The sequence below is a fragment of the Ruminococcus sp. D54t1_190329_F1 genome, from assembly GCF_015551645.1.
Lineage (GTDB): Bacteria > Bacillota > Clostridia > Lachnospirales > Lachnospiraceae > Blautia_A > Blautia_A faecis.
The window spans coordinates 1-57,671 of record NZ_JADNDC010000014.1 but is presented as its reverse complement, the minus strand read 5'-3'; the positions used below and the strand labels follow the sequence as shown (position 1 = coordinate 57,671).

Annotated in this window: 49 protein-coding genes, 6 pseudogenes and 2 riboswitches (1 of these 57 running past the window's edge); of the genes and pseudogenes, 43 read left to right on the top strand and 12 right to left on the bottom strand. The window is 41.7% G+C overall.

Annotated elements, in window-relative coordinates; translation table 11 throughout:
• A protein-coding gene (locus tag I2D69_RS08275; protein WP_226815019.1) for an extracellular solute-binding protein crosses the window boundary here: on the bottom strand, positions 1–625 show its 5' portion. The gene continues 605 nt to the left of window position 1, outside the view; the window shows 625 of its 1,230 coding nt (coding positions 1–625); it begins with the start codon at positions 623–625; its stop codon lies beyond the left edge, outside the window.
• Between the two features lie 480 nt (positions 626–1,105).
• Between I2D69_RS08275 and I2D69_RS08270 the strand changes: the two genes are divergently transcribed.
• Together I2D69_RS08270 and I2D69_RS08265 are read left to right on the top strand one after the other, a co-directional pair.
• Entirely contained in the window at positions 1,106–1,363 is a 258-nt protein-coding gene (locus I2D69_RS08270; protein WP_148462016.1) for a hypothetical protein, read from the top strand.
• 35 nt (positions 1,364–1,398) lie between these two features.
• Entirely contained in the window at positions 1,399–2,331 is a 933-nt protein-coding gene (locus I2D69_RS08265) for an AEC family transporter (protein WP_173771406.1), read from the top strand.
• Between the two features lie 166 nt (positions 2,332–2,497).
• On the opposite strand, the gene I2D69_RS08260 is transcribed toward I2D69_RS08265, so the two are convergent.
• From I2D69_RS08260 to gnpA, 3 genes are all read right to left on the bottom strand, one after another.
• Complete coding sequence (locus I2D69_RS08260) at positions 2,498–3,841, bottom strand: sensor histidine kinase (protein ID WP_195379717.1); 1,344 nt, start codon at positions 3,839–3,841, stop codon at positions 2,498–2,500.
• A gap of 2 nt (positions 3,842–3,843) precedes the next feature.
• Positions 3,844–4,560, bottom strand: a complete 717-nt coding sequence (locus I2D69_RS08255; RefSeq protein WP_118578074.1) for a LytTR family DNA-binding domain-containing protein — start codon at positions 4,558–4,560, stop codon at positions 3,844–3,846.
• Between the two features lie 117 nt (positions 4,561–4,677).
• Positions 4,678–6,840, bottom strand: coding sequence for a 1,3-beta-galactosyl-N-acetylhexosamine phosphorylase (gnpA, locus tag I2D69_RS08250; RefSeq protein WP_195379716.1), 2,163 nt, complete (start codon positions 6,838–6,840; stop codon positions 4,678–4,680).
• Positions 6,841–7,111: 271 nt separating this feature from the next.
• On the opposite strand from gnpA, the gene I2D69_RS08245 reads away from it, so the two are divergent.
• Positions 7,112–7,936: a helix-turn-helix domain-containing protein gene (locus I2D69_RS08245; protein WP_148462020.1), complete on the top strand. Its 825-nt coding sequence runs from the start codon at positions 7,112–7,114 to the stop codon at positions 7,934–7,936.
• A gap of 330 nt (positions 7,937–8,266) precedes the next feature.
• Here the strand turns inward: I2D69_RS08245 and I2D69_RS20935 are convergent.
• Positions 8,267–8,521: pseudogene (locus I2D69_RS20935) on the bottom strand (DUF6783 domain-containing protein).
• Here I2D69_RS20935 and I2D69_RS20930 point away from each other — a divergent pair.
• From I2D69_RS20930 to I2D69_RS08185, 12 genes and pseudogenes are all read left to right on the top strand, one after another.
• Positions 8,459–8,635: pseudogene (locus I2D69_RS20930) on the top strand (DUF6783 domain-containing protein); the annotation flags it as partial. The pseudogenes I2D69_RS20935 and I2D69_RS20930 sit on opposite strands and share 63 nt — an antisense overlap.
• Before the next feature lie 11 nt (positions 8,636–8,646).
• Positions 8,647–10,692 carry an ATP-binding protein gene (locus I2D69_RS20925; RefSeq protein WP_173771414.1) on the top strand — a complete coding sequence of 682 codons (2,046 nt, stop codon included), beginning with the start codon at positions 8,647–8,649 and terminating at the stop codon, positions 10,690–10,692.
• Positions 10,693–10,868: 176 nt separating this feature from the next.
• The gene (locus tag I2D69_RS08230; protein WP_148462024.1) at positions 10,869–12,230 is read left to right on the top strand and encodes an MATE family efflux transporter; all 1,362 of its coding nucleotides are present in this window, start codon (positions 10,869–10,871) and stop codon (positions 12,228–12,230) included.
• A 204-nt stretch (positions 12,231–12,434) separates the two neighbouring features.
• Positions 12,435–13,772: a potassium transporter TrkG gene (locus tag I2D69_RS08225; RefSeq protein WP_148462025.1), complete on the top strand. Its 1,338-nt coding sequence runs from the start codon at positions 12,435–12,437 to the stop codon at positions 13,770–13,772.
• Positions 13,773–13,790: 18 nt separating this feature from the next.
• Positions 13,791–14,438 carry a TrkA family potassium uptake protein gene (locus I2D69_RS08220; RefSeq protein ID WP_148462026.1) on the top strand — a complete coding sequence of 216 codons (648 nt, stop codon included), beginning with the start codon at positions 13,791–13,793 and terminating at the stop codon, positions 14,436–14,438.
• A 43-nt stretch (positions 14,439–14,481) separates the two neighbouring features.
• Positions 14,482–14,757: a hypothetical protein gene (locus I2D69_RS08215; RefSeq protein ID WP_148462027.1), complete on the top strand. Its 276-nt coding sequence runs from the start codon at positions 14,482–14,484 to the stop codon at positions 14,755–14,757.
• Between the two features lie 37 nt (positions 14,758–14,794).
• A complete protein-coding gene (locus I2D69_RS08210; RefSeq protein ID WP_226815022.1) occupies positions 14,795–16,432 on the top strand; it encodes an ATP-binding protein in 1,638 nt (545 codons plus the stop codon).
• Positions 16,425–17,144, top strand: coding sequence for a response regulator transcription factor (locus I2D69_RS08205; protein ID WP_173771418.1), 720 nt, complete (start codon positions 16,425–16,427; stop codon positions 17,142–17,144). Before I2D69_RS08210 ends, I2D69_RS08205 begins: the two co-directional genes overlap by 8 nt.
• 79 nt (positions 17,145–17,223) lie before the next feature.
• Positions 17,224–18,273, top strand: a complete 1,050-nt coding sequence (locus I2D69_RS08200; protein ID WP_173735589.1) for an FUSC family protein — start codon at positions 17,224–17,226, stop codon at positions 18,271–18,273.
• Positions 18,274–18,453: 180 nt separating this feature from the next.
• Positions 18,454–18,674 (top strand): annotated as a pseudogene (locus I2D69_RS08195) (amidase); the annotation flags it as partial.
• A gap of 30 nt (positions 18,675–18,704) precedes the next feature.
• Positions 18,705–19,460, top strand: coding sequence for a GNAT family N-acetyltransferase (locus I2D69_RS08190; protein WP_148462030.1), 756 nt, complete (start codon positions 18,705–18,707; stop codon positions 19,458–19,460).
• A 27-nt stretch (positions 19,461–19,487) separates the two neighbouring features.
• Positions 19,488–20,339: a DegV family protein gene (locus I2D69_RS08185; RefSeq protein ID WP_173735590.1), complete on the top strand. Its 852-nt coding sequence runs from the start codon at positions 19,488–19,490 to the stop codon at positions 20,337–20,339.
• A 59-nt stretch (positions 20,340–20,398) separates the two neighbouring features.
• Here I2D69_RS08185 and I2D69_RS08180 read toward each other — a convergent pair whose 3' ends face one another.
• On the bottom strand, positions 20,399–21,472 hold the full coding sequence (locus I2D69_RS08180; RefSeq protein WP_148462032.1) for a helix-turn-helix transcriptional regulator: 1,074 nt from the start codon (positions 21,470–21,472) through the stop codon (positions 20,399–20,401).
• Between the two features lie 234 nt (positions 21,473–21,706).
• Between I2D69_RS08180 and I2D69_RS08175 the strand changes: the two genes are divergently transcribed.
• From I2D69_RS08175 to I2D69_RS08120, 11 genes are all read left to right on the top strand, one after another.
• Positions 21,707–22,186: a sigma-70 family RNA polymerase sigma factor gene (locus tag I2D69_RS08175; protein WP_148462033.1), complete on the top strand. Its 480-nt coding sequence runs from the start codon at positions 21,707–21,709 to the stop codon at positions 22,184–22,186.
• Entirely contained in the window at positions 22,183–23,625 is a 1,443-nt protein-coding gene (locus tag I2D69_RS08170; protein ID WP_173771423.1) for a hypothetical protein, read from the top strand. The genes I2D69_RS08175 and I2D69_RS08170 overlap by 4 nt, the downstream gene beginning before the upstream one ends.
• Positions 23,626–24,007: 382 nt before the next feature.
• Positions 24,008–24,232: a hypothetical protein gene (locus I2D69_RS08160; RefSeq protein WP_173771425.1), complete on the top strand. Its 225-nt coding sequence runs from the start codon at positions 24,008–24,010 to the stop codon at positions 24,230–24,232.
• Entirely contained in the window at positions 24,229–24,387 is a 159-nt protein-coding gene (locus tag I2D69_RS08155) for a hypothetical protein (RefSeq protein ID WP_173771427.1), read from the top strand. Before I2D69_RS08160 ends, I2D69_RS08155 begins: the two co-directional genes overlap by 4 nt.
• Before the next feature lie 319 nt (positions 24,388–24,706).
• A complete protein-coding gene (locus I2D69_RS08150) occupies positions 24,707–25,687 on the top strand; it encodes a leucine-rich repeat domain-containing protein (protein WP_195379715.1) in 981 nt (326 codons plus the stop codon).
• A gap of 350 nt (positions 25,688–26,037) precedes the next feature.
• A complete protein-coding gene (locus I2D69_RS08145) occupies positions 26,038–26,484 on the top strand; it encodes a flavodoxin family protein (RefSeq protein ID WP_195379714.1) in 447 nt (148 codons plus the stop codon).
• A gap of 85 nt (positions 26,485–26,569) precedes the next feature.
• Positions 26,570–27,040 (top strand): GNAT family N-acetyltransferase, encoded by a 471-nt coding sequence (locus I2D69_RS08140; RefSeq protein WP_148462037.1) that lies wholly within the window; start codon positions 26,570–26,572, stop codon positions 27,038–27,040.
• Positions 27,041–27,100: 60 nt separating this feature from the next.
• On the top strand, positions 27,101–27,685 hold the full coding sequence (locus I2D69_RS08135) for a sugar O-acetyltransferase (RefSeq protein ID WP_195379713.1): 585 nt from the start codon (positions 27,101–27,103) through the stop codon (positions 27,683–27,685).
• A 42-nt stretch (positions 27,686–27,727) separates the two neighbouring features.
• Complete coding sequence (locus tag I2D69_RS08130) at positions 27,728–27,943, top strand: hypothetical protein (RefSeq protein WP_118578092.1); 216 nt, start codon at positions 27,728–27,730, stop codon at positions 27,941–27,943.
• A 110-nt stretch (positions 27,944–28,053) separates the two neighbouring features.
• The gene (locus I2D69_RS08125) at positions 28,054–29,718 is read left to right on the top strand and encodes a dicarboxylate/amino acid:cation symporter (protein ID WP_195379712.1); all 1,665 of its coding nucleotides are present in this window, start codon (positions 28,054–28,056) and stop codon (positions 29,716–29,718) included.
• 114 nt (positions 29,719–29,832) lie between these two features.
• Positions 29,833–30,123 carry a transposase gene (locus I2D69_RS08120; RefSeq protein WP_347708389.1) on the top strand — a complete coding sequence of 97 codons (291 nt, stop codon included), beginning with the start codon at positions 29,833–29,835 and terminating at the stop codon, positions 30,121–30,123.
• A 57-nt stretch (positions 30,124–30,180) separates the two neighbouring features.
• Here the strand turns inward: I2D69_RS08120 and I2D69_RS08115 are convergent, their stop codons facing one another.
• From I2D69_RS08115 to I2D69_RS08105, 3 genes are all read right to left on the bottom strand, one after another.
• Positions 30,181–32,559, bottom strand: a complete 2,379-nt coding sequence (locus I2D69_RS08115) for a glycoside hydrolase family 95 protein (RefSeq protein WP_195379711.1) — start codon at positions 32,557–32,559, stop codon at positions 30,181–30,183.
• Positions 32,560–32,586: 27 nt separating this feature from the next.
• A complete protein-coding gene (locus I2D69_RS08110) occupies positions 32,587–33,765 on the bottom strand; it encodes a response regulator (RefSeq protein ID WP_148462040.1) in 1,179 nt (392 codons plus the stop codon).
• 112 nt (positions 33,766–33,877) lie between these two features.
• Entirely contained in the window at positions 33,878–35,647 is a 1,770-nt protein-coding gene (locus tag I2D69_RS08105) for a sensor histidine kinase (protein WP_195379710.1), read from the bottom strand.
• 274 nt (positions 35,648–35,921) lie between these two features.
• Between I2D69_RS08105 and I2D69_RS08100 the strand changes: the two genes are divergently transcribed.
• The 14 genes and pseudogenes from I2D69_RS08100 (at position 35,922) to I2D69_RS20030 (ending at position 55,042) form a co-directional block, all read left to right on the top strand.
• Positions 35,922–37,268 (top strand): carbohydrate ABC transporter substrate-binding protein, encoded by a 1,347-nt coding sequence (locus I2D69_RS08100; protein WP_118578097.1) that lies wholly within the window; start codon positions 35,922–35,924, stop codon positions 37,266–37,268.
• Between the two features lie 151 nt (positions 37,269–37,419).
• Entirely contained in the window at positions 37,420–38,301 is an 882-nt protein-coding gene (locus tag I2D69_RS08095; RefSeq protein ID WP_148462043.1) for a sugar ABC transporter permease, read from the top strand.
• Between the two features lie 11 nt (positions 38,302–38,312).
• Positions 38,313–39,140 (top strand): carbohydrate ABC transporter permease, encoded by an 828-nt coding sequence (locus tag I2D69_RS08090; RefSeq protein WP_118578099.1) that lies wholly within the window; start codon positions 38,313–38,315, stop codon positions 39,138–39,140.
• A gap of 16 nt (positions 39,141–39,156) precedes the next feature.
• Complete coding sequence (locus I2D69_RS08085; protein WP_195379709.1) at positions 39,157–40,581, top strand: alpha-L-fucosidase; 1,425 nt, start codon at positions 39,157–39,159, stop codon at positions 40,579–40,581.
• Positions 40,582–40,724: 143 nt separating this feature from the next.
• Positions 40,725–40,914, top strand: a pseudogene (locus tag I2D69_RS08080) (recombinase TnpX); the annotation flags it as partial.
• Between the two features lie 471 nt (positions 40,915–41,385).
• On the top strand, positions 41,386–41,832 hold the full coding sequence (locus I2D69_RS20045) for a hypothetical protein (RefSeq protein ID WP_237925831.1): 447 nt from the start codon (positions 41,386–41,388) through the stop codon (positions 41,830–41,832).
• A 123-nt stretch (positions 41,833–41,955) separates the two neighbouring features.
• Entirely contained in the window at positions 41,956–43,563 is a 1,608-nt protein-coding gene (locus I2D69_RS08070; RefSeq protein WP_195379708.1) for a DNA mismatch repair protein MutS, read from the top strand.
• A 193-nt stretch (positions 43,564–43,756) separates the two neighbouring features.
• Positions 43,757–43,832: riboswitch (cyclic di-GMP riboswitch) on the top strand.
• Positions 43,833–43,958: 126 nt separating this feature from the next.
• Entirely contained in the window at positions 43,959–44,774 is an 816-nt protein-coding gene (locus I2D69_RS08065) for a transporter substrate-binding domain-containing protein (RefSeq protein ID WP_195379707.1), read from the top strand.
• On the top strand, positions 44,758–46,962 hold the full coding sequence (locus I2D69_RS08060; protein WP_195379728.1) for an ATP-binding protein: 2,205 nt from the start codon (positions 44,758–44,760) through the stop codon (positions 46,960–46,962). The genes I2D69_RS08065 and I2D69_RS08060 overlap by 17 nt, the downstream gene beginning before the upstream one ends.
• The gene (locus tag I2D69_RS08055) at positions 46,940–48,790 is read left to right on the top strand and encodes an ABC transporter substrate-binding protein (protein ID WP_173773301.1); all 1,851 of its coding nucleotides are present in this window, start codon (positions 46,940–46,942) and stop codon (positions 48,788–48,790) included. The genes I2D69_RS08060 and I2D69_RS08055 overlap by 23 nt, the downstream gene beginning before the upstream one ends.
• A gap of 5 nt (positions 48,791–48,795) precedes the next feature.
• Entirely contained in the window at positions 48,796–51,747 is a 2,952-nt protein-coding gene (locus I2D69_RS08050) for a response regulator (RefSeq protein ID WP_195379706.1), read from the top strand.
• A gap of 151 nt (positions 51,748–51,898) precedes the next feature.
• Positions 51,899–51,974: riboswitch (cyclic di-GMP riboswitch) on the top strand.
• A gap of 200 nt (positions 51,975–52,174) precedes the next feature.
• Complete coding sequence (locus tag I2D69_RS20040; protein ID WP_226815850.1) at positions 52,175–53,545, top strand: transporter substrate-binding domain-containing protein; 1,371 nt, start codon at positions 52,175–52,177, stop codon at positions 53,543–53,545.
• A gap of 54 nt (positions 53,546–53,599) precedes the next feature.
• Positions 53,600–54,013 (top strand): histidine kinase dimerization/phospho-acceptor domain-containing protein, encoded by a 414-nt coding sequence (locus I2D69_RS20035; protein WP_243243783.1) that lies wholly within the window; start codon positions 53,600–53,602, stop codon positions 54,011–54,013.
• Between the two features lie 81 nt (positions 54,014–54,094).
• On the top strand, positions 54,095–55,042 hold the full coding sequence (locus tag I2D69_RS20030) for an ATP-binding protein (RefSeq protein WP_243243782.1): 948 nt from the start codon (positions 54,095–54,097) through the stop codon (positions 55,040–55,042).
• Positions 55,043–55,200: 158 nt separating this feature from the next.
• Here the strand turns inward: I2D69_RS20030 and I2D69_RS08040 are convergent, their stop codons facing one another.
• Both I2D69_RS08040 and I2D69_RS08035 read right to left on the bottom strand, forming a co-directional pair.
• Positions 55,201–55,374 (bottom strand): hypothetical protein, encoded by a 174-nt coding sequence (locus I2D69_RS08040; RefSeq protein WP_173717288.1) that lies wholly within the window; start codon positions 55,372–55,374, stop codon positions 55,201–55,203.
• Positions 55,361–55,999 carry a DUF3786 domain-containing protein gene (locus I2D69_RS08035; protein ID WP_148462054.1) on the bottom strand — a complete coding sequence of 213 codons (639 nt, stop codon included), beginning with the start codon at positions 55,997–55,999 and terminating at the stop codon, positions 55,361–55,363. The genes I2D69_RS08040 and I2D69_RS08035 overlap by 14 nt, the downstream gene beginning before the upstream one ends.
• A 282-nt stretch (positions 56,000–56,281) precedes the next feature.
• Between I2D69_RS08035 and I2D69_RS20025 the strand changes: the two are divergent.
• The 3 genes and pseudogenes from I2D69_RS20025 to I2D69_RS08025 all read left to right on the top strand — a co-directional run.
• A pseudogene (locus I2D69_RS20025) lies at positions 56,282–56,476 on the top strand (DUF6444 domain-containing protein); the annotation flags it as partial.
• A pseudogene (locus I2D69_RS08030) lies at positions 56,477–56,665 on the top strand (DapH/DapD/GlmU-related protein); the annotation flags it as partial.
• A 42-nt stretch (positions 56,666–56,707) separates the two neighbouring features.
• On the top strand, positions 56,708–57,181 hold the full coding sequence (locus I2D69_RS08025; protein ID WP_118584022.1) for a DUF1897 domain-containing protein: 474 nt from the start codon (positions 56,708–56,710) through the stop codon (positions 57,179–57,181).
• Positions 57,182–57,284: 103 nt separating this feature from the next.
• Here I2D69_RS08025 and I2D69_RS08020 read toward each other — a convergent pair.
• The coding region (locus I2D69_RS08020; RefSeq protein ID WP_243243781.1) for a PH domain-containing protein at positions 57,285–57,671 on the bottom strand (387 nt) is incomplete at its 5' end.

Genomic DNA, 57,671 nt, shown 5'->3' with positions numbered 1-57,671 from the left:
CAACAAATCCGCCGCCGTTGTTCCAGGTGTAGTATGCGAATGCTGCCTGACCTTCGTCAGTAGTCATATCGATACCCCATGGATAAATGCTGTCATCATAAGCTTTAAGGGCTTCACAAGCAGCTTTCAGCTCATCCCATGTAGTAGGAACTTCTACGCCTGCTGCATCAAGGATGTCTTTGTTATAGTACATAGCACGTGCAGATGCAAGATCCGGGATAGCCCATACAGTTCCGTCTACTTCAGACTGTGCAAGGAATGCATCGTACATCTTGCTGTAGGTCTCTTCAGAAACAACGTCCTGGATCGGAAGAAGGAGATCATCTGCCTGATAATCTGCGAATACGTCGATATTCAGGACATCAGGAGCTTCGCCATTGGCGATACGGGTATTTACTACGGTGTAGATATCGTTCCAGGAAACAACCTCTACGTTCAGGTTAATGTCCGGGTTTGCTTCATTAAATTCTGTCACGAAGTTCGCCCACCAGTCAGCAGTCTGCTGGCCATACTGTGCAGCAATGACGTTTATGTCTACTTTGTCTGCGGCGGATGCGGTGACCGGAGCCATGGAGAGAGCCATTGATAAAGCTGCGCCTGTTGCTAAAACCTGTTTCATTTTCATAAGTATTACCTCCCTTTAGATACGAGTTGAGGCATTCCATAGATACATCCTTGTACCAAAAGGAGTGCCTCTCTGTAGAAAATAGCATACAACAAAAACAGTCAGATGTCAACAGAAATTGGTGAAAAAAAACAATGAAAAATATCAAAAACAAAGAAAAACACAACGAAATACACAAAAGAAAAAACAAAAAACCACAAAAGCCATGGAAAAAATGTAGAGAGTAGAATAAAATAACAGATAATTTATAAAAAATTATACAAAAAACGAGAAGTATGGTACGAAATCATACAAATCAGGATTTCTTTGCTCACGAAGAAATTACGATAACCAGGATTTGGTTAAAATGTGGTTTGACATTTCAGGGGCGGATATTATACAATCATATTTAATCGAAAAAAATTCAGGAAAGGAGTATGCGGCAGTCAAAAAGAACTGAGAGGGTAAGCCCTAATGGCATGCACTGCTGCAGAACATAAAATGGAAGAATTATACGCTGCAATTGAGAAAAAAATCAAAGCTTCCGGTTATCCGCGTGAGATTTCCGGTGCAGATGTGTATGATGATATCTGCGACCAGATCGAGGGAAAAGAGAACGGAAGCTATATTCTGCTGTCCAAGTTTGAGGATGATGTAATCTTTGAGTATCATATCACGGTAATGGATGATGATTTTAATCTCGGGGTTCTTACCATGCGTACGCCTGAGGGAGTATTTGAGACCGATTTTGATGAATAAAAGAACTATAAACAAACATAGAAAGCGTGCATAAAATGAAAGTATTGGAAATTATTTTGCCCGTACTGGTAATGATCCTTCTGGGTATGGCCTGCAAGCGGCTGAAACTGCTGGATCAGAATGGAATTAACAATATGAAGCTTCTGGTGACCCAGATCATGCTTCCTGTAGCAATTTTCCATGCCCTTGCTACGGCAGATTATAATAAAGAAACCGGAATTCTGGTTGGAATCATGTTTGTAATGCTGGTTGTTTCCTTTAGCATCGGTTTTTTACTCCGCCCGCTTATGCCGGCAGAGCGTTACCGGAAATATCTGCCCTTTATGGTCAGTGTATACGAAGGCGGTTCCATGGCCTATCCTTTATATACCAGCCTTTGCGGAGCGGAGAACCTTTCCCAGATCGCTGTGCTGGATATTGCAGGTCTTCTGTTTGGCTTCAGCGTCTATATGGGAATGCTCGGACAGGTGGAAAACGGGGAAAAGATCGATCCGGGAAAACTGTTTTCCAGTGCAATACGTACACCGGCGTTTATTGCAAGTGTGTTGGGAATCATTGCCGGACTTACCGGTGTGGTGCAGAAGCTTCTTGCCGGACCGTTTGCAGGTACCTATACAAGTGTGGAGAGCATTCTCACCACTTCCATAACCTCAGTTATTCTGCTGGTGGTAGGATTCAGCATTGAATTTGATAAGAAACTTTTTTCCCCATGTATCAGGACCATTGTACTTCGTATTCTTCTTCAGGCAGTCATGATCGGGGGAGTGCTGCTGGCAATTCATTACATAGTGGGGGATCACCTGCTTTTGAACCTTGCAGTGATCAGCTACATGTCCGCTCCAGCCACATTCAGTATGCAGACCTTCCTGAAGAGTGAGGATGGAAGCGCTTATGTTTCCACCACCAATTCTCTGTATTGCCTGGTATCCATACTGGTGTATGTGGTTATGGCATTTGTAGTCTATTGATACAGAAAAAGAAAGCTTCAGACAGTATCATCTTTGATATTGTTCTGCAGCTTTCTTTTTTTGTTGGATTCAGGGAAAATATACTGCAAAGTGGGGCGTGCAGATTGCGGGAATGATTTTTCAGATACGCTCCAGAGTGTGTCTGCATGAAACCTCTCTGCTTTGCTTATGGATGAGAAACGGCTGTTTTCTGTATGCGCAGCATAATTTTAGCAGTAAAAATACCATTCTCATAAGTGAAGCTGCTGTCCCCTCCATTCTTTTCTGCAATGTGGCGGACAGACTGGATTCCCACTCCGTTTCCGGGACGCTTGGACGACTGGAAAATATGATTTTTCTCCTGTATTTTCCCTTCAAAGGTATTTTCCACCTGGATCAGGAGAAGGTGCTTATGATGAAGGTAAACCTCTGCATGGATTCTCCTGTTGAAAGGCTTTGCTTTCAGGCTGGCTTCCAGAGCATTTTCCAGAAGGTTGGAGAGGACCAGGCACATATCAATCTGGTCTATGGAAATGTGGGCTGGCAGAGCTGCATTTGCCTGGAAAGGAATGTTCTCCCGTTTTGCCAGAGCGGCATAATGGCTGATCACGCTGTCAGCCGCCTGGTTTTCACAAAAATGCAGGTCGTAGTCTGGAATTTTACTGTTTGCATTGGAAAGGTATTCTTTTATTTTTTCCAGATCTCCCTTTTCCGCAAGGGAAGAAAGCTGCAAAAAGTGATGGCGGATATCGTGTCGTGCCTGCCTTGCCTCCTCTATGGCAGAGCAAAGGTTCTCATATCGTGCCTGCTGAAGGGAGAGAAAATGATTTTCCTGCTGAAGCCTTGCATTTTTATTCAGGCTGTTGGCCATCATAAGAAACATTGTGTAAAACAGCATGAGAATTACAAGAAGCATCAGGCTGATCACAATGTAGCCCTGCAAAATACGTCCAGTATACAGAGTTCCCTCATATTTGGGAATCATAAAGAGATTCAGACCTATAAAAATCAGTGGCAGTATCCAGAAAACATACCAGGTCTGGGCTAAATTTTCGTCATCGATCATAGTGCGGGCTGCATGGGAGGCCGGGTACCAGGCGGCAGCAACGAACAGCAGACATATTACATTGTAAAAAATACCGGCACTGGTGTGAAACCAGATCTCTGTTTCCGGAAGTCCAAGTCTTTCTGCCACAATGGCATTCACTGCTCTGGAAAGGCTGTTTACACAGGCAAAGACCGCACATACTGCCAGAAAAATGCTGCCGGATTTCCAGATAGAGATAGTCAGGCTTTTGTGATAGATCAGCATCAGTACCAGCAGAGTGGGAAAAAGCACTGAGCTGGTAGGAATGTTAAGAAAGTAACAAAATCCTCCTTCCAGGAGACAGATTCCTGCCAGAAGAGGTGCAAGCCATGCAGCCAGTCTGCCGGGCGGTTGTTTCAGATATGTCTGTACCGGCAGATAGGCAAGGAACAGACCAGAAATCATTACCGTAAGCTCCAGAACAGGTCTTAATATAGTATTCATATTCAATGTCCCCTTTGAAACAGAAAATCCATAAAAGTCTGTCTTGCATTTTTAACCAGCTTCCGGCTGACGGAAATCCGGGTTTCATCGTCCAGGATAAACAGGGCTCCATCAAAATCAACAGCATGCTCCAGATTGATCACAACGCCTCTGCTGCAAAGATAAAATCTTGGATCCATTTTCAGGGATGCAGTAAAGGCTTCGAAGGACTGGCGGGTGATCAGCTCTTTGCCGCCGGTAGTGTGAATATGGATCATATGGGAAAAATGTTCTGCGTATATAATATGTCGAAACGGAACCTGTACATTGCTTCCATTTACTTTTATATCTATGTATTTTCCGGAATCCGGGATCCGGGAAAGAACCTCATCGATCAGGTCTGAAATTTCATTTTCGGGATATGGCTTCACAAGGTAGTGCATGGCACGGACCTTGAACCCATCCAGAGCATGATCCGTAGAAGTGGTAGTAAAAATTAAAAGTGCATCCGAGTCAAATGTCCGAAGCTCTCTGGCAGTCTCGATCCCATTTGCACCACTCATGTAGATGTCCAGAAAAACGACGGTGAAAGGACGTTCCTTTGCCGCAATAAGAAAATCTTCTCCATTTTCAAATTCAAATAAATTTACGTGAATCCCACGTCTGGAAAGCTGTTTCGTCAGTACGTCTGCGAGCTTGTCACGCTCTTCTTTAATGTCATCAACAATTGCAATTCTCATAATGGTTTCCTTTGTTTTGTGATAGGTTTATTATAATACCATTCGCGCCATTTTCCAACACTTCGTGACAGAATTATTGAAATATGATGTGGTTTAATTATAATAAACCTATGACTATTAAATCTGGTACCATTTAATTTCGTTTGCATCCATATGAAGCGGGAAGCTGCTGCCATCTCCTTTATAGACGACTGTATCCTGTGACTCGTAAGTATTGTTTACGACACAGTACTTGCCATTCTTTACATAAGCGTGGACCTCTACATTATAATTGGTGGAATACCATCGGTTCAGTTCGTCCTCGGCAGATGCAGACCAGAGAACCGCACGGTAGAGCACACGGCTGTTTCTGAAGCTGTATGGAAGTCCGCTGATGTAAACACCGCGGCCTTTTCCAAAGGTTTTTACTGCCATCTGTACCTCATGGTCATTCTGGATCAGGATCCGGGTTTCCGGAAGTGCAAAAATATTCTTTTTGCCCTCACCGAAGTCCACATCACCTTCTGCATCAGCCAGAATAAAGTGGTCTCTGTGTTCCTCCCAGTTGTATTTATCGGTATTTAAATTGAAGCCTCTTTCTTCTTCCACACCCAGTACATCATCCAGCTGGAAGAATTTTCCCTGCCACTGATGGGCTGCAGGCTCGCCAACTCCGATGAAACCGCCACCATTGTAAACGAACTCCTTTACAGCAGTAATAATGGTTTCATTTACCCAGTACTCGCCGCCGCTTTGCGCAGTATCCGCATCCCCTACATTGATCACAACATCAAATTTTTTCAGCAGATCCTTATCTGCCAGAATATCATCAAAACTGATAAAGGATACATCAAAGGGTGCACCGCTTAATGCCTCAATAATGCCAAAATAAGAGTAATTCTGTTTGTAATAGATTGCGTGATGTACCATATGATTACCCCAGGAACGCATGCGCCCCCAGCAGTTTAACACAGCAACACGTTTCACGCAGTAAGGAGTCACACCCTGGATATTATCATAAAGGGTGCGGAATTCCTGGCAGACCTCTTTAATGTACTGGACAAAATCCGGGAACTGAAGAGCCAGCTTCAGATATCCGCCATAACCAATTCTCTGGATGGGGCTTCTGAGAATGGCACGCCTTGCAGTTACCCAGTTTACCTTCGCCTCTTTCACCGGGTCTCCACCTTCGTGGAAGGTGTCCGGGAAAAAGTATGGAAGAAATCGTCCTTCCGTGTATTTTACATTTTTAATATCGCTGAACAGACGCAGGGTTGCACCATTTCCTACACTTCCAACCACAGCATCAAGACCGATGGAAGCAAACTCATCCATAAATGGCTCCATACCGATCCAGTGGTCACCCATGAACATCATGGCTTCTTTGCCATATTCATGGACAATGTCTACCATTTCCTTTGCAAGCTTCGCGACCTCGCGGCGCTGGAATGCCTGGAAGTCCTTGAATTCCTTGGATGGAATGCGATAGGTATTGTTCATGTAGCCCTGGTCGATAATGTATTCCGGGCGGAATGGATAGCCGACCTCTTTTTCAAACTGCTTCAGCACATATGGACTGACAGATGCGGAATAACCGAACCAGTCCACATATTTCTCCCTTGCCAGCTCATCAAAGATCAGGGTGAACTGATGGAAAAAGGTGGTGAAGCGTACCACATCCACATACTGGTGGGTATCAAGGAATCTGCGGAGGCGCTCCAGAGAATGAGCTCTTGTTTTTGGCTGGCGCACATCAAAGGTGATCTGCGGCTCTACATCTTTCCAGTCGTTTACCACTGCATTGTACATATGTACCGGATCCCACATAATATAAGCCAGGAAGCTGACGGTATACTCATGGAACAGTTTTACAGGTGTAATTACCACATTTCCGCTCGTTTCATCATAATGCCACTGACTTGCCGGAACCACTGCTCCTGTGGTACGGTCGATCACTTCCCACCACTTTGTGATATCATCGCGTGTGTTCACCTTCAGCATATCCGGGTACAGGTGGTCCATAAGGTGGATTTCCAGTTTGTCTGATGTTGCGGTGTGGAAAGAACTCATAATGTACATTTGCTGGATCTCATCCGGATTAGCCTTTGCCCAGGCATTGTCCTTTCGGGTGGTGTAGTAGGTAGCGTAGATTTTCGCACCAGTGTCCTTCAGCTCCTGTGGGAATTCGGTTCCATCACAGTCACGGATGGCATCTGCGCCCCACTCATTCATAATATCCAGTGTTTCCTTTACCACATCCAGGTTGGTAGGAATAGTAACTCTGCCTTTTTTCTGTTCCATTTTGCGACCTCGCTTTTTTTCTTTTTTATTTACAAAGGTTGTTAATATTGTTTGATAGTTGTTTTTTCTGTAATATAAGAATACGTTTTTGACAGCTGTTTTTCAACAGAGTTGTTGCTATGGTTTTTAGAAATCTTGCTGTATTTTCCGTTTCATGGTACTCTAAGTGTGCGAGTGTTTATTCCTTGTTGTCTGAAAACACTGTATTCGAAATATCGGGAGCTGACAGCGCGGACAACAAACTATAGTTTATGATACATAAGGAGAATCTATGAGTACACGTTCCTTTTCTTTTTCCAATGATAATCCACTTTCTACAGAAGCAGTTCTGGTGAATGCCTCATCCTCCAGATACGAAGAGGACTGGCCCAGCATTCCTCATACCCATGCTTTTACGGAGCTTTTTTATGTTTCCAGAGGAAGCGGCGAATTTCTTATAGAAAATCAGCGGTTTTCCATTGCCAGGGACGATCTGGTCATTATCAATCCACATATCCTGCACACGGAAACTTCTCAGAGCGCTGCGCCCCTTTCTTATTATACTGTAGGAGTGGATGGAATTAGTTTTTCTTTCCGGGATCAGAAGGAATTCCAGATTTTCAACTGCCGGAAGATTAATACAGATCTTTTGTTTTATTTCCACTCCCTTTTTCAGGAATTAGATGAGAAAAAAGAGGGTTATGAAGAGATTTGCAGACATACGCTTTCTATTCTTATTGCCCAGCTTCGCAGGATTACAGATTCCGGCTTCCAGCTGGTGCCTTCTTTTCATCCAAGTAAAGAGTGTGCACAGGTCAAGCGCTATCTGGATTCTAACTATGGGGAAGATATCAATCTGGATCAGCTGGCGGCATTAAGTCATCTGAACAAATATTATCTAAGCCACGAGTTTACACGATATTATGGGATTTCTCCCATTAATTATCTGAACCGGCGCAGGATTGAGGTTTGCAAAAATCTTCTGGAAAATACAGATCATGATATTTCTGACATTGCCCATCTTGCAGGCTTTTCTTCCCAGAGCTATCTGGCGCAGAGTTTTCGGAAATCTTGCGGTATGACGGCTATGGAGTACAGACGAAGCAGGCGTGAATAAACAGAGATATTATTTCCGCGAGGCGTTTTTTGTGAACAAGGTTCACAGAAAACCCGAGAATTGCGGCACGAAATCATCCTGCGTCAATATAGCAGATACTTAATTTTCGATGTACTAGTCACGGAGTGACCAGTAACGTTTTGGCTAAAATGCCAAAAAACAGTTGAAGACACAAGTAAAAACTTGTATAATTACTATAGTAAAAAGTGAAATCATATTAAAATCATATACAGGAGGAAACTATTATGAAAGAAGTGAATGACAAAAAAGAGAGCATGAAGCCTATGAGTCAGGCAGCTGTTGAGCTGGATGATGAAGCGTTGGATCAGGTCAGCGGAGGCCTGAAGAGGCTGGACAGCAGTTGGAAACCAGAAATAACAGAGGTTTGTAAGTTATGCGGCTCCACCAGAAACGTCCGTGGTGGTTTGTGCCTGGCATGCAAAAACAAATGCTAGAGCGTGTTTGAAAAATCATTCCCGCAATCTGCACGCCCCACTTTGCGGTATATTTCGCCCGAATTCAGTTGCCGTAGCCCGCTACGGCGCCCTCATCCGGGCGAAATCTCCCACAAATTGTGAAGCACATCTTGCAGAAAGCCTTTTTCAAACACGCTCTAACAGCAAAAGAAAGGATAAAATTAAAACGGTATTATGCTTTCACGAGAAAAAACAAAGACAGACGATCCGAGGCAGGAGGTAAATGATTATCCTGTGAAAGAAAAATATGTCTTAAGCAGATTATTGCCAGAGTATGTATCTTTATACCGGATAGATCTTAATTCCGGTAAATATGAGATACTGAGGCTGGATGAGAATACCAATGCCAGGAAGCTGGCGGAGACAGATCCCCATCCGGCTGAAATTTTTGATGAATATACGAGAAGATATGCAGACAATTTTATTCTAGATGAAGAGAAAGAAGAGTTTATAGACTGGCATCTCTGCGCAAATATGAAAAGAAGGCTTTTACATGAAGAGAAGCTTACTTACCATTACCACAGTGTTTCAAAGGAAGGGAAAGATAGCTATTATGAAGCCTATGTAGTGAAGGGAAAGACAGATGATGAGACCTTTGATGCTTTTCTTGGATATCGCAATATAGACAGTATCCTTTACAAAGAAAAGGAAATCCAGGAGAAACTGCAAAAAGCATTGAATGAGGCCAGATTAGGAAATGAGATCATTTCCTCCATTGCCAGAACGTACCAATATATTTCCAGAATTGATATCCAGGCGGATTATTTTGAGGAAATTTCCAACAGGGATGTGGAGCATCTGAAATATATTCATTCAGGTACTCTGTCTGAAAACAACAAAAGAGTTTGCCGTGGACTGGTGGCAGAAGAGTATCAGGATGCTTTTGAAAAATTTACAGATATCTCTACACTGCCGGAACGAATGAAAGACGAAGAATCCGTCGTTATGGAATACCGGATGAAGGATGGAAGCTGGCATAGTCTGCGCTTTATTGAGAAGAAAAGGGATGAGACTGGCCGCCTGACCCATGTTCTTTGTGCGATTCGAAGTATCAGTGATGCGAAGAGAAGGGAGCAGACTCTTATATACCAGGTTGCAGAAGCAAAGAAGGATGCGGCGGTTAAAACCAGGTTTCTGTCTAATATGAGCCATGATATCCGAACTCCTATGAATGGGATCATAGGCATGGTTGAACTGGCAAACCGTTATCCCAATGACCCTGAAATACAACAAAAATGCAGGGATAAGATTATGGATTCCTCCAGATATCTGGTTTCCCTTGTAAACGATATACTGGATATGAATAAACTGGAGTCGGGAGATATTGTTGATCAGGAGCTTACTTTTGATCTGACAGAAATCCTGAGCAGGATCAACACAGAAAAGCAGCTTCAGGCAGCTGAGAAAAATATAGAATGCATTGTGGATTGGGAAAAATCAGAGCTAAGTCATATATTATTAACCGGAAATTCTGTTTATTTGGAACGGCTTCTGAATGCGATTTCTGATAATGCGGTGAAATTTACAGAACCAGGCGGAAGAATCCATGTATGGTGTAAAGAGAAGTTTGCAGATGAAAAGCGGGTAGTGTATGAATTTGGCTGTGCAGATAATGGTCCTGGTATGAGCCAGGAGTTTGTGGCACATGCGTTTGACCTTTTTGCCCAGGAGAAGGAAACCAGCCGGTCGAAATATGAAGGCACCGGACTGGGACTTCCCATTGCAAAGAAGCTGGCAGACAGAATGGGCGGCACGATCCGGATCGAAAGTAAAGAGGGAACCGGCACAACTGTGATCATGACAATTCCGTTCAAAATCGGAGAAGCAGAAAAAGCCCGGAAACTGGAAGATTTTGTAAAGGACCAGAATACGATTTCCCTTGAAGGTCTCCGGGCATTAGTAGTTGATGATAATGAGCTGAACAGGGAAATCGCCAGCTTTATCCTGGAAGATAACGGGCTTCTTGTGGATTGCGCCAAAGACGGACTGGAGGCAATTGGGAAATTTGAAAAGTCCGAGCCAGGGTATTATGACGTGATTTTAATGGATATCATGATGCCAAACTTAAACGGCTGGGATACTGCCCGGAGAATTCGTTCCATGAAAAGATCAGATGCAGAGCGCGTACCGGTTATTGCCATGAGTGCCAATGCATTTGCAGAAGACATTATAAACAGCCGGATATCTGGCATGGATGAGCATCTTACCAAACCCCTTGAACCGGCAAGGCTTGTAAATGTACTTAAGGATTGTATCTGGAGGAGAAAACATAAGCTGTAAACAGGCTGTTGATCAGTGGAGGAAGGATGCGTGCAATGAGCAACAGCTGCATCCTTGATCGTTGCAAAATCAGAAAAGAAGCTTGATATTGACAAATATATGAGTTAAAATCAGAAGACATAATTCGTTTATATTTTATTGGTTTATGTCAAAAAATTTGTTAGGAGAAAACAGATATGAGTAGTAAATCTAATACACAGGCAATGGAAACGGAAAAAATCCCACGTCTTTTGGCGCAGCTTGCAATTCCTGCTGTTGTGGCACAGATCATTAATCTTTTGTACAACATTGTAGACCGTATTTATATTGGACACATTCCCGGTGTTGGCGCGGCAGCATTAACCGGTGTGGGGTTATTTACGCCAATTCTTATGCTGATTAATGCCTTTGCCATGCTCGCAGGTTCAGGAGGTGCTCCCAGAGCTGCAATTTCCATGGGAAAAAAGGATAATGCGACAGCGGAAAAGATTCTTGGAAACTGTTTCTCGCTTCTTATTCTTATGGCTGTGGCCCTTACGGTGATTTTTTTCGTTTTCGCTCCACAGCTTTTGACAATGTTTGGTGCCAGTGATAAGACCCTTCCTTATGGAGTGTCATACGCAAGAATTTATATACTGGGAAGTATTTTTGTCCTGATCGTAATGGGAATGAATCCCTTTATCACCACACAGGGATTTGCAAAGATCAGTATGATGACCACTGTGATCGGTGCGATGATCAACATTATTCTGGATCCTGTTTTTATTTTTGTATTTGACCTGGGCGTAAGCGGTGCTGCAATTGCTACTGTTTTGAGTCAGGCTGTTGGTGCCATCTGGATTCTTCGTTTCCTGTCAGGAAAAAAGACCATTCTCCATCTCAGGAAAGAGAATTTCAAATTACAAAAAAATATTATTTTACCATGCCTGGGGCTTGGAATATCCACTTTTGTCATGTTGTCCACAGAAAGTATTCTGTCCATCAGTTTCACCTCCAGCCTTTCAAGATATGGCGGAGATCTTGCGGTTGGAGCCATGACTATTATCACAAGTGTCAGCCAGCTTGCAACCTTACCGCTGCAGGGAATATGCCAGGGCGGACAGCCGATCATGAGTTATAATTTCGGTGCCGGCAATAAAGAGCGTGTTAAAAAAGCATTTTTTACGCAGTTTACAGTCTGCACGGTTTTTACCGGCTGCTTCTGGCTGATCATGCTTCTGTTTCCCAGGCTCTTTGCAGGTATTTTCTCTAATGATACGGATCTGATCACGTATACCGCATGGGCACTGAGAATCTATATGGCTGGTATTTTTTCACTGGGATTTCAGGTTTCCTGTCAGCAGAGCTTTATGGCACTGGGACAGGCGAAAGTCAGTCTGCTGCTTGCATGCTTAAGAAAACTGATCCTGTTGATTCCGCTGATCTTTATTCTGCCGCTTTTCATTCAGAATAAGGTATTTGCCGTTTTTCTGGCTGAACCAATCAGTGATATACTGGCAGCAATCATTACAACTTCAACTTTCTTCAGACGATTTGATAAAATATTGGATAGAAGATAAGAATAAAAGCCATTTGGTTGGATATGTTTCTGACGGAATGGCTTATTTTTTTGCTACGACAACCGAATTCGGGCTGAATATGGCGGAAACACATCTTTATACAATCTTAATACAGAATCCGATTCTCTTATACCATCTTTAAAGACAATTATATATAATAAGCTCCAGCAAAAAAGTAATCATTTGTAAGGAGTTTGATCATTTATGCCGAAAAAATCATATAAGAAAAAACATCTGACATCTTTTCAGCTAATAATTCTGGGATTTGCAGGAGTGATCCTTTTGGGAAGCATTCTTTTAATGCTTCCCTTTTCATCTGTAGATAGAATACCAACTCCATTTCATGAGGCTCTTTTTACAGCCACTTCTGCAGTATGCGTTACAGGGCTTGTGGTAAAGGATACCGGAAGCTACTGGTCTCTGGCAGGACAGACAATTATTCTTGTACTCATACAAATAGGCGGACTGGGAGTGGTAACGGTGGCTGCATCTGTTTCCCTTCTTTCCGGTAAAAAAATATCCCTTATGCAGAGAAGTACTCTGCAGGATGCGATTTCCGCGCCTAAGGTTGGCGGAATCGTCAGATTGACAAGATTTATTTTAAAGGGGACATTTTTGATTGAAGCTGCAGGGGCATTGTTACTGCTGCCGGTTTTTTTATGGGATTACAAGGGAAAGGGAATCTGGCTGTCAGTCTTTCATTCTATTTCCGCTTTTTGTAATGCAGGATTTGATATTCTGGGAACATCTGCAAATCCTTTTCCCTCTCTGACCGGGTATTCTGCAAATGTTCTTGTAAATGTAGTGATTATGCTTCTGATCATCATAGGGGGAATCGGTTTTCTCACCTGGGACGATATTTATACCAACAAAATGAAGTTTAAACGTTATCGCATGCAAAGCAAGATTATCCTTGTGACTACTGCATGCTTGATTTTAATTCCGATCATTTTTTTCTTCACCTGTGATTTGAAAAATCTATCCGCAGGGAATCGCTTATTAGCTGCGGCGTTCCAATCGGTAACTACAAGAACTGCCGGATTTAACACGATTGATATTTCAAAGATGAGTGAAGCCTCAAAAGCTGTTATGATATTGTTAATGCTGATTGGCGGTTCACCTGGTTCTACAGCTGGTGGAATGAAAACCACAACGTTTACAGTTCTTTTGTTAAATGCAATTGCCACATTCCGAAGCCAGGAAAATGCAGGGGCTTTTGGCAGGAGGCTGGAATATCATGTGATAAAAAATGCGGCGACAATAGCCATACTTTATTTTACGTTATTTTTTTGCGGCGGACTTGCAATCAGTGTATATGAAGAGCTTCCTCTTTTAGACTGCCTGTATGAAGCTGCTTCAGCTGTGGGAACAGTAGGACTCACACTGGGAATTACACCGAAGCTTCATATGTTTTCGCAAATTGTGCTGATTATACTGATGTATCTGGGGCGTGTAGGTGGTCTGACTCTGATTTATGCGGTGCTTTCAAGAAGAAACAGGGGAAATGCAAAACTGCCTCTGGAGAAAATAACAGTTGGATAAGAAGGAGAAAATATAATTATGAAAAATGTATTGCTTATTGGACTTGGAAGATTTGGAAGACATATTGCTATGCAGCTGAATCAGCTGGGACATGAAATTATGGCAGTTGACTGGAATGAGGAGAGAGTAGATAAAGCATTACCATTTGTGACCAATGCGCAGATTGGTGACAGCACCAATGCTGAATTTTTGCGTTCCCTTGGAATAGGAAATTACGATATCTGTTTTGTAACCATTGGAGGAAGCTTTCAGAATTCTCTTGAAACAACTTCTCTTCTGAAAGAACTGGGAGCGAAACTGGTGATATCCAGGGCTGAGCGTGATGTTCAGGAAAAATTCCTTTTGCGTAATGGTGCGGATAAAGTGGTTTATCCGGAAAAGCAGGTTGCAAAGTGGGCCTCGATCCGTTACACAGATGATCATATCCTCGACTATATGGAGGTGGATGCATCCCATGCGATTTTTGAAGTGGAAGTTCCAGAAGAATGGGTTGGAAAAACAGTAGGAGAACTGGATATCAGAAAACGCTACAATATTAATATTCTGGCAGTAAAAAATGAAGGAGAATTTGGTATTGCAATTTCACCGGATACGTATTTTGAAGAGAATCATAAATTACTGGTATTAGGGGAATACAGAGCCCTTCAGAAATGTTTCCGAATATAATATAGTCATTTGTTATAAAGAGGCTGCTATAGAGGTGAAGACAATGGCAGAAGGAATATTGGCTGTTACTGTATTTTGTTTGTTTGGACTTGGATTTTATATTGCAAATAAAGCAGATCAGTTTTGGGGTGAAATTCAGGAAAATACGGAAGAAAAACAGCAGTCATCGAAGATATTGTTTTTGAATACTCTTTCGGATGAAGAATTGTTAAGAGAGATTCATGAGTGTAAAATTGAATATAAGGAAGCTGAAATTATAATTCTTGATGGACAGTCCGGGTATGAAAAAAAGGATTTTGACCATAATACAGTCGCATGATATAATTGCAAAAACGGCAGAAAAGGGGACTGGCAGGATGAGTCTGGGAATTGAAGAGGATAATAAAAAAACAGACGAACCGGATATTGATATCCATATTATTCCGGATACGGTCAAAACAGAAAACTATCAGAAACGGTCATTTACATGGTATATGGAAAAACCGTCTGCAAAGGATTATTTTCTGACAGTTTTTATATTTGCAGTATGTACTTTGATTGGTCTGCTGTTTCAGAAGCTGGATTTCACAGATACAAATATTGTAACCATATACATTTTGGGAGTTTTGCTTACTTCCATTGTGACAGATGGTTATCTATGCAGTGTGGCCGGTTCTTTCTTAAGTGTCTTTTTATTTTGCTTTTTTCTGACAGAACCAAGGATGTCTTTTCAGACCTATGCGGTGGGTTATCCGGTGACCTTTTTCATAATGCTAATTTCATCCGTACTTACAGGGGCACTTGCGGCGAAGCTGAAAACACATGCAAAGCTTTCTACACAGCTTGCCTTTCGTACACAGATTCTGTTTGATACAGACCGTTTGCTGCAAAAGGCTAAAGGAGAGAGAGAAATTCTTGATGTCACCTGTACACAGCTTCTTCGTCTGCTAAACCGCAATATTACAGCATATGTAGTAGAAAACGGAGCTTTATCAGCGGGAAAGCTTTTTTCCGGTGAGGAAAGAGAGGACGCGGAAGATTTTTTAACACCTGAAGAACAGAAGATAGCCAGATGGGCCTATGAAAACAGACAGCGTGCCGGTGCATCCACACATCATTTTCCACATGCCAAATGCTTATATCTGGCAATTCGGAGCGGGAACAATGTTTACGGTGTAATAGGAATACCGCTGCAGAAAGAAACACTGGACTCTTTTGAATACAGTATCCTGCTGTCCGTGATAAATGAATGTGCACTTGCAATGGAAAATGCCCAAAATGCTATGGAAAAAGAAAAAAATGCAGTGATAGCCAAAAACGAACAGCTGCGGGCAGATCTTCTTCGGGCAATTTCCCATGATCTTCGAACTCCTCTTTGCTCCATTTCAGGTAATGCAGATATGCTTCTTAGCAACAGTGAACGGCTGGATGAAGCTACAAAGCATCAGATCTATACGGATATTTATGATGATTCTGAATGGCTGATCGGAGTTGTGGAGAATCTGCTTTCCGTTACCAGGCTAAATGATGGAAGACTGAAATTCAAATTTACAGATCAGCTGTTAGATGAGGTGATCGCAGAGGCTCTGCGGCATATCAGCCGGAAGCATGACGATTATAAAATCGTAACTGACTGTGAAGAACTTGTTCTTGCACGTATGGATGTCCGCCTTATTATACAGGTTCTGGTAAATTTAATTGACAATGCCATAAAATATACGCCGCCAGGTACTGTAATCAGAATCCGGGGAACTAAAACAGATGGAAAAGCGCAGATAAGCGTGGAGGATAATGGACCTGGGATTCCGGAAGAAATGAAGCCGCATATTTTCCAGATGTTTTATACCGGCAAAACAACAGTTGCGGATAGTCACCGAAGTCTGGGACTGGGGCTGGCGCTTTGTCACTCTATTATAGAAGCCCATGACGGAACCCTGATTCTGACGGACCATGATCCCCATGGATGTAATTTTACTTTTACTTTACCCTTAAGTGAGGTGACATTGAATGAATAAAACATTAATTCTGGTGGTTGAGGATGACAGACCTATAAGAAACCTGATTGTTACGACATTAAAGACACATGACTATAAATATCTGGCAGCAGAAAACGGCTCTTCGGCCATTTTGGAAGCATCTTCTCATCATCCGGATATTGTCCTTCTGGATCTCGGGCTTCCTGATATGGAAGGAGTAGAAGTAATAAAGAAAATCCGTACCTGGTCGAACATGCCGATTATTGTGATCAGTGCCAGAAGTGAGGATACAGATAAAATTGAAGCACTGGACGCTGGTGCAGATGATTATATTACGAAACCGTTTTCTGTAGAGGAATTGCTTGCGCGTATTCGTGTTGCGCAAAGGAGACTTGCAATAACGCAGCCAGGAGAACAGCAGGAAACATCTGTTTTTAAAAATGGTGAATTAGAGATCGATTATTCGGCTGGCTGTGCATATCTGAAGGGTGAAGAATTACATCTTACTCCTATTGAGTATAAGCTGCTTTGCCTTTTATCCCGTAATGCGGGAAAAGTATTGACACATACATTTATTACCCAGCAGATCTGGGGGCGGTGTTCTGAAAATGACGTTGCTTCCCTCCGTGTTTTTATGGCGACACTGCGAAAAAAACTGGAGCCAGAAAAAAATGGTGTGCAATACATCCAGACGCATATTGGAATTGGGTATCGTATGATCAGAATTGAAAGCAATGGTCTGGCCAGGTAATTATTCTCTTAAAAATCATTCTTGAATTATCTTCCTGTTTGTGATAAAATGCCTATTTACAAAAAAGCGGAGGTGCTATATGACATTTTATCAGGAACTTCAGTTGAATCAGGCAGGTTCAAAAGACCTGCTGAAAAAAAGTGAGACCGCAAAAGAAAAAATATATCATCTGTTTGTATATATGGCGAAGGTAGCGGTCACGATGGCATTTTGTTTTTTATTTGTTACTATTTTCAGTATTCTGCTTGGAAATGAGAACAGTATTGTAGGAGTCGTTGTCTTATTATGTCTTATGGTATTTCGAAATGCCGATCTCGGAATCCATACCGGACAGTCTACCATACTTCTGGCTTTGTTTTTCGCAGTTATGACTGTGTGTCCACATCTGGCAAATCAGCTTTCCCCGGTACCGGGAATGCTGTTAAATATTGCTGCATTGGCAGTGCTGATTCTGTTCGGCTGTCATAATCCATTTATGTTTAATCAGTCCACACTCGTTCTTGGATATCTGTTGCTGTATGGATATGACGTAACAGGGAAAAGCTATGAGATGAGACTGGTGGGAATGGCAGCAGGAGCTGTACTTACCTGTCTGGTATTTTATCGGAATCACAGAAACCGGGTTTATAAAAGAAAGATACAGGATGTACTGCAGGAATTTGATCTCTCTTCTTCCAGGACAAAATGGCAGTTATGCCAGATCCTGTGTGTACCGGCTGTACTTTGTATTGCAGAGCTTTTTAAAATGCCACGTGCAATGTGGGCAGGTATTGCAGCTATGTCAGCGATCTTACCGTTTATGGAAGACATGCAGTACAGAGTGAAGAAAAGAATTGTGGGAAATATTGCAGGAGTTCTTTGTTTTACAGCATTGTATTTCCTGCTTCCGTCATCCATCTATGCATACATAGGAATCCTTGGTGGAATCGGTGTGGGATTTTCTGCAAAATATGGCTGGCAGGCTGTATTTAATACATTTGGCGCTTTGGCTATCGCTGCAGAGAGTTATGGATTAAAGGGTGCAGTCAGCCTCAGAGTGATTCAGAATGTATTTGGTGTTGTTTTTGCTCTGGTATTTTGCGCTGTGTTTTATTGGGGTATGTCAAAAAAAATGGCAGGAGAAAACTGATATAAGTAGCCATTTGGTTGGATGCAATTCTGACTGAATGGCTTATTTTTATGCAATAGAAAATATAAAATTTCAAAAATATATACGCTGAAATCAGCCTATTGCAGTATACGAAATCTCAATAACGTGGTATAGTTAGCTTAAATAGGCTTTTTAGAAAACATGCCGTATTTCATATGGCTTCCTGTAGAGCATTGCATCCGCGGTACCTATGGTTGGGAAATCAGGGAGGAGATTGCAGAGCTTCTGGAATCTGGTCCCATTGATAAACCTACCTTTGGAAGCCATTTTTGCCGGAAGTGCCAATCATTGTAGATTCGCTCTGTTGCGCAGGAGTAACGCCAGAGAGTCATGAACTGGCTCTGGAAGCCATGAAAGCGTGTCAGATCAAGGTTATTTAAGCAATCATGATATCTGGGAAAGGTGATATTATGCATTATATTAGAATTACAAAAGAAAACATTGACAAGGAACATATCTGCTGTGCTATGTCAGGAAAAAACAGTATCGTAAAAAAAGAGTGGTTAAAACAGCGTTTTGAAGAAGGACTGGTTTTTTATCGGAGTGCAGAGCGCGGAAAGTGTTTTATTGAATATATTCCTGCAGAAAATGCATGGGTGCCCATTGATGCAGACGGATATATATATATTAACTGCTTATGGGTTTCCGGTTCCATGAAGGGACACGGCTATTCCAATGATTTGCTGAATGAATGCATTCGTGATGCAAAAGAACAAGGGAAAAAGGGAATCTGTATTCTGTCTTCAGAAGGGCGAAAGAAAGAATTTCTGGCAGACCCGAAGTATTTAAAATTTAAGGGATTTTCTGTTGCAGATACTTCGGACTGCGGAATCACTCTTATGTATTTACCATTTGACACAGATACTGAGCCGCCAAAATTCAAAGAATGTGCAAGACACCCGAAAGTAGAAGAGGAAGGATTTGTTCTTTACTATACAGATCAATGTCCCTTTACCTGTTACTGGGTGCCCCGTGTGGCGGAAGTGGCAAAAGAACACAATATTTCTTTCAGGGTAATTCATGTTACAAGCAGAGAAGCCGCACAGAACGTTCCTGCACCGGTGACAACGTATGCACTATTCAGAGATGGAAGATTTCTGACACAGGGAATACAGTCTGATAAAAAATTTCTGGCTCTTGTAGGCCGGGAATCTGATAGAAAATGAATCGGGATTATTAAGGAGAGAAAAAATATGGTAAAAATTATTTCAGACAGTACCTGCGACCTTTCGCAGGAATTATTGAGAAAATATGATATTGACATTCTTCCGCTTCATATTCTTCTGGGTGATAAGGAATATGAGGATGGAAAAAACATTACCCCGGATCAGATTTATACCTGGTCTGACGCAAATAAGACAACGCCTAAAACTTCTGCTCCTGCCCTGGCAGATGCCATGGAACTTTTCCGCCCATATGCAGAGGCTGGAAGGGAAATTGTCTGCTTTTCTATTTCAGCAGGTATGTCCACCTCTGGAAATGTGATGCGCCTTGCTGCTGAAGAGCTGGGGGCTTCTGACAGGATAAAGGTAATCGATTCTGCAAATCTTTCTACAGGTATCGGTCTTCTTGTAATAGAGGCTGCAATTATGGCAAAGAATAACCGGACAGCTTCCCAGATTGTTTCTGAGATAGAGAGGCTAAAGCCAAATGTGCGAGCAAGCTTTGTGGTTGATACCCTCACCTATTTATACCGCGGTGGACGCTGCAATGCAGTAGCGGCTATGGCCGGAGGTATTTTAAAACTGCATCCCAGGATTGTAGTAGAAAATGGCGCCATGAATGCTTCTAAGAAATACCGGGGGAAAATTAATTCTGTTATCATGGACTATGTTAAAGATATGGAAAAAGATTTAAAAAATGCGAGACCAGAACGTGTATTCATAACACATTCTGGCTGTAAACAGGAAACTGTAGAGAAAGTGCGGGCTTATCTGGAAGAGCTTGGCGTTTTTGATGAGATATTGGAAACCAGGGCAGGTGGTGTTATATCAAGTCATTGTGGACCTGGCACATTAGGTGTGTTGTATATTGCAAAATCGTAAAGCATGCCCCCCTTTTTATAAAACTGCACAGTATAGTTTTTCATTTGGCTTTGTAATTGTTATTCATCCCTGACACACTTCCATAAATTGCTCAGCTCGCTTTTTTCCTGGCTTTTGATAAATTCATCAACCCCAATCATGGCAGTATCACCAAAATCATCAAAAGCGCTTGCAGGAGTCTTACAGAAAACAAATCGGATACTTGAAACATCGTAATTTGGTGATTCGTCGAAGTGCAATGCAACATCCTTTGCTCGCCGAAGGCTGTTGATTGCTTCTTCTTTTTTACACAGCGACAGCAGAACATCCGCTCGCAGTGCCCAAAGAAATGCTTCGCTTTTGTCCATATATCCCTGTTTTTCGGGATCTTTTAGCCCGGGATAAAAGGCAAGAGCCCAATCCACAAGAGCTAGAGCATTTGCATAATCTTTTGTCTTACAGAAAACATTCATATATCCCACCACAATTTCAAAGTGCGTCACAGTTAAATCTAATAATGCCCTCGATAAAAAGGGAAGTGCTCCCTCCGGATCATTGCAAGAGGATGCAAGCACCATTCCAATCGAAGAGTGGTTCAGCCGACATGGATTGTTCTCTTTCAATAATGCAATTCCTTTGTCATATTCCCCAAGCGCAAAATGGATTTCAGCCATTTCCCTGCGAACAGAAACATCACTTATCTCCGGATCTTTGTTTTGTCCGATCAGTATACATGCACGTTCACAAAGGGAAAGCGCCTTCTTTGAATAAGCAGCATTCTTTTGCGTCAGTCCTCTTAAACGGTAGATTCTGGCACTGTAATAAACAACATCAAAACAATTCGGATAACACTGTAATGCCTTTTCAACATCAGAAAAAACATCCTCAGTATCTCTGTCGTGAGAATACTGCTTCAGCCTTGTAATTACAGTTTCTCTGTTATTGTTTCTAAACTGGTATCCGATAAGCGCATCGATAGACACCTCAAACAGATCTGCCATCTCCGCAATCAGGTTTAATTCCGGCGTCGCCACACCCCGTTCCCATTTTGAGACAGATGCAAAGGTAACGCCTAAAGCTTCCGCTAACTGCTCCTGTGTCATAGCGTGTTCTTTTCGCAACTTGCTTATATTTGCAGAAAGTGATAATTTCATCTTTGGTACCTCCCTTTTTCTTTATATCTATATTTTACTGCAAATTTGCAAATAAGGAAGGTATCAAGAGTACAATTAGTTTAGTTTTTTTTGGACTGTTAGTTTAGCATTTGCATAGTCAGCTTATCATAATTATTTATGCGAAAATGAATTATTGGGGGATATTTTTGTTTTCTATGCGTCTAATAGATGTAAAGAAAAAGCTGGCCGGCATGAAAAAGAGGTGGTATTTAAATGACAAAAGAACAACTGGGAAATCTGGTCCTGGATTCGGAAAGACAATTATACTCAACTGCAAAAACAATCTTATTCAGTGACCAGGACTGTGCAGATGCTATCCAGGAGACAATTGTAAAAGCTTTTTCCAAAATAGACACATTAAAAAACGATAAATATGCCCGTACCTGGTTGATCCGAATTTTGATCAACGAATGTTACAACCTCGTACGTAAGTCCAGTAAGTTTATTTCGTTTGAAGATCTGGAGGACAGACTGGAAATGGAATCAGAAAAGTCAAAGGATTACAGCGAATTGTATGCCGCTGTAAATTCCTTAAAAGAGGAGCTGCGTTTGCCCGTTATTTTGTATTACATAGAAGATTTCAGCGTAAGAGAAATCGCCCAGATCCTTGAAATATCGGAAGGTGCTGTTCAGAAGAGACTTGCAAGGGCAAGGGGAAAATTAAGGCAGGAATTGCAGGAGGTGCTGGTATGAGATTAGAAGATATGAAAAGCGATATTCCCGAAACACCGGATTTTATCCATAAAATGATTCAAAATGAGGTTGCAAAGCAGATACAGGATACAAAGGTGATGAATCTTCAAAGAAGAAAAACATGGACGATTCCCAAAATCGCAGCTGTAGCAGCTGCTTGTACGCTGGCAGTTTCCACAGCAGCATATGCAGGTGTAAATCTGTATCACTGGTTTCTGGAGAAGCAGGGCGCTTATGGTGTAGCGGTTAAAATTGATGCCGATAGCATGGCAAAGGAAACCATGCTTCCAGATGAGGTTCCAAAGGTAAATCTGTTTGCCAGATACATTCCAAAAGGCATGAGCTGGAATGACGAGTATCATCTTCAGTATCCGGAACATGAACAGACCGGCGGGTTTAGCTTTGCATCTGTTCTGTTGGATAAAAATGATCTGGGACAGGTTGTGCAGGATCAGAATGTTATTGATAGCGAGGAGCGTACATTTGGAGAATATCAGGGAGTATACCTAAAGTATAATAGCATCGCCAAAAGTGGAACTTTTAACCAGAGAATTTACCTTGTCTGCCCGGATTTATACCGTGTGATTATGATCTACATAGGAGATGACGTATCAAAAGAGGATGCCATAAAGGTGGCTGAGAATCTGGTGATTACGGGAAACACAACTATGGTAAAAACTGCCGGGATGCCTACCTGGAGTGAAGACATGATAGCTGAAAAGATAGAAAATGATGATGATGAAATAATCACTTCTGTAAATGAGAAGGAGCTGCCTGTTTACCAGATCGGTGACACCTTTGATCTGAATGCGACTGGGGAAGACACAAATGGTGAGTATCTGACGAAAACCATTTCTGCAAAGGTGGATTCCATCCAGATCGCAGATGACCTTCAGCTTCTTGAGCCTGACAAAATACCGGAGGAATGGACAGAAGCAATTGGGGCTGATGGAAAACTGTCTGCAAATACATTGAATTATGTAAAATCTGGTGATGGAATCAATTCCCTGGATGAGATTGTGAAGTCAGAAGCTGTGAACCAGAAACTGGTTTATGCCACAGTGACCTATACAAACAATTCAGATGAGGAAATCGACCATATGCTTTATCTTGGTGCTTTGCTAACCATGACAAAGGAAAATGGAAGAGTACAGATTTACGTTCCAACGGAACAGTCCGGCGATGGCTATGACCGCATCACCTGGGATGGCATGGCAAAGACCGGAGAAATGGTTTATTATAATGTCTCTGAAAATTATGGCAATGGCGGAAACTACATTTCCTCTATAAAGCCAGATGAAAGCGTGCAGCTGAACATGGCCTGGATCGTAAATGAAAATGACCTGGAAAATCTGTATCTTAATGTAACCGGTGATGGAGCCTCGTATGAGTTTTCTGAAAATATACTAAAAAATGGACTTGTAGATATTCGCAAATAATAGTTTAAATATGTAAAAAACGAAGCAAATTAACCATTTCCGGCAGTCAACAGCTGTCGTGTTAAAAGTCCCGGAATGCCAGTAATGTGGATTCCGGGACTTTTGGATAAAAACTAAAAAATGGTTGTCTCACGTTTAATTAGAGTGGGTAGTACTGTTTTGTGAATGGGGGTCTCCATAATAGCTGGGCGACGCTTTTTACGGTTTTTCATCTGCATGACGAGGATATCCATGGCTTCTTTAGTAAGAACATCGATTTGCTGATGTATCGTGCTGAATGGTATAAGGTATTCTGACGCAATCGGTGAATCGTCAAAACCAACAACCTGATAGGTTGGAGGTAATTCTCCGTATTTCTTTAGAACCAAATTTAAAAAAATAGATGCCAAAGGATCCTGACGCAGGACTTTCACTTATTCGAATCTATGATCAACTGAAAAATTATATTGGAAAAGAACTTTACTTTGTGATAGAAAACGGAAATGAAACAGGCTTTTCTTTTATCAATGTGGATGATTTCAGGACTTCTATGACGGAAAAATATGCCCTGCTCCGATACGAAGTTATGATGCCAAAGCAATCAGGCTACCGGATGGGACAAGTATGAATCGAGCAAATCATATATTGCTGGGCTGGGCAGAAACACGAAATACCAATGTAATTGATCCTGCCACCAATGAAGATGCTTACGCACAAATAATTTATATGCCAGGTAGTTCATATCCGATTCAGGATAAAGATGTTACATTGTATGCAGTTTAGGCACAAAACAGTGGAACGCTGATGGAAGATATTACGATTGCGGTAAGAAATGATGGCAAGGTACCCTCAGAACCCGCCATTTAAATAGCGTTTTTCGAAATCAGAAATGAAATCGAGAAACGCTTCTTATTTCCGCAATTTTGCTTCGTCCTGTAAATTTCAGTGTACCTATTCTTTTGGGTCAGATCATATCGTAAAGGAAAATTATTGGATTAAACATAATTTTACTGGCTGTAATGATAGTGACAATGAAATTCTTTTACTATATTCTGATAATGTAAAGATTGCATAATATTGATTGTGGAAAGGGGGCAGCAGAATGAAGAAAAGGATATTGACTGTGGTGATTGCAATCGCAATACTGGCAGGAATTGCGGTACCGGTAAGGGCAGAAGAAACTGTTCCGGAAGAAGCCGTGGAGTGCCTGACAGAGATGCCTTATGAAGCATTACCGGAAGAAGAGTTTGAGTTTGATGAAGCAAGCAGAACGATTACTGCGTATATCGGAACATCTGTGGATGTTATTATACCGCGTACGATTGGTGGTGTGCCGGTAGAAAATATTTCTTATAATGCTTTTGAATGTGCAAGAGATTATGTGCATTCGGATATGGCAACCAATCAGAAAGAAGGCGAGTGGCTGCCAATGCGCTGTCTGATTCTGCCGGAGACATTGAAGTCTATAGAGGACAGTGCTTTTACCCACTGCCATGATCTGGAAACTGTGATTTGTTATGCACCTCTGGAAAATACGAATAAAGGTTTATTTGAGGAATGTAAGGGATTGAAAACAGTGATTTTTGTGAACGGGGTTGGAGAGATGGACAATTACCTGTTTAATTACTGTAAGAATTTGAAGACCGTATGGTGGAAGGGAAAGGTAAACAGAATCGGGGTACAGTGTTTTGGAGCTACAGGTTTGGAGCAGTTCTGTGTGAATGCGAAGAATATTGACAGTTGTGCATTTATCGGATGTGAAGATTTGAAGGAAATACACATTCGCAGCGGAGTTGAGAATCTTAATATGACAGCATTTGCAATGCTGACAGGAATCGAAACAATTTGTCTGGAAGGGATTGATCCAGATGTAATGGAAGCAGACTGGGTGAACTTACAGAACAGCACAGTTACTATCCTGGTGCCAGAGGATACTACTGATGAACAGCTGCAGCTTGTGACTCAGAAGTTTGCAAGTGCATATATAATTATAAATAAATCCCAGGTACAGAAGGGTAGCTGCCAGCTGTCGGAGAATCCAATGCCGGATATTGATGGCATAGTTGGTGAATATGGTATTTAACCGAATCAAGTAGCGAAGCGGACCTGGAATATCCGCTTGACAGGGAAATCTGATTAACCGTCGAGGTACATTAACATTGTATACATGAAAAGATCCCAGTAAAGTGGAGGTGTTTTAGCCATTCGCTTTGCAAAGGGATCTTTTTCTGATTTGCATACTCAAATATCTGCAAAAACAGGTTATTTTGATCCGAAGAATATAGAATAGTTAAGCTATATATGATAATATAAAGATATCATACACATAGGAGCTTCGATAATTTGAACACAGGTCACGAAGCGACTGCGTTCATGAGCAAGTAGCAAAGCGGACCTGGAATATCCGCTTTACTTTCTCAGAAAGGAAAACAAATGAGAAAAGCAATCGCATATGCATCTGTGCATCATGGAAATACAGAAAAATTAGTAAAGCGCATAGCAGAAGAGTGTCAGGTTGATTTGATTGATGCTGTAAAGCAGCCAAATGCAGATCTGAGCAGCTATGATATGATTGGTTTTGCATCGGGAATCTATTTTTCGAAATTTCATCAATCATTATTGGGATTTGCGGAGAAAAACTTACCAGACAACAAAAAGGTATTTCTGATTTGTACTTATGGTGGAAATGCGAACTATAAATCCATAGAGCAGATTTTGAGTAAGAAGCATTCTAAGGTAATTGGAAAATTCGGATGCAAGGGCTATGACACATTTGGTCCATTTAAACTGGTTGGTGGAATTGCAAAAGGGCATCCAGATGATGAAGATATTAAAAATGCAGTTGAGTTTGTAAAAGGATGCCAGATAAAACATGGTTGATAGTATTTCTTGATTTTAGAGATGGAAATATTGCGATTGGGGAAGGAAAATGAGGATAAATTAATCTGTTAAAAGGAGAGCGAAAATGATGATTAGAGACGCAAAAGAAAAAGACATTCCGAGAATTCTAGAGTTATTAAAACAGGTGCTGCAAATTCATGCAGACATAAGGCCTGATATTTTTATTCCGGGTACAACAAAATATACCATAGACGAATTGAGAGAGATTTTGAAGAATAAAGAAACACCAATATATGTTGCAGTAAATGAGGCTGATGTTTGCGTAGGGTATGCATTTTGTCAGTTACGGGAGCAACCTTTTTCAAACAATATGGTTCCATTTAAATCTCTTTTTATTGATGATCTGTGTATTGATCAGGAAGCACGAGGTCAGCATATTGGTGAAAGCCTGTTTGAATATGTAAAAAACGAAGCAAAGCAACTGGGCTGTTATGAAGTGACATTGAATGTATGGACAGGAAATACTTCAGCAGAAAAGTTTTATGAGAAAATGGGAATGCGAACAAAAGAAAGACAAATGGAATACATATTATAAGTCCTGTTTTTATGGTATTATTAAAAAACAATGTGGACTGGATATCAGATGGAGGAACCTATGACAGAAAGAGAAAAAATGCTGGCAGGAGAATTGTACGATTGTGGAGATGCGGAACTGCTGACACAATGGCATAAGGCAAAAGATCTGGTAAGAGATTATAATCAGACGAATTCTGCGGATGCAGATGAAAAAGAACGAATTCTGAATGAACTTCTTGGCGGAAAAGGCAAAAACTTATGGATAACGGCTCCTTTTTACGTTGACTATGGTAATAATATCTACTTCGGAAATAACTGTGAAGTAAATATGAATTGTACTTTTCTTGATGACAATATAATTCGTATCGGTGATAATGCCTTAATTGCACCGAATGTACAGATTTATACGGCATTTCATCCGACAAATGCCATAGATCGCTTCGGGATACCTAAAGAAGACGGCTCATTTGAATTTTGTAAAACACAAACAGCACCAGTTATCATTGGTAATAATGTATGGATTGGTGGCGGAGCTATTATTTTACCGGGCGTTACCATCGGGAATAATGTTGTGATTGGAGCAGGCAGTGTTGTAACAAAAAATATTCCCGACAATGTGATTGCTGTAGGCAGTCCTTGCAGAGTGGTCCGTAGGAATCAGTAACAAACATGTTTTATCCAGATAAATATACAAGTGGGAGATATTATGCCTGAAATACAGAAGAAAATTGAATTACTACAGAAAATTGCACATCGATTTAATGAGGCAAATATAGAGTGGGCTTTAGGCGCATCTATGCTGCTGTACTTTAAAGGGATTATTTCAGAATTTCATGATATTGATTTAATGATCTCTGTTCATGATGCTGAACAGGTCCGGACGATTTTATCAGAAATGGGAGAACTTCACGCACCGATTTGATTTCCGGTATTATTGCAGTTATATCGGTATTGGTAGGAACTTATATGACGTCAAGTGGAATCAAAAACTGTAAATAAAAGATTTTAGGGTTAGGAGGGATTAATAGAACTATGAGCAAAAGATTGCTGGTAGAGCAGAAGCATACAAAAGCGGGAATAGAGTTTATCAAAGAAGGTCTGGAAGAGTTTGGCATAGAGAAAAAGCAGACCATAAAGACAATGCTTTTAGTAGAGGAAGTATTGGTGAAATTAAGGGAGCATGCCAAAGACCCTGATGAAAATATCTGCATTATTTTGAATAAAAGGTTTGGCAGGGTATATGTGAATCTGTCACTCCGTGGTGAGAAATTCCAGTTTATTTATGGTCATACCATAGAAGAAGTACTGGACCAGGAAAATGATGATCTTCAGAGCGCACAGGAAAAAGAAGAAAAAATAATCCGGGATGTCCTTCTCAAGGCGAATGAAGAAAGACTGCGCTATAAAAACAAGAACAACATGAACCTGGTAGAAATTACAGTACAGAAAAATCCCCATGCCATGGTATTACATACAATGCTGGCTTTAATAGCTGCAATCGTAATAGGTGTATTGATGAAAGTGTTTGTACCTTCAGGCGTGAACGAAGCACTGAACAATACTATTTTTACATCTATCAGCACAATGTTCCTGAATGCTTTGAAGATGATTGTAGGCCCGGTAGTATTTTTCTCCATAGCATGCTGCATTTCCCAATTTGGAGATCTGAAAGAAGCCGGACGTATTGGTGGAAAAGTCATGGGCTTTTACCTGCTTACCACGGTTCTGGCAATTCTTACGGCAACAGGTGTGTTTGAATTATTGAAGCCAGGTAATCCAGAGCTTGCGGCAAAACTGGCTGGAGATGCAGCTACGGTGTCGGTTTCGGATGTAAGTATTTCAATCAAGGATACAATTGTAGGAATCATTCCGGCAAACTTTGTAAAACCGTTTTTAGATTCCAACATGATGCAGCTCATCTTTTTGGCAGTTCTGATTGGAATTGCATTAGAGAAGATCGGGGAGCATTCCAGATTATTAAAGGATATATTCGAAGCATGCAATGACCTGTTCCTGAAGATTACAGTGATGCTGGTACGCTTCATACCTGTTGCAACCTTTTGCTCCATTGTATCGGTTGTATTAAAGACAGGACCGGATGTGCTGTTGTCCATGCTGGCCATGCTGGGAACTTTTGCAGTAGGAATCGTGGCGATGATCATTGTATATTGTATATTACTTGGAGTAATCGGCCGTTTGAATCCGATTCCCTTTTTGAAAAAATACAGTCCCACAATGCTTCAGGTGTTCGGCATGGCTTCCAGTAATGCGGCGATCATTGTGAACATGGATGCCTGCGAGAATAAACTTGGTATATCAAAGAAAATCTATTCCCTGTCTATTCCCCTGGGGGCAACGGTAAATATGGACGGAACCTGTATATATCTGGTGATATTTGGCATGGCACTGGCAAGAGTTTTCGGTGTTGATATCAACGGTGGAATGATGCTGTCTATGTTTTTCTCCGTGTTTGTTCTTTCTGTAGGTGCGCCAGGAGTTCCAGGAGCGGGGCTTGTATGCCTGTCTGTACTTCTGACACAGTTGAATGTTCCGCTTGCAGGAATCGGACTGGTCATGGGACTGGACTCCCTGCTTGGAATGATGCGTGCAATGAGCAACAGCCTGGGCGATGTGACAGCATCCCTAATTGTTGCAAAATCAGAAAAGAAGCTTGATATGGAAAAATATATGAGTTAGATTGAAGAAACTATAAAAAATAGGTATTAAGCTTTCGTATAGAAGCTACATGCCAATCCATGGTTTATGTCAGGTACATGCACTTGCTTATAATATATTTAATTAGTTTAGATGATTGGCGTTATCTGCAAATATGAGAAAACAACGCATAGAATTTTTCCAATTTTTAAATTTTCGACGACGGTCAGGACGGTGATTTATACTACAAATACCATTGAATCCCTGAATTCTACCTACCGGAAACTGAATCGCCAGAGAAGCGTATTTCCAAGCGATACAGCTCTATTAAAGGCACTGTATCTTGCCACATTTGAAGTTACCAAGAGATGGACCAGTACGATCCGGAACTGGGCACAGGTGTATGGTGAACTGAGTATTATGTACGAAGGGCGCCTTCCAGAGTAACGAATAAACAGGCGAATAAGACGGGCGGAAAACCGTCTGCTCTCACAAAGTTCTTCCTCAGCTTAGCATCCCATTTCCTTCGTACGCCACACCCCCACGCAGTGAATAGCCTCTCACGGCCCCTCTTCCAACGCGGAGACGTATAGTGGTGTCATGAGCAGGAATTAAGGTGTAGGTGACATTCTTCCCCTCCCATTTAAGATCCACGCGGATGTTTCCGCGGGCAATGAATCCCGTGGCTTCCCCGTTTCTCCAGGAGGGTGGGAGCGCAGGGAGAAGGACAAGCTCTTCGCCCTGGCTTTGAACCAGGATCTCGGCAACAGCAGCACTGTAACCTAAGTTTCCGTCAATCTGGAACGGTGGGTGTGCACAAAATAAATTGGGATAGATACCACCTCTTCGTATTCCCATTTCTTCCATTGGATCTACTACATAAAACAGGTTTTTCATAATTTTCTCCACATGAGCGCCATCCTCCATACGGGCCCACATCAGAACCTTCCAAGCCAGACTCCATCCGGTTCCCTCATCCCCTCGAAGTTCAAGACTTTTTCTCACTGCTTTATACAATTCAGGCGTCTGTGGAGTAATGCCGCAGCCAGGATGAAGCTCATAAAGATGAGAAACATGGCGATGATGCACATCCTGCTCTGGAAATTCCTGATTCCATTCCAGAATCTGTCCCTTGCTTCCAACAGAAGTAGGTACCATGCGCTCCAACGCTTCCAGTACATCACACATTATCTGATTCTGCAAGCCAAGCACTTCACAGCCCTTCACATAATCCCGAAACAGATTTCTTGCAATGGCAAGAGTATTTTCACTGTATTCTGCCACGGAACAATCCTCATAAAACAGATTTTCCGGTGAGGTAGCGGGACAGATGGCAAGTCCCTGATCTGTTTCCTGAAGCTGAGCAAGACAGAATCGCACATTTTCCTCCAGTATAGGCATAATTTCCTTCAAATACTCTTTATCTTCTGTAAATAAGTACTGGTCGAACAGATTACGGCAGAGCCATGCCTCCCCAAATGGCCAGAACGCCCACACCGCCTTTCCTGTTGCAGGAGAGGTTTTACCCCAGATATCCGTGTTGTGAAAGCAGGCAGTTCCCTCACAGTTAAGCAGTTCTCTGGCGGTTTTCTGTCCGTTTTTTACCAGCGCTTTGCAAAGATTTACCAGCGGTTCCTGCATTTGGGCAAGATTCAGGGGTCCTGTCATCCAGTAATTCATTTCGGTATTGATATTTACGGTGAAATCACTGAACCATGGTGGAATAATATCATTGCTCCAGATTCCCTGCAGATTGGCAGCCTGGGTCCCTGGCCTGGAAGAGGAGATGAGCAAATATTTTCCGAAAGCAAACAGGATTGCATAAAGCTCCGGGTCAGATGCACCCTCATGAAATGCGGCAAGACGCTCCCGCAGATCATACTGAGAAGTTTCAGCAGAAATCTTCGGTACATCATCCCACAGTCTCAATGAAGTTCTTCCATAAAAAGACCTGTATTCCTCTACATGCTCGTCCAGCAGCTCTTCAAATGGTCTTGAAAGTTTCTCTAAATCGGCAGCAAGCATATGACGAATTTGGACATCGGAATACTGCTCCGTATATGCTTTGTCAAATCCCCGGAAGCTGGTACGGATTGCCATACGGATTTCCACCCCAGTTACATGCTCCAATAGAATTCCATCAGCAGATCCAGTAGCCTTTCCACCTTCTGCAGTTACGCACCCTTCTCCTATAAAGTGTACACCCTGAAGCTCTGGTTCGTCCGGGAAAAGGAACTCTTCCGGTTTATTTTCCTTAATAACCTTCAGTCCGCTTCTTCCCGGACAGATTCCGGTAAGCGTGAAATGATTTTCCTTATAATCTTTCTCACGGATAAAGGCTCCGTCACAGTGGACCAAAATAGAAAATGGCCGGCTGCTATTAATCTGATACACAAGTCCTTGAGCCGGTGCGCTGATAAAGCAGGTACGTGTAAACTTAGCTCCATTTCTCACATAGCACTCAGACGCCACAGCCCTGTCTAAATCCAAATGTCTCTCATAATCTGTCACAGCTGTATCTGAATCTGGCGAAGCACCTGCAACTGTATCTCCATCAGCACCATAATTATCCTCCACAAAATCCAGAAGCAGATCTCCAAAGGGCAGATAAACCTGTACATCCTCAGCTTCTTCCAGCTTCTTTTCCATAACCTGTTTTGCTTCTTCATATTTCCCTGCTTTTGCAAGCTCCCTGGCCTGCTTCACTACTTCAGGGGAAAGTCCGGTCTGTCCGCTGTAAGGGGAGCCTGACCATAAGGTGTCTTCATTTAACTGTAACACCTCATGATCCAAAGCTCCGTGAATAACCGCTCCCATTCGTCCATTTCCCAGTGGAAATCCCTCCAGCCAGCATTTTGCCGGATTTTTAAAATACAATTCCATATATTTATTCCTTTCATTATGATTTGCCTACTGATGATACTTCTTTCCATATTCTGATGGCGAAATTCCCATGCATTTCTTAAACAGCCTGCTGAAATAAAGCTGATCATCAATTCCTACCATGGAAGAAATCTCTTTCATGGACATGGTATTCTCCTTGATCAAGGTTGCAGCCTTGCGTATCCGCAAATTATTCAGATAGTTGGTAATGCTTGTGCCAACCTCAGATTTAAAAATCCTGCACAGATAACTGGAGCTTAAATTTACGTTTGCAGAAATAGAAGACAAGGTCAGCCTGTACATGTAATTTTTCTCCATGTACTCCAGGGTCTTCGCAACATCAGTTTTATAGTGTCCCTCATTAGAGGAAAATTCCCGGAACACACTTCGCGCTTCTTCGTAATTTTTCAGCATCTCCTGATAGGGCATATCCGGTGCAAAGGACTGGTACATGGTAAAACGATTGTATAGCTTTTTTACCAACTGTTCCACCTTAATTTCACTGTCGGACAGCTCCGTCTGGGAAAAAACAACCAGTGCACTATAATCGTTCAGCACCAGAATATAGGGTTGCAACACTCCTTGAACCGCATCCAGGATCATATCCCGCAGAAGATTCCCGGAGATGGAAAATGCTTCATTAGATAAAAACTTCTCAAAGGTTACATAGCAGACGGCACAGGAGTCTTCCATAAATGCAAGTCTGGTTTTAGCATGCTGTCCCATAAAATCTGAAAGCTTTACATCCTTCTGGAAAAATTCCAGCAGCAGCTTTGATATATTCTCTTCCTGATCCTTTTTTTCAGTTTCCCAATGCCTGGGCGCTCTGTCCTTTAATTTTTCTACCGTTTTATTCAGACAGGCAAGAAGGGTATCTGGCTGGATCTTAATTTTCAGCAAATAATCTGCCGCACCAAGCAGCAGTGCACTTCGCACAGAATCAAAATCCTCGTAATTGCTAAGCACCAGAATTTCTCCCGGACAATTCTTTTCCTTTAAAGTCCGAATCAGCTCCAGCCCGTCCATCTTAGGCATTTTCAGGTCTGTGATGATCACATCCGGATGATGCTGTTCGATCAAAGACAGAGCCTCAAGTCCATTTGATGCTGTTCCGCAAATAGAAAAGCCATGCTCCTCCCAGGGCAGGATGGAACGAAGCGCAATTTTTACAATGGGCTCATCATCCACAATCAGTATACTGTACATGTATCGTCCTTTCTGACCAGAGCGTGTTTGAAAAAGGCTTTCTGCAAGATGTGCGTCACAATTTGTGGGAGATTGCGGGAATAATTTTTCAAACAGGCTCCAGTTGTGTATTTTATGAAAGCGTGTCCGCATAAAGCTCCGGCAGGGTCAGGGTACAAGTAGTTCCTTTTCCCGGCTGGCTGTTAATTTTCAGCCCGTATTTTCGTCCGAAATTCAGCTGGATCCGGTCATTTACATTGGCGACGCCAATTCTTTTCCGTTCCGGGTGAGGTGCCAGGGCGTCATCTGTTACCTCAAAGCCTTTGCCGTCATCAGACAGTTCGATAATTACATCCTCATTTTCCCGCCAGCAGGTAATCTGAATCTCCATCACCGTGCCATTATCTGACGAACCGTGCATCACCGAGTTTTCTGCCAGAGGCTGCAGAATCAGCTTTGGAACCAGGCAGGAGAGCAGCTCATCCTCCTCCACATGGAAAGAATATTCAAAGCTTCCTGCATACCGGATCCTAAGAATGGAAAAATAATTTTCAAGATTTTCCAGTTCCTCCTGAATCGTAATATATTCATTCTTATTGGTAAGAGTATTCTGTAAAAGACTGCTTAGCGCCTGGATTCCGTCACTTACAATCTGATCCTTATGCATGGCAGCCACAAACCGAAGGCTGTTCAGAGTATTGAAAAGGAAATGAGGATTCAGCTGATACTGAAGCATCTGCAGCTCCAGCTCTCTTTTTTTCTTTTCCTGAGTCTTCTGCTGGTCCATCAGATGTTCAATGGTATCTGCCATATGATCCATGCTTCCAGAAAGCCGAGAGAGTTCATCCTTATGCTTGTCCTGAATACGCACAGATAATTTTCCTTCGGAAACCTCATGGCAGAATTCCAGCATTCTTTTAATAGGAGACATAATTCCCTGATATACCATGGCTACAATTCCGATGCACAGTAAAACCAGAAACATTACCACTACAAGAATCTGTTTCAGCATGGCATAAACTTCTGAATTGATATAGTGGTAAGGCATGGTATATACAAACAGCTGATTCAGATTTTTATTAAAAATATAGGTCACCAGCTGTTCCTCCCCATTCTCATGGATACTAAAGGAATCGGTTTTCTTTGGAAGCCTTTCCTGGATTTTTTTCAGAAGCTCCTCATCCGTTTTCTCCCCCAGGGCTATACTTCGGTTCCAGGAAGAGAGCACCGTTCCATCCAGATTCATATACATAATATTGGAAGAATCTGACAGTCCCACAGGCTCCAGTACCGTCTTGGAAAAGATTTTTTCTTCAATAGAAATCAGAGTGTATCCGATTACCCGGCTTTTGGAATAATGCTCGTAAATCCTTCTTCCAAGAACCAGAATATTTCTGTCACGGTAAGTATGTGCATAAGCCCACACATCCTGGTCCTGCTCCTCAAGCTGCGACAGGATCCGGTCCACATCTTCCTGATAGAACCCGTCATAGCCCAGATCATAAAAAATATTTCCATCGGTATCATAGACAGTAATATTTTTTGCCTGGGCAGGATAGATGATTTTATTGCGGATCATGCTTTGAATCTCAAGCATCGCCTGATTCTTCTCCATATCTGTCATGTCTTTTTTCAGAAGACCTTTTTTGATCTCTTCACTAATACAGATGGAACCACACAGATACTGGTATTTCTCAATCTCACTTACCATATTCAGATTGATCATGGACAGGGTCTGGGAAATAGATGCAGAAAGCTTCTCCTGAAGTGCCGCGGAAAATATATGAAAAGAATAGCCGCTGATTCCTACCAATGGTATAATAGAAATCATCAGAAGGGCAATTACAAGTCTTGTTTTGATGCTGAATTTACGAAATCCCTGAAAATGATATTTTTTTTCCATGGAGGCTCCTCCTGTTACTGGCCATGACGGGTATCTGTCAAAATATTATTATTTTCATTCATTATACAGGAAAAAAACAGAATAATCTATGTAAAAGCAAAAGATGAAAAAATAATACATATATGCCGCAAGAAAATCCATATAGGATATTATTTATAAGAAAATGCTCCATAACGAGAATTGTTTTGTCGATTTACGACAAAAGATTTTTGCAATATAATAGCATCATCAGGCAAACGTAATAAAACAGCCAACCAGAAGGAGGAAACACCATATGAAAAAAAGATTTGCAGCATCCGCAATGATTCTTGCCATGAGCGCAGCTACTGTACTTTCTCCGCTCACAACATTTGCGGAAGCAGAAGAACAGGAACTGAACATTGCCATTTTCCAGGGTGGATACGGAGATGCTTACTGGAATCAGATGGTAGAGCTTTTTGAAGCAAGCCATGAGGGCGTGAAGGTAAATATGACGATCAGCCCGACTATTGGTGATATTATCCGTCCACAGATCGTAGCCGGAAACGCGCCGGATTTTATCTGTCTCAACGATGGTGGTGAGGACGGCGTAATTCTTTCTTTGATTAAAGAACATGCACTTTTAAATCTGGACGATGTATTTGACGGAGAAAACTATGCTGGAACCGGTACTCTTCGCGATGACATTACAGACGGAATTCTTTCCAGTACAAAGTGTGCACCATACGGAGACGATGAAATTTATCTGGCACCATTTAACAGTGGTCCGCAGGGTCTGATCTACAACAAGACCTTTTTCGATGAGAACAATCTGGAAGTTCCAAAAACATGGGACGAGTTTTTCACACTTGGCGATACCTTAAAGGATATTGACGGACGTGCGCTTTTCACCTATCAGGGAATTTATCCGGGATACATGGAAGAAATGCTCTGGCCGGCAATTGCAAATGAGTGCGGTGAGGAAGCTCTTACCAAGATTGCCAATTATGAGGAAGGTTCCTTCAACAACGAAGGTGTGTTAAAGGCTCTTACCCATATCAAAGAAATTGCAGAGAAAGGTTATCTGTTAGAGGGTACTGTAGGTATGAACCATACAGAGTCCCAGACAGAGATGATGCTTGGAAAAGCTGCATTTATCACGAACGGAACCTGGATGGAAAATGAGATGCAGGATGCTCCAAGAGAAGAAGGCTTTGAGTTTGCAATGGCCCCGATCCCAACTGAGAACGCAGATGATGTGCATTATGTATTCGACAGCTGTGAGCAGTTCTCCATTCCGGCTGCTGCAAAGAATCCGGAGCTTGCAAAAGAATTCCTTCGTTTCCTGTACAGCGATGAATCCGTATCTGCATTTGCAGAGGCTTCCGGTGCCCTCTATGCTACCAAGAGTGCCCGTGAAGTAGCAAAAGATAAGCTGTCTACTGCAATCTATAATATGTACGGAATCTACGAAGAGGCAAATGCTTCTTCCTTGATCATGAGCTTTGCAGCAGTTCCGGCTGACTGCAAGATCAACCCGAAAGATGAGATCTTCAATCCGATCACTTCTGTTATGAACGATGAAATGACAGTAGAAGAGTGGGCACAGAACGTGGAAGCTGCTTTCGCACAGGTTCGTGCTGATATGGAAGCTGCCAACTAAACTTCATATGCCAGCCGGATAAAAACGGTAAAGCATGGAAAGGCTGCTGCACAGTGTATGCGGCAGCCTTTTGTAACCCTGAACAGATAGATTGCCAATCGGTGATGTCATCCACATTTTTCAATATTTAAATTTAAAGAGGTGAGCAAGCGTGGTAAAAAAGCCCAGATTATTTATAGCCCTGTGTACGCTTCCTGCATTGATCTTAACCATTGTTTTTATGATTGTCCCTATGGTAAATGCCATTTATCTGTCTTTTACCAGTTCCACTGCACTTAGCGTAGGCTTTAACAGCAAATTTGTATTTTTGGATAATTACAGGTATATGTTCCAGGATAAGGATTTTCTTCAGGCACTGTTTAATACTCTTAAGCTGATGCTGGTAATCCCGGCTGTGACCATATTTCTAAGTCTTGTATTTGCATTTATCCTTACTCAGGGACAGCTTAAGGAAAAGTCATTTTACCGGACCGTATTCTTTTTCCCAAGTATTGTTTCCATGACTGTAGTTGGTATTGTGTGGTCCTTTGTGTTTAATCCCACAAGAGGAATTCTGAATCATATGCTTGATCTGTTCCATCTCTCCACCTGGAAACACGCATGGCTTGGAGAGGGAAAAACGGCTCTCTGGTGTATCGGTGCAGCCTTGGTGTGGCAGGCCATTGGTTATTACATGGTCATGCATGTGGCTTCCATTGATGGGATTTCCCAGGAGGTTTATGAAGCTGCTTCCATTGACGGCGCAACAGGAGTGCAGAAGTTCTTTAAGATCACCATTCCGCTGCTACGCAGATCAATTGGAACGACCTATATACTTTCCCTGTCTGGTACTATCAACTTAAGTTTTACCCTGTCCAATGTTATGACAGGTGGTGGACCAAACGGCGCATCCAGTGTCCTGTTGCAGTATATGTACACCCAGGGTATGAGAAATGCCAACTTTGGATATGCCATGGCAATCGCCATGTTTACCCTTGGCCTTGCAATCGTCCTTGCAATGATTTCTAAAAAAATATCATCTGAAAAAGAATAGGAGGGAGACTGATGAAAACTGTAAGAACCTGGTGTATCAGGATCCTGATGATTCTGTTTACCGTTATCTTTTTGTATCCGCTTTTCTGGAACCTGATGTCTGCGTTTAAGACAAATGCAGAATATCTGACAGATCCTTATGCATTGCCCGCAGCTTTGAATCTGGATAATTTTGTGGCAGCATGGCAGAAAGCAAATATTGCCGCTTATTTTGGAAATTCCATATTTGTGACAGTGCTTTCCACTGTATTGCTTCTGCTTTTGGTCATTCCCATCTCTTATGTACTGGCAAGATACCGTTTTGTGGGCAGCAGGCTGATTTCTACGGTCTACATGGCTTGTATTTTTCTGCAGGCTACTTACATTATGATTCCTTTGTTTCTAGAATTACAGGCTGTGAACGGATTAAATAACCTGCCGGTATTATGTCTTGTTTATGCAGTTATGCAGTTTCCTTTCTGTATTTTTACCTTACAGGGATTTATGTCTGCGGTACCAAGGGATTATGAGGAGTCTGCAAGAATTGACGGTGCTACTAATATCCAGCTGTTATTAAGAGTTATGGTGCCTCTTGCAAAACCCGGGATTGCGACCATTACGATGTTAAGTGCCATGGGCTTCTGGAATGAATATCCACTGGCACTTGTTCTTCTTACGGAAGATGCAAAGAAAACCCTTCCCATCGGTATGGCAAACTTGTTTGAGGTGCAGAAATATGCTACAGACTGGGGCGCCCTGTTTGCCGGACTTGTAATCGTTATGATCCCAACAATTATTATCTATCTCATTGGACAGAGATATCTGCTTCAGGGAATCGGTGCAGGCGGGTTGAAGGGATGAAAAAAGGAGAAATCATATGCCAACTGATCAGGAATTAATAAAAATAGTTCCCTCCTGCCGCCAGATTGCCTATCAGGCAACAGAGTTTTATGCGTTTTTTCATTTTGGAATGAATACGTATACCAATCGGGAATGGGGAGATGGAACGGAAAATCCACAAATTTTTAATCCTACAGAGTTTGACGCAGACCAGTGGGTGACTGCAGCACAAAATGCCGGCATGAAAGGCGTAATTCTTACCTGTAAGCACCATGACGGCTTCTGCCTGTGGCCTACCAGATATACCAGTCACAGCGTTGCAGCAAGCCCGTGGAAAAATGGCAGGGGAGATGTGGTCCGGGAAGTGTCCGAAGCATGCCGCCGCCATGGACTGAAATTTGGAATTTATCTTTCTCCATGGGATCGAAACCAGCCCTGCTATGGAATGGGAAAAGAGTATGACGATTACTACCTGTCCCAGCTTACAGAGCTTCTTACCAGATACGGGGAAATCTTCAGTGTCTGGCTGGATGGTGCATGTGGGGAAGGACCTAATGGGAAAAAACAGGTCTACGACTGGAATCGCTATTACGAATGTGTTCGAAAATATCAGCCAGACGCATGTATCTGTGTCTGCGGGCCAGATATCCGATGGTGTGGAAATGAAGCTGGCGATGTAAGAAAATCTGAGTGGAGTGTTGTTCCTGCGCGTACAGCACTTGCAGAGAGTGTACAGGAAAGAAGCCAGCAGACCGATGATGAGGAATTCAGAATGCGCCGGATTACCAGTGATATGGAAGATCTTGGAAGCAGAAAAGCGCTTGAAGGTGAAACGGATCTGATCTGGTATCCGGCAGAAGTAAATACTTCTATAAGACCTGGATGGTTTTATCATCCAGAAGAAGATGATCAGGTGAAAAGTCTGGAAGAGCTGGTTCATATCTATATTGGGGCTGTTGGAGGAAATGCAACCTTTTTGTTAAACATTCCACCTATGCCAAACGGACTTCTTCATAAAAATGATGTTAAACGTCTGGAAGAATTTGGAAACTGGAAAAAGAAATCTTTTGCTCATAATTTAATGAGTACAGCACATGTTTTTTCGGAAAATGAAGATCCGGCGCATCCGGCTTCTAATTTGACAGAGGATACTTTGGAAGCATGGTATCAGCCTGAAAGCAGTGAGCTGCCAGTAGAGATAACGATTTGCCTGGACGACTCATACAATTTGGGGTATCTGGTATTAAAAGAGGCTGTCTGCTATAGCCAGAGAGTAGAAAAATATGAGGTATTTGTTAAAGAAGGGGAAATATGGAACAGTATTTACACAGGAACGGTAATTGGCTATCAGAAGATCATTCCTGTTAAGGGGAAAAAAGCCAGGGAAATGAAAATTGTTTTACATGATTTCCGTGTACTTCCGCTTCTAACGTTTATTGGGATTTATCCGGAAAATACCTGAGCGGTTAAGTATTGTTTTATATTATTTCATAAATTAAATAAATAATTATTTATAAAAATACCCTTTAGGAGTAGAAATCATCCTAAAGGGTATTTTCCTCTTAAGCGATATACAGGGGAGGGGTGGTAGTTTCTACCTTAAGAGGGAAGCATGTGGCAAGTACAATACCGTATGGTTATCTTAAAGATAAGGATGATTCGAATATATGGGTCAGTGATGAAGAAGCGGCAGCAGTTGTACAGAGAATCTTCCACAGTAGCAGGGATTCTGAAGAAAAGAGAGTATCTTGGTCATACAGTAAACTTCAAAACCAGAAAGCATTTTAAGGAGAGGTAAAGCCGTCTATCTGGTAAAAACTTGCACAGAATGTAGCAAAGATTCAAAGAGAAGAGGCTAACCTGCTTTTGGGGGATATTGAATCATGGAAATGTCAGAGATGATTGCAGCAATGCAGGAGAAAATCAACCGGATGCTGGTTACAGAAGCAAGCCGACAGGAAATATGACAGGAGTGATTTGAAAGTAAATTGAAATGGAAATATGACGGAGAGTGTGATATGATTTCAAGGTAGAAGGACCTGCACAAGGTGGATTACACTCATATGAATTTACGGCTGATACGGAATAAAGAAAACAGGTATAAAAGGATTTTTTTCAGAAAGATTGTTATTATTTTGCCATATCCAGCAGAACAACGTGCATGGCATTGTCCGCATTGTAAAAAGTATTGATGTGGATGGAAGCTGAAGAGCAATTATAAAGTTTTACGACTTGTAGAATATGAAAATGCTGTAAGGAGAAAGAGATGGAATGGTTTGGGATTGTAGCATTGTTGCTGCTACTTTGTTATTCAGCGTATCCGGGAAAAGTAAAGCGTTTGGAAACGAAAGTAAAACGATTGGAGAAAAAGCAGAGAGGAGTGGCATATATGTCAAAGCTGATTAATGATCTTGTAGGAAAACAATGTATTATCAGATCAGAGTTCATTTTTAGTTTTGCGGAAAAAACTGAATTATCCTGCAAGATTATAGATGCAGATGATGAATGGATAAAAATTTGTTATACAGAGAAAAAAGATAAGTTTGCCTTTTTGCCCCAGCCAATGGCCGCACCTTCCCTTTTGAAAAAAGAGATCGTACAGATTCCATTAAAAGATGAAATTCCGGAGCGCCAGATCTGCCTGGTGTATGACAGCCAGCATCCTATGGGAGCTGCGGCAAGAGAACTAAAAAATACAATTCTATTGAATTGATTACATAAAAGAGGTGAAAGCGGAATGAATCCATATGTATCAGTAATCTTGACAATAGCAGTATGCCTTTTGCTATTTGTTTTATGGATTATATATGAAAATTATAAAAATAAAAAGCGTATCTTGACTAAAATTCGAAGAAACTGGGGGAAGCCGTATACCAGACAATATGAGCCTGGTGACATTGAGCAGATTTCCCATTATTTTAGACGAAGAGAAAAAGAAGGTTTCGCAATAGATGATATTACCTGGAATGATCTGGATATGGATCGCCTTTATAAGATGGTAAATCAGACGATTTCTTCTCCTGGGGAAGATGTGCTTTATGATATGATGCGAAGACCGGTATTTTCTCAGGCTGAAATAGACAAAAGAGATGAGTTGATAGATTTTTTTTTCCAACATGAAAAAGAACGGGAGCATATGCAGCTGCTCCTGTCGCAGATTGGAAAAACGAGATTAGGTTCTTTGTCGGATACGGTATTGGCTCTTAAAAGTTCTTCTGAGGTAAAAACAGGAATCCATTGGTTTATGTTGATACTGCTGGTGTTGAATGTTGCAGTGCTTTTACCTGTGAAGCCAGTAGTTGGCTTTTTTTGCTTCATAGTCTTAATGATAACAAATATTACAATTTATTATGCAGGCAATGACCGAAAATTAATTGAAGCTTACCTGGATTGTTATGCACACTTGCTTCGAATGTTATCTGTTGCAGAAAAAATAAAGAATGTGCAATGGTCAGAAACAAGAAAGCAGATGTCTGCTATTGCAGAAGCCAGAGCGGTGTTTAAGGGTCTTAACCGGAAAGCAATTTTTTTGACCAGTAAAAATACAGATGGAGGAGATCCGGCACAGATTCTTATGGACTATATCAGAATGCTGACTCATATAGACATTCTGGTTTATAACGGTCTTTTGAAAAAAATTCAGGACAAAACGGACTCTATTTTGAAGCTTATTGATAATATTGGAGAACTGGATGCGTGTATTTCCATTGCATCTTTTCGGGAACTTCTTACGCTTTGGTGCAAACCTGAGTTTAAAAGCTGGGAAAGTGGTGTCACGCAGATTGAAATGGCTGTAGAAGATCTGTATCACCCACTGCTTCAGGAGGCAGTTGCCAATAGCTTTCAAGTAGCCGGAGGAACTTTGGTAACCGGTTCTAACGCATCCGGAAAATCTACATTCCTAAAAAATGTTGCAATGAACAGTATTCTTGCCCAGACGCTTGTTACCTGTACTTGTTCATCCTACCAGGCATCGTTTTTGAAAGTTATGACATCTATGGCATTGCGGGATGATATAGAGAGTGGAGAGAGCTATTTTATTGTAGAAATCAAGTCGTTGAAACGAATATTGGAAGAAAGTAAGAAAAGGGAGCCACTTTTATGTATTATTGATGAAGTGCTTCGAGGTACAAATACGGTTGAGAGGATTGCTGCTTCATCCAGAATTTTAAATGCACTTCGGCAAAAATGGGTGCTGCCTTTTGCAGCTACTCATGACATAGAACTGTCGTACATTTTGGATTCCCAGTATGAAAACTATCATTTTGAGGAAGACGTACAGGAAAAAGAGGTGGTATTTTCCTATATCCTGAAAAAGGGAAGAGCCACATCCCGAAATGCGATTCAGCTTTTGGATATGTTAGGTTATGACAAGGAAATTGTAGAGGATGCACGAAATGCGGCATTTAATTTTGAAAATAAAGGAATCTGGGATGCCTTATAAATGCAGCAGATCATGTCTGGAAACAGTAATGTCAATGCTGCGTGGACTTCGGAAGAAGGAGAACAGTTCGAGTATATGTATCGGCTGTTCTTTTTTTAAATTTTTAAGTGTTAAAGCGGTGAGGTTTTTCTTGTGTAAAGTAGAGCAATGGAGTATAATAAAATAGGTTTTTGCATAATTTTAAAAGCTATAATAAGAAAATCGGCAAAACAGACGAAAGTCTGTGACGCAAAGCTACAGGGCCTGTAAAATGGTAGCCAGTTGCATGAACTGAGGTGCACTGTCTGTGAGACAGTGTTTTTTTACGGTGTTATTTCATAGACGTAACAATAATAATTTTATGGCAGGGAATCAGATATGAAAAATACGAGAAGGATAGTTAGGATAGACAGAAAATGAAAGGAAAAAAAGTGATTGCAGGCATTCTGCTTGCGGGAATTTTAGCAGTCACCCTGGCAGGGTGTAAAAACACAGATAACACGAAAGAAGAAACAGAAAAGCCCGTTATTACCCTCGGCAGTGACAGCTATCCGCCATACAATTATCTGAACGAGGATGGCGTACCGACGGGCATAGATGTAGAACTGGCTACAGAAGCTTTCAAAAGAATGGGATATCAGGTGGAGGTTGCCCAGATCAACTGGGAGAAGAAAAAAGAACTGGTGGAGAGCGGAGAGATTGACTGTATCATGGGTTGTTTTTCCATGGAAGGGCGTCTTGATGGTTACCGCTGGGCGGGACCATATATAGCAAGCCGTCAGGTGGTCGCTGTAAATGAGAATAGTGATATTTATAAACTGAGTGACCTGGAGGGAAAGAACCTGGCTGTCCAGTCCACAACCAAACCGGAAGGCATTTTTCTGGACCGGACAGATGATAGAATCCCAAAACTGGCAAATCTGATCAGTCTCGGACACCGGGAGTTGATTTATACATTTCTGGGAAAAGGATATGTAGATGCAGTCGCCGCACATGAGGAATCTGTTGTCCAGTATATGAAGGATTATGACGCAAGCTTTCGTATCCTGGAAGAGCCTCTGATGATCACTGGAATAGGTGTCGCTTTTGCAAAAGATGATGACAGAGGAATCTGTGAGCAGATGAGCCAGACGCTGGAAGAAATGCGTCAGGATGGCACATCCCTGAAAATTATTGGAAAATATCTGGATGATCCCCAGAAATATCTGGAGGTGGATGATCTTGGATATTAAGAGGAAGACAAAAGAAAAACGGATCCAGCTGATTGGAGGTCTGTTTGGAATCTGTGTGGCTGTAGGTTCACTGTTTTATTTTTTCCATGCAGAAAAAACGGAAGCCGAGAAAAGAATGGTAGAGATTGTAAATTATGTCAAAGTGCAGTGTTCCACCTACACCCATTATAATGAATCTTCGGAATCCAAAAGCCTCCTCCGTGCTATTGAAAGTGCCAGACAGATGAGTACAAATATTAAAACGGAAAAAGAAAACGGCGGTCATCTAAGCCGGGAGTTCCTGAAAGAAAACCTGCAGACTCTCTGGGTGGATGGTATCATTGTACTGGATACAGAGGGAAAGACGGACTGCGAATACAGTACGGATGAGTCTCTGACTGATGAGATTACGGAGTATCTGCAAAAAGACATTATTATGGATTTTACCGGATATGAAGAAAGATCTTATTCAGAACGGTTTGCCAGGGAAGACGGATCCTATATTGATATTGCAGCCTGTGCCAGAAAAGATGCACCGGGTATTGTGGCAATCTACTATTACACACCTCCTGAATTTTCCAGAAACTATACACTGACGATACAGGGACTTTTAAATGGTTATAGTATCCAGAAAGATGGAACGATTATTGTCGCAGACGAGGGGATTGTTGTTGCCAGCAATGATGAGAGCCTGCTGGGGCAGAATACGGCTGACAACGAAGTTGTTCAGGCAATGAAGAGGCATACAGACAGTCAGCACATTTATCATTTGAAGAATGAAGGAACAGGATGCTACGGAATCATGCTGAAGCAGAGGGATTACTATATTTATGCATATCTTCCGGATACAGAAGTGTTCCATAATCTTCCATTAAGTGTGATAAGTGTTATTTTTCTTTATTTTCTGATGTTCAGTATATTCTGGTTCTGGACATACAGAACCAATCTGGCGCACCGGAAACAGGAACAGGAAAAAGATGAAAAATATAAAGCAGAACTTCTGATAGCAGCAAAAAAGGCAGAAGCCGCCAATGAGGCAAAAACAGAATTTCTCCAGCGGATGAGCCATGATATTCGGACTCCGATCAATGGAATCTGCGGCATGGTCAATATGGCAGAACATTATGCAGGTGATTTGGAGAAACAGACGGAATACAGGACAAAGGTGAAAAAGGCGTCCAATCTGTTGCTGGAACTGGTAAATGAAATCCTGGACATGAGTAAGCTTGAGTCAGGCGAAATCGTTCTGGAAGAGATTCCATTTAATCTGAGCAGTATTTCAAGGGAAGTATTTGCTGTGATCAAGCAGATGGCTGCAGAACAGAATATCCGGATCGAGTGGGAGAAAAAAGAAATCACACACCGGGATTTTATTGGAAGTCCGGGGTATGTGAAACGTGTGATGATGAATATCCTGTCCAATGCGGTGAAATATAACAGAGAAAACGGACATATCTATATCAGCTGCATGGAAATCCCAGCCGGACAGCCAGGAATGACCACAATGGAATTTGTCTGCCGGGATACCGGAATCGGAATGACTGAGGAGTTCCAAAAACATATTTTTGAACCATTTGCACAGGAACACACAGGAAGCCGCACAAAATTTGCCGGAACAGGACTTGGGATGCCGATTGCAAAGAATCTGGTCGAGAAAATGGGCGGAGCCATTACCTTTGAAAGTGAAGAAGGCACAGGAACTACATTTGTGATCCGGGTTCCGTTCAAAATAGATATGAATGCGGATAAACGTGAAAAACAGAAGGATGTATCAGAAAAATCTATAAAGGGGTTGCATATTCTTCTGGCAGAAGATAATGAGCTGAACATGGAAATTGCAGAATTTATGCTCCAGAATGAAGGTGCTGAGGTGACGAAAGCATGGAATGGACAGGAAGCTGTTGAGCTATTCAGAAAAAGTAAACCTGGTGAATTTGATGTCATTCTTATGGACATTATGATGCCGGTTATGAATGGTTATGAAGCTACAAAGAAAATCCGTTCTCTGGACAGAGAGGATGCAAAGATGATTCCGATCATTGCAATGACAGCAAATGCATTCACGGAGGACAGACTGAGAGCTAAAGAAGCAGGAATGGATGAACATATAGCAAAGCCTGTTGATGGAAAATTATTAATAAATATAATTTATAAACTAATGAAACACAGTTTCAGGGGGAGTCATAATGAAAAAGAAAAAACGGAGTAAGTTACTTGCTGTACTTCTGGTGATGGCGACAGGCACATCACTTTTGTCAGGCTGCGGCAGAAAAATTGCAGAAAAAGAAGATGCAGAAACCATCACAGTGTATTTATGGAGCACCAGCCTGTATGATAAATATGCACCATACATCCAGGAACAGCTTCCGGATATCAATGTTGAATTTGTAGTCGGCAATAATGATCTGGATTTTTATAAATTTCTTGATGAAAACGGTGGATTGCCGGATATTATTACCTGCTGCCGGTTTTCCCTGCATGACGCAAGTCCGCTGAATGACAGTCTGATGGATCTTTCCACAACCAATGAGGCAGGTGCTGTCTATGATACCTACCTCAGCAGTTTTATGAACGAGGATGGCAGCGTAAACTGGCTTCCCGTGTGTGCAGATGCCCACGGTTTTGTAGTGAACAAGGACCTTTTTGAAAAGTATGAAATTCCGCTGCCAACCGATTATGAAAGCTTTGTCTCTGCCTGCCAGGCATTTGACGAGGTGGGAATCCGTGGCTTTACTGCAGACTATTATTACGATTATACCTGTATGGAAACACTGCAGGGTCTGTCTGCATCAGAATTGTCTTCTGTAGACGGACGCAAGTGGCGCACCACCTACAGTGACCCGGATAATACAAAGAGAGAAGGTCTGGATGATACCGTCTGGCCGGAGGCTTTTGAACGCATGGAACAGTTTATCCAGGATACCGGGCTGAACCAGGACGATCTGGATATGAATTATGATGATATAATTGAGATGTACCAAAGTGGTAAGCTTGCCATGTACTTCGGCAGCTCAGCTGGTGTAAAAATGTTACAGGATCAGGGCATTAACACAACATTTTTGCCATTCTTTCAGGAGAATGGCGAAAAGTGGCTGATGACGACCCCATATTTTCAGGTGGCATTAAACCGTGACCTGACACAGGACGAGACGCGCCGGAAGAAAGCAATGAAGGTACTGAATACAATGCTTTCAGAGGATGCACAGAACCGGATCATTAGTGATGGACAGGATCTGTTAAGCTACAGCCAGGATGTGAATCTTAAGCTTACGGAATATCTGAAGGATGTGAAACCTGTGATCGAGGAAAACCACATGTATATCCGTATTGCGTCAAATGACTTTTTCTCCGTTTCCAAGGATGTGGTTTCGAAGATGATTTCAGGAGAATACGATGCAGAGCAGGCCTATCAGTCATTTAATTCCCAGCTTCTTGCGGAAGAATTTGCTTCAGAGAATATCGTGCTGGATTCACAGAAATCCTATTCCAACCGTTTTCATAGCAGTGGGGGAAATGCGGCTTATTCGGTTATGGCAAACACTCTGCGTGGTATTTATGGGACGGATGTGCTAATCGCAACCGGAAACAGCTTTACGGGAAACGTGCTGAAAGCTGGATATACAGAAAAAATGGCAAGAGACATGATCATGCCAAACAGTCTTTCGGCATATAGCTGCAGGATAAGCGGGGCAGAACTGACAGAACTGGTCAGAAACTTTGTAGAAGGCTATCAGGGAGGTTTCATTCCCTTTAACCGTGGCTCTCTGCCTGTGGTCAGCGGCATTTCCGTGGAAGTCAAAGAAACGGATGATGGCTATACATTGAGTAAAGTTACAAAAGACGGAAAAAAAGTTCAGGACAAGGATACATTCACGGTAACCTGCCTTGCGATACCAAAACACATGGAAGCCTATCCCACAGATGAGAATATTGCGTTTGAGGGAGAAGACACCTTTGTGAAAGATACCTGGACAGGATATATTTCAGATGGTGATGCCATTCTTGCAGAGCCTGAAGACTACATGACTCTGAGGTGAGAAGAATGGATATTAAGAAGCATAACAAAGGCAGAGAAAAGACTGTTAGGAGAAAACGATTCCGGATCGCTGTCTTTACAGCTGTTTTACTGGGAATTGTTCTGATGGTTTTCCGATATTTTGACTTTGTGTCGAAAACTATTTATGAGGAAAGTGTTTCCCATCTGACGGAGGTTTTTCATCAGTCTGATAATATGTTAAGGGAATTGACAGATAAGAACCTGACTTATCTCCATATTTGGGGTGAGAATCTGCAGAATACCTCAAGCGAAGATGAAATCCGTAATTATATAAAGAATGCGCAGGAAGATGCCGGATTTTTGGATTTCTTTTTTCTGTCAGCCGACGGGAACTATAAGATGGTGACAGGGGAAACCGGGTACCTTGGATTACAGGAAAATATTGAAGAGGACATCCGGCAGGGAAATGATGTGATATCAAATGCAGCAGTTCCGGGAAAATCCCAGTTGCTTGTTTTTGCCACTCCCAAGGCTCATGGAAACTATCAGGGATTTGAATATGATGCCATCGCCATTGCTTATGAAAACTCTAATATCGTAGATGTACTGGATATTTCTGCTTTCAATGGAAATGCACAGAGTTTTATTGTTCATCCGGATGGCCGTGTTGTGATCGATCATTCTTCTGAGTTATGGGGGAATGTATATAATTTCTTCGGTGTTCTGAGAGAGCATTCTGATATGTCTGAAAAAGAGGTCAATGAGCTTTCGGAGAAGTTTAAAGCAGGACATACTGGTGCGATGCTGGTAAATCTGGATGGAAGGAACTATTATCTGGTCTATGAAAAATCAGATATTCAGGACTGGGTATTTCTGGGACTTGTACAGGCAGATATTGTTAATGCCAGTATGAACAGCCTGCAGAGCAGTACAATGCTTCTTGTTGGTGCGGTCGTGTTCTGTATTGCTGCTTTTCTTATCAGTCTTATTATTCAAAAAAGCAGGACAAATCTCAGAAGAAAGGATACGGAGATCCGGTACCGGGATGAGCTGTTTCAAAAGCTTTCAATGAACGTGGATGATGTCTTTCTGATGCTGGATGCAAAAACATATCAGGCAGATTACGTCAGCCCAAATGCGGAAAATCTGCTGGGTATTACGGTAGAACAGATTCGTAGAGATATTCGTGTTCTGGGAAAATTGCATCCGGCGGAACATGAAGATCCGGAGAAAAATTATCTGGAAGAAATCAAGGTTCATGAACAGCGAGAATGGGATTTTGAATATGTTCATCAGAAAACAGGGGAAAAACGCTGGTTCCATAATATTGCAATGGGTAGTGAGGTAAATGGAAAAAAGAAATACATCCTGGTTCTGTCGGACCGTACCTCGGACTGGAAAATGAACCAGGCACTTTCTGAGGCAGTCCGTGCGGCGGAGACAGCAAACAGGGCCAAGAGTACCTTCCTTTCCAACATGTCTCACGATATCCGGACACCAATGAATGCGATCATCGGCTTTACCACACTGGCTGTAAGCAATATTGATGATAAAAACAAGGTTCGGGATTATCTGGGTAAGATCCTTTCCTCCAGTAACCATCTGCTTTCTCTGATCAATGATATCCTGGATATGAGCCGGATTGAGAGTGGAAAGATCCATCTGGAAGAAATAGAGGTCAGTCTGTCGGATGTACTTCATGATCTGAAGACGATTATCAGCGGGCAGATCCATGCGAAGCAGCTGGAGCTTTATATGGATGCCATGGATGTGACGAATGAGGATGTCTATTGTGACAAGACACGACTGAATCAAGTGCTGCTGAATCTTTTGTCCAATGCGATCAAGTTTACTCCTGCTGGCGGAACCGTTTCTGTCCGGCTGAAACAGTATCCGGGGTTCCAAAGAGGCAGTGAACTGTACGAGATCCGGGTAAAGGATAACGGAATCGGTATGAGTCAGGAATTTGTACAGAAGATCTTTTCTCCTTTTGAGAGGGAGCGGACTTCCACTGTGAGCAGGACTCAGGGTACAGGACTTGGCATGGCCATCACCAAGAATATTGTGGATATGATGGGCGGCACCATTGAGGTCCGGACAGAGCAGGGGAAAGGTACCGAATTTATCGTCCGTCTGCCATTCCGGACTCAGCCTGAGAATCACCGTATAGAGAAGATTGCAGAGCTGGAAGGTCTTAAGGCTCTGGTTGTAGATGACGATTTTAATACCTGTGACAGCGTGACCAAAATGCTTGTGAGGGTTGGAATGCGTTCGGAATGGACACTTTCCGGTAAGGAGGCTGTTCTGCGTGCACGACAGTCTATGGAGCTTGGGGATGCCTTCCATGCTTATATCATCGACTGGCGACTGCCGGATATGAATGGTATTGAGGTCACCAGACAGATCCGCAGTCTTGGTGACGATACACCGATCATTATTCTGACTGCTTATGACTGGTCAGACATCGAAGTGGAAGCCAGGGCTGCAGGAGTAACTGCATTCTGTGCGAAACCTCTGTTTATGTCCGATATCAGAGATACCCTGATGACTGCCATTGGCCAGAATCAGGCTGAGCAGGAGAAGCCTGTTCTTCCGGCGGCATGCTCAGATTTCAGAGGCAGATGTATACTGCTTGTGGAAGACAATGAGCTGAACAGTGAAATTGCGGTGGAGATCCTTAATGAATATGGCTTCCTGGTGGATACTGCAGAAAATGGGGCAGAGGCAGTAGAGAAGGTCAAGAGGTCGAAACCGGGCGGTTATGATTTGGTGCTGATGGATGTGCAGATGCCGGTAATGAACGGATATGAGGCCACGAAGCAGATCCGTGCCCTTAGGGATCCGGCACTGGCAGGAATCACCATCCTTGCCATGACGGCCAATGCTTTTGACGAGGACAGAAAGAAAGCGTTGGAATGCGGTATGAATGGATTCTTATCCAAGCCAATCGTTATAGAGGAATTGATCAGTACATTACAAAATAATCTGACAGATTAGTAATAAAAACCTGCTAAGAAGTTCGGTTAACAACTTTTTAGCAGGTTTTCAAATTATTTTTAAGCGTTAAAGCGGTGAGGTTTTTCTTGTGTAAAGTGGAGCAAGGGAGTATAATAAAATCAGTTTTTTTGTATAATTTTAAATGCTCTAATATGGAAATCGGCAAAACAGATGAAAGTCTGCGACGCAAAGCTACAGGGCCTGTAAAATGGCAGCCAGTTGCATGAAATGAGATGCGCTGCCTGTTTGGCAGCGTTTTTATCACCCGGGGCATTGCAGAGATGATGGAAATTACACAGCAGCAGTACACAGCAACAGGGATGAATGCACATATTGCAAAACCGATTGATATAAAAACAATACTTGCTGTTTTTGACCTGGTGTTTGGAACATCATAAAACACAAACGGATGAAGGAAATAAAAAATATGGATAAAAGTAGAAAAAAATCAGCCGTACTATTTGCATGTATATTTGTGGTCCTGGGAATGTGGATGATGTTATCGGTACACTGCCAGGCTGCTGAAACGAATAATGATGAAAAACAGCCACAGACCATCCGTGTCGGCTCATTTGAGGATACCTTTAATTATGTCGATAAAAACGGTGTCAGACGAGGTTATGGCTACGAGCTCATGCAGGCTCTGGCAGGTTATACCGGATGGAAATTTGAGTATGTGAAATGTGACTGGTCCAACTGTTTTGATAAGCTTGAAAATGGTGAGATTGATATCATGGGCGATATTTCTTACACCGATGAACGTGCACAGAAGATGCTTTTCCCGGATGAACCCATGGGTGAGGAAAAATATATCCTTTATGCTGATTTATCGGATACGGATATTGGGACGTCTGATTTCAAGTCTATGGATGGGAAACGTGTAGGTGTGCTCATGGGGACTGAGCCTGAAATCATGCTGACAGAATGGGAAAATAAGAATGGCATACATACAAAACATGTAAATGTGAATAGTGATGATGATGTCGAAAAGAAATTAGCGAATCATGAAATCGATTGTTTTGTATCTCTGGAGGAATCCATCTGGTCTGAACAGGGAATATCATCCGTTACCACGATTGGTAAATCCGGCATATATTTTGTAATAAATAAAGAGCGCAGCGATATCAAGACAGAGTTGGACTGGGCTATGCGTCAGCTGGATCAGGATAGTCCTTTTTTCAAGGCGGATCTGTATAAAAAGTATTTTACGCTTGATTATTGTCAAAGTCTTACAGGCGGAGAAAAGTCCTGGTTGGAAGAACATGATGGGATCCGGATCGGATTTCTGAGTAATGATGCGGCAGTATTTTCCCTGGACGAAGAGACTGGAAAACTTACCGGTATGCTGGCAGAATATTTCTCTTATGCCAAAGACTGTCTGGGAAATCAGATACTGGAATTTAATATACAGGAATATGATGAATATGATGAAATGCTTCAAGCTTTACAAGAACGAGAGATTGACATGATTTTTTATGCTGGCAGGAATCCATATTTTGCAGAAAAAAACGGATATACACTTACAAACACAGCCTGGACCTACAGCCTGATGGCGGTAACAGATGAGGAAAAATTTGATGAGAATAAGGTGTATACTGTAGCTGTGCCCAGGGAAAAATATGCCTTAAAACAGCATATTGCATTCAGTTATCCCCAATGGAAGCTTATAGATTGTGATTCGCTTGACGATGCAGCAGATATGGTCATTCATGAAAAAGCAGACTGTTTCCTCATGGGCGCAAGTCAGGCACTAATATATGATAACAGTCAAAATTTCAAGAGTATTCCACTTACATAAACAATGGAGGCATGCTTTGCAGTTAGAAGTGGAGAGGGAACCCTCTTATCAATATTGAATAAAACCTTAAAGGCTATGCCGTCTGACATGCTTACAAGTGCACTTGCTATTTATGACAGTACAGCAGATAAGGTAACATTTTTGGATTTTGTAAAAGACAATATGCTTGCTTTTTTTGCTACGGCAGGATTTTTTGTACTCACTATCATTAGTATTATCCTCGTACTTTTACGGAAGGCAAGGAAAGCAGAAGCTGTCGCAAAGCTTGCTGCAAATGATACACAAAAGCTTAATGACAAGTTGGAAATCGCTCTGAAAAAAGCAGAAGAAGCTAATCTGGCAAAGACTCGTTTCCTTAACAATATGTCACATGACATCCGTACTCCTATGAATGCAATTCTGGGCTATGCACAGCTTATGGAGAATGAACTGAAAGGAAAGGATTTGCCTGAAACTTCAGAACATTAAAAAAAACTTCAGCAGTCAGGAAACCTTCTTCTGTCAATCATAAATAATGTACTTGATATGGCTCGGATTGAGAGCGGAAGGATGGAAATTGATGAGAACTATGGACGGATTGAGGATATCCGGCAGACTCTGTTTGAAATATTTGAGGATGAAGCAAAGAAAAAGAATCTTGCTCTTCATTACACAATAAATGTAGAACATGAAAATATACTGACAGATACTACCAAGGTAAAAGAAATATTTGTCAACATCCTGAGTAATGCCATAAAATATACTCCAGCCGGTGGTTCTGTTATGGTAGATATAGATGAATTACCCTGCGAGGAGCCTGGGTACATGATTGTAAGGACCAGGGTGAGCGATACCGGAATTGGTATGAGCCAGGATTATCTGTCAAAAATTTTCGAAGCATTCACTCGTGAACGAAACACCACGAAGAGCAAAATCACAGGAAGCGGACTTGGAATGTCAATCGTAAAGAAATATGTTGATCTGCTCGGTGGAACAATCGATGTGGAGAGTGAGCTTGGAAAGGGCAGCACTTTTACTGTAACACTGAAACACAGGATAGCGGATGAAAGCTATTATGTAAAAAAACATGCTGAAAATCCAGAATCCTGCAGTGAAATACTTGAGGGAAGGAATATCCTTTTGGCAGAGGACAATGATCTGAATGCAGAGATTGCAGAAGCAATACTTGAGCGTGCAGGTCTTAAAACAGAACGTGTGGAGGATGGTATCCAGTGTGTAAACAGGATAATGCAAATGCCGGTTGGAACATATGATGTGATCCTCATGGATATCCAGATGCCTAAAATGGACGGTTATAAGGCAACACAGGAAATCAGAAATTTACCAGATAAGGACAAGGCGTGTATACCAATCATTGCAATGACAGCAAATGCATTTGAGGAAGATAAGCGGGAGGCTATTGCAGCCGGAATGAATGAACATATAGCAAAGCCAGTCCAGGCTGATAAGCTGCTGTCAATATTATCAGAAGTAATAAGGCAGCAGGAAAAATATTAATTGCATGTTATACTAATGGAGTGCCACTCTGGAAAATTGCATAGGACTTTTTTCTTTAAAGAGCGCTTTAACAATTTAATCTTTGAAAGTACCACGATATAAGAATGGGGAGGATTCCCTCCCCAAAAATATTTTTTCAGAACTTACATAAGTTCCTTTCAGATGCCATGATATGACCGGTATTCCAGGTACATTTCAATCATATTTTTTCTTACTGGAAGGTCTGTTTGTTTGAGAATTTCGCTGATTCCAGTAGCAGAATATCCATTTTTCCATAATAATTCAGCCGCACACTCAATCAGGAGTTGTCTGGATTCTTCACCTTTTTTCATTTCGCATTTCCTCGTTCAGTCTGGAAAACAGATGTGTAAGTGCAAACATAAGCGTTTCATAATGCATGTAATCTAAAGTATTCCTGTCTGCAAGAATTTGAAGACTTGCCGGGAACTCATCATCAGCTTCCCAGAAACGAATGATAATCGGCAAAAAAGGAAAAAGATTTAATTTAAAAGCAACATCTCCTTTTTCCAGTTCCTTTCCGGAAAGTGCTATACAGGCATTACGCAATTCAACGGTTTTTCCGTTAAAAAAGTCAGCGGTATTCTGAAAAAATCCGCTGCTCGTTGAGAGATTTCCTGTTCGGACAGAGGAAAGGCTGTTTATGTTTATAAATTCATGTGACAGATGGCATCTATCCTTTGAATAACATAAAACATCATAAATAGTCATTGCTTCATTGTGATTGGCTTCATGAATTATTTCAAAATCATTATCTGACCACTGAACACTTCCCGTTTTTCGATTAATACGATAGGTACGGTTAATAAAAGTAATATATAACCAGTCAGAATTGTAATCTAATGAATATTTATGTATCATTGTAGCCTGATTATATTGCAGGAAAACATGTGCTGTAGAAATTTTTATTTTATCATAATTAGTCAGAGCTTTCGTCATATACCCCTCCAAGAATATTTTTGTTGTAGTTATTTTAGAATAGACTAATTGGTCTATAAAATCAATGCTTTTTGTGCCATTTTGTTATAGCAGGTCAAAGGAACAATGGCTGTAATGAGGATCAGAGGGATAATAGTAGTAACGAATAATACGCGAGAGTTCTGTAGAGGGTCTGGCGTTAGAGGATTGGATTAAGGAAGTATCTTTTTTGTCTGACTGGTTTTTTTACGGCATTTCCGTTACAATAGAAATATAAAAAATCGCGGAAAGAAGGTGGTCTGAATGCCAGTTAATATCACAGAAGAATTCGTTCGTTTTCTGATGAAGCAAAACGAAGAACAAAGTGCTCGCATTGCTGAGCTTTCTGCTGAGATTACAAGTCTGAACCAGACCATCCGAGAACTGAAAGAGCAGTTAAACAAAAACTCAAAAAACAGTTCCAAGCCACCTTTATCTGACGGACTTAAGAAGCATGATTGTAAAACACAAACAGCACCAGTTATCATTGGAAATAATGTATGGATTGGTGGCGGGGCTATTATTTTACCAGGAGTTACTATCGGAGATAATGTTGTGATTGGAGCAGGCAGTATTGTAACAAAAAGTATTCCCGACAATGTGATTGCTGCAGGCAGTCCTTGCAGAGTGATCCGTAGGAATCAGTAACAAACATGTTTTATCCAGATAAATATATAAGTGGGAGGTATTATGCCTGAAATACGGAAGAAAATTGAATTACTACAGAAAATTGCACATCGATTTAATGAGGCAAATATAGAGTGGGCTTTAGGCGCATCTATGCTGCTGTACTTTAAAGGTATTATTTCAGAATTTCATGATATTGATTTAATGGTCTCTGTTCATGATGCTGAACAGGTCCGAACAATTTTATCAGAAATGGGAGAACTTCACGCACCGGCTTCTGCTTCTGATCCAATGTATCGTACAAAGGTATTCATGGAATTCACCATTGATTCTGTAGATATTGACGTTATGGCTGGATTTTCTATTGTAAGCGAAGGGAAGGTTTATGATTGTTCTCTTGACAAAGAACAAATCGTGGAACGAATGACACTTGGAACAGAAATCGTTCCTTTGCAATCGCTGCGATTATGGTGTAAATACTATCGGCTGATGGGGAGAAACAAAAAAGCTGACATGATTGAAAATAATTGTAAATAAATATAGTATCTGATATATGTAAAAAAGGAAACTGCCTGGAATTATCCGACAGTTTCTTTTTTATTTGCAGAATTGTTGTGGTCAAGCTTTTTTGTAACTGATGTTATTCTAATTCATTTGACATCTTTTCGCTAATAGTATGATAGATTTCCTTTGTCGCTGAATCATTTGCACCATTTACGACCAATATTTTTCCATTTATACTCATGACTACATATGAATGACAGGATGAATGGGTATACCGGATATAATCTCCATAGACATCATTTCTAAAATTTCCCATAGCATATTTAAGATTTCCTAAACCATTGGTTCTATAATCATTCCAGCTCTGAGATGAATTTTCTTCATATGAGATACTGTCAATCTGCGTATAGTCTACTGTATAATCGCTCCAGCCTTGTGCCTCAATAGTAAAATCTTTATCCTCGAAACGAATCTCAATACTTCCCAAAAACAACGTCCATATACCGAATATAATGGTTAAAAT

Excerpts from the sequence above, each read along its gene's own strand:
- I2D69_RS08025 (WP_118584022.1), top strand. The coding sequence starts at position 56,708 with ATGCCTGAAATACGGAAGAAAATTGAATTACTACAGAAAATTGCACAT.
- I2D69_RS08210 (WP_226815022.1), top strand. The coding sequence starts at position 14,795 with ATGAGTCTGGGAATTGAAGAGGATAATAAAAAAACAGACGAACCGGAT.
- I2D69_RS08150 (WP_195379715.1), top strand. The coding sequence starts at position 24,707 with ATGAAGAAAAGGATATTGACTGTGGTGATTGCAATCGCAATACTGGCA.
- I2D69_RS08245 (WP_148462020.1), top strand. The coding sequence starts at position 7,112 with ATGAGTACACGTTCCTTTTCTTTTTCCAATGATAATCCACTTTCTACA.
- I2D69_RS08190 (WP_148462030.1), top strand. The coding sequence starts at position 18,705 with ATGCATTATATTAGAATTACAAAAGAAAACATTGACAAGGAACATATC.
- I2D69_RS08085 (WP_195379709.1), top strand. The coding sequence starts at position 39,157 with ATGCCAACTGATCAGGAATTAATAAAAATAGTTCCCTCCTGCCGCCAG.
- I2D69_RS08140 (WP_148462037.1), top strand. The coding sequence starts at position 26,570 with ATGATGATTAGAGACGCAAAAGAAAAAGACATTCCGAGAATTCTAGAG.
- I2D69_RS08155 (WP_173771427.1), top strand. The coding sequence starts at position 24,229 with ATGAATCGAGCAAATCATATATTGCTGGGCTGGGCAGAAACACGAAAT.
- I2D69_RS08255 (WP_118578074.1), bottom strand. The coding sequence starts at position 4,560 with ATGAGAATTGCAATTGTTGATGACATTAAAGAAGAGCGTGACAAGCTC.
- gnpA (WP_195379716.1), bottom strand. The coding sequence starts at position 6,840 with ATGGAACAGAAAAAAGGCAGAGTTACTATTCCTACCAACCTGGATGTG.
- I2D69_RS08100 (WP_118578097.1), top strand. The coding sequence starts at position 35,922 with ATGAAAAAAAGATTTGCAGCATCCGCAATGATTCTTGCCATGAGCGCA.
- I2D69_RS08050 (WP_195379706.1), top strand. The coding sequence starts at position 48,796 with ATGGATATTAAGAAGCATAACAAAGGCAGAGAAAAGACTGTTAGGAGA.
- I2D69_RS08180 (WP_148462032.1), bottom strand. The coding sequence starts at position 21,472 with ATGAAATTATCACTTTCTGCAAATATAAGCAAGTTGCGAAAAGAACAC.
- I2D69_RS08265 (WP_173771406.1), top strand. The coding sequence starts at position 1,399 with ATGAAAGTATTGGAAATTATTTTGCCCGTACTGGTAATGATCCTTCTG.
- I2D69_RS08035 (WP_148462054.1), bottom strand. The coding sequence starts at position 55,999 with ATGACGAAAGCTCTGACTAATTATGATAAAATAAAAATTTCTACAGCA.
- I2D69_RS08230 (WP_148462024.1), top strand. The coding sequence starts at position 10,869 with ATGAGTAGTAAATCTAATACACAGGCAATGGAAACGGAAAAAATCCCA.
- I2D69_RS08215 (WP_148462027.1), top strand. The coding sequence starts at position 14,482 with ATGGCAGAAGGAATATTGGCTGTTACTGTATTTTGTTTGTTTGGACTT.
- I2D69_RS08270 (WP_148462016.1), top strand. The coding sequence starts at position 1,106 with ATGGAAGAATTATACGCTGCAATTGAGAAAAAAATCAAAGCTTCCGGT.
- I2D69_RS08205 (WP_173771418.1), top strand. The coding sequence starts at position 16,425 with ATGAATAAAACATTAATTCTGGTGGTTGAGGATGACAGACCTATAAGA.
- I2D69_RS08055 (WP_173773301.1), top strand. The coding sequence starts at position 46,940 with ATGAAAAAGAAAAAACGGAGTAAGTTACTTGCTGTACTTCTGGTGATG.
- I2D69_RS08130 (WP_118578092.1), top strand. The coding sequence starts at position 27,728 with ATGCCTGAAATACAGAAGAAAATTGAATTACTACAGAAAATTGCACAT.
- I2D69_RS20045 (WP_237925831.1), top strand. The coding sequence starts at position 41,386 with ATGGAATGGTTTGGGATTGTAGCATTGTTGCTGCTACTTTGTTATTCA.
- I2D69_RS08105 (WP_195379710.1), bottom strand. The coding sequence starts at position 35,647 with ATGGAAAAAAAATATCATTTTCAGGGATTTCGTAAATTCAGCATCAAA.
- I2D69_RS08185 (WP_173735590.1), top strand. The coding sequence starts at position 19,488 with ATGGTAAAAATTATTTCAGACAGTACCTGCGACCTTTCGCAGGAATTA.
- I2D69_RS08170 (WP_173771423.1), top strand. The coding sequence starts at position 22,183 with ATGAGATTAGAAGATATGAAAAGCGATATTCCCGAAACACCGGATTTT.
- I2D69_RS08145 (WP_195379714.1), top strand. The coding sequence starts at position 26,038 with ATGAGAAAAGCAATCGCATATGCATCTGTGCATCATGGAAATACAGAA.
- I2D69_RS08125 (WP_195379712.1), top strand. The coding sequence starts at position 28,054 with ATGAGCAAAAGATTGCTGGTAGAGCAGAAGCATACAAAAGCGGGAATA.
- I2D69_RS08260 (WP_195379717.1), bottom strand. The coding sequence starts at position 3,841 with ATGAATACTATATTAAGACCTGTTCTGGAGCTTACGGTAATGATTTCT.
- I2D69_RS08060 (WP_195379728.1), top strand. The coding sequence starts at position 44,758 with ATGATCTTGGATATTAAGAGGAAGACAAAAGAAAAACGGATCCAGCTG.
- I2D69_RS08175 (WP_148462033.1), top strand. The coding sequence starts at position 21,707 with ATGACAAAAGAACAACTGGGAAATCTGGTCCTGGATTCGGAAAGACAA.
- I2D69_RS08110 (WP_148462040.1), bottom strand. The coding sequence starts at position 33,765 with ATGTACAGTATACTGATTGTGGATGATGAGCCCATTGTAAAAATTGCG.
- I2D69_RS08200 (WP_173735589.1), top strand. The coding sequence starts at position 17,224 with ATGACATTTTATCAGGAACTTCAGTTGAATCAGGCAGGTTCAAAAGAC.
- I2D69_RS08065 (WP_195379707.1), top strand. The coding sequence starts at position 43,959 with ATGAAAGGAAAAAAAGTGATTGCAGGCATTCTGCTTGCGGGAATTTTA.
- I2D69_RS08090 (WP_118578099.1), top strand. The coding sequence starts at position 38,313 with ATGAAAACTGTAAGAACCTGGTGTATCAGGATCCTGATGATTCTGTTT.
- I2D69_RS20030 (WP_243243782.1), top strand. The coding sequence starts at position 54,095 with ATGGAAATTGATGAGAACTATGGACGGATTGAGGATATCCGGCAGACT.
- I2D69_RS08220 (WP_148462026.1), top strand. The coding sequence starts at position 13,791 with ATGAAAAATGTATTGCTTATTGGACTTGGAAGATTTGGAAGACATATT.
- I2D69_RS08115 (WP_195379711.1), bottom strand. The coding sequence starts at position 32,559 with ATGGAATTGTATTTTAAAAATCCGGCAAAATGCTGGCTGGAGGGATTT.
- I2D69_RS08225 (WP_148462025.1), top strand. The coding sequence starts at position 12,435 with ATGCCGAAAAAATCATATAAGAAAAAACATCTGACATCTTTTCAGCTA.
- I2D69_RS08040 (WP_173717288.1), bottom strand. The coding sequence starts at position 55,374 with ATGAAAAAAGGTGAAGAATCCAGACAACTCCTGATTGAGTGTGCGGCT.
- I2D69_RS20040 (WP_226815850.1), top strand. The coding sequence starts at position 52,175 with ATGGATAAAAGTAGAAAAAAATCAGCCGTACTATTTGCATGTATATTT.
- I2D69_RS08160 (WP_173771425.1), top strand. The coding sequence starts at position 24,008 with ATGCCAAAGGATCCTGACGCAGGACTTTCACTTATTCGAATCTATGAT.
- I2D69_RS08135 (WP_195379713.1), top strand. The coding sequence starts at position 27,101 with ATGACAGAAAGAGAAAAAATGCTGGCAGGAGAATTGTACGATTGTGGA.